This window comes from Desulfofundulus thermocisternus DSM 10259 (assembly GCF_000686645.1).
Taxonomy (GTDB): domain Bacteria; phylum Bacillota; class Desulfotomaculia; order Desulfotomaculales; family Desulfovirgulaceae; genus Desulfofundulus; species Desulfofundulus australicus.
The window spans coordinates 1-55,416 of sequence record NZ_JMLG01000012.1 but is presented as its reverse complement, the minus strand read 5'-3'; the positions used below and the strand labels follow the sequence as shown (position 1 = coordinate 55,416).

The 55,416-nt window shown below is 57.1% G+C and carries 48 protein-coding genes, 1 rRNA gene, 2 pseudogenes and 1 other annotated feature; of the genes and pseudogenes, 35 read left to right on the top strand and 16 right to left on the bottom strand.

The features are described from left to right. From BR83_RS0109935 to BR83_RS0109920, 4 genes and pseudogenes are all read left to right on the top strand, one after another. Window positions 1-210 (top strand): annotated as a pseudogene (locus tag BR83_RS0109935) (hypothetical protein); the annotation flags it as partial. 58 nt (window positions 211-268) lie between these two features. After that, the gene (locus BR83_RS15625; RefSeq protein ID WP_051618109.1) at window positions 269-634 is read left to right on the top strand and encodes a VanZ family protein; all 366 of its coding nucleotides are present in this window, start codon (window positions 269-271) and stop codon (window positions 632-634) included. Window positions 635-743: 109 nt separating this feature from the next. After that, complete coding sequence (locus BR83_RS0109925) at window positions 744-1,532, top strand: tyrosine-protein phosphatase (protein ID WP_027356953.1); 789 nt, start codon at window positions 744-746, stop codon at window positions 1,530-1,532. A 72-nt stretch (window positions 1,533-1,604) separates the two neighbouring features. Then, a complete protein-coding gene (locus tag BR83_RS0109920) occupies window positions 1,605-2,225 on the top strand; it encodes a YkgJ family cysteine cluster protein (RefSeq protein ID WP_034635083.1) in 621 nt (206 codons plus the stop codon). Window positions 2,226-2,377: 152 nt separating this feature from the next. Here BR83_RS0109920 and BR83_RS15620 read toward each other — a convergent pair whose 3' ends face one another. The 6 genes from BR83_RS15620 to BR83_RS17765 all read right to left on the bottom strand — a co-directional run bounded on the left by BR83_RS15620 (window position 2,378) and on the right by BR83_RS17765 (window position 6,150). Then, the gene (locus BR83_RS15620; RefSeq protein ID WP_084327168.1) at window positions 2,378-3,757 is read right to left on the bottom strand and encodes a nucleoside recognition domain-containing protein; all 1,380 of its coding nucleotides are present in this window, start codon (window positions 3,755-3,757) and stop codon (window positions 2,378-2,380) included. Next, complete coding sequence (locus tag BR83_RS17320; RefSeq protein WP_027356951.1) at window positions 3,729-4,499, bottom strand: FeoB small GTPase domain-containing protein; 771 nt, start codon at window positions 4,497-4,499, stop codon at window positions 3,729-3,731. Before BR83_RS17320 ends, BR83_RS15620 begins: the two co-directional genes overlap by 29 nt. 68 nt (window positions 4,500-4,567) lie before the next feature. Next, the gene (locus BR83_RS0109905; RefSeq protein ID WP_027356950.1) at window positions 4,568-4,804 is read right to left on the bottom strand and encodes a FeoA family protein; all 237 of its coding nucleotides are present in this window, start codon (window positions 4,802-4,804) and stop codon (window positions 4,568-4,570) included. 298 nt (window positions 4,805-5,102) lie between these two features. Next, window positions 5,103-5,444: a nucleotidyltransferase domain-containing protein gene (locus BR83_RS0109895; protein ID WP_027356948.1), complete on the bottom strand. Its 342-nt coding sequence runs from the start codon at window positions 5,442-5,444 to the stop codon at window positions 5,103-5,105. Then, window positions 5,420-5,791: a HEPN domain-containing protein gene (locus BR83_RS0109890; protein ID WP_157833000.1), complete on the bottom strand. Its 372-nt coding sequence runs from the start codon at window positions 5,789-5,791 to the stop codon at window positions 5,420-5,422. The genes BR83_RS0109895 and BR83_RS0109890 overlap by 25 nt, the downstream gene beginning before the upstream one ends. Window positions 5,792-6,018: 227 nt before the next feature. Next, window positions 6,019-6,150 (bottom strand): hypothetical protein, encoded by a 132-nt coding sequence (locus BR83_RS17765; RefSeq protein ID WP_278244217.1) that lies wholly within the window; start codon window positions 6,148-6,150, stop codon window positions 6,019-6,021. Between the two features lie 178 nt (window positions 6,151-6,328). Between BR83_RS17765 and BR83_RS0109880 the strand changes: the two genes are divergently transcribed. Continuing rightward, window positions 6,329-7,768 (top strand): SpoVR family protein, encoded by a 1,440-nt coding sequence (locus tag BR83_RS0109880; RefSeq protein WP_027356946.1) that lies wholly within the window; start codon window positions 6,329-6,331, stop codon window positions 7,766-7,768. Between the two features lie 250 nt (window positions 7,769-8,018). Here the strand turns inward: BR83_RS0109880 and splB are convergent, their stop codons facing one another. Further along, entirely contained in the window at window positions 8,019-9,164 is a 1,146-nt protein-coding gene (gene splB / locus BR83_RS0109875; protein WP_456072966.1) for a spore photoproduct lyase, read from the bottom strand. Window positions 9,165-9,205: 41 nt separating this feature from the next. On the opposite strand from splB, the gene ku reads away from it, so the two are divergent. Both ku and ligD read left to right on the top strand, forming a co-directional pair. Beyond that, entirely contained in the window at window positions 9,206-10,069 is an 864-nt protein-coding gene (ku, locus tag BR83_RS0109870) for a non-homologous end joining protein Ku (RefSeq protein ID WP_027356944.1), read from the top strand. After that, window positions 10,069-11,025, top strand: a complete 957-nt coding sequence (ligD, locus tag BR83_RS0109865; RefSeq protein WP_027356943.1) for a non-homologous end-joining DNA ligase — start codon at window positions 10,069-10,071, stop codon at window positions 11,023-11,025. The genes ku and ligD overlap by 1 nt, the downstream gene beginning before the upstream one ends. A 578-nt stretch (window positions 11,026-11,603) precedes the next feature. Here the strand turns inward: ligD and BR83_RS17200 are convergent. Beyond that, complete coding sequence (locus BR83_RS17200) at window positions 11,604-11,852, bottom strand: Hsp20/alpha crystallin family protein (protein ID WP_322786315.1); 249 nt, start codon at window positions 11,850-11,852, stop codon at window positions 11,604-11,606. A 398-nt stretch (window positions 11,853-12,250) separates the two neighbouring features. Here BR83_RS17200 and BR83_RS0109835 point away from each other — a divergent pair, with 398 nt between their 5' ends. Then, the gene (locus BR83_RS0109835; RefSeq protein ID WP_027356941.1) at window positions 12,251-12,547 is read left to right on the top strand and encodes a hypothetical protein; all 297 of its coding nucleotides are present in this window, start codon (window positions 12,251-12,253) and stop codon (window positions 12,545-12,547) included. Here BR83_RS0109835 and BR83_RS16420 read toward each other — a convergent pair. The 3 genes from BR83_RS16420 to BR83_RS15605 form a co-directional block, all read right to left on the bottom strand. Continuing rightward, a complete protein-coding gene (locus tag BR83_RS16420) occupies window positions 12,544-14,346 on the bottom strand; it encodes a sensor domain-containing diguanylate cyclase/phosphohydrolase (RefSeq protein ID WP_051618107.1) in 1,803 nt (600 codons plus the stop codon). The two genes, BR83_RS0109835 and BR83_RS16420, sit on opposite strands and share 4 nt — an antisense overlap. Further along, window positions 14,343-15,488, bottom strand: a complete 1,146-nt coding sequence (locus BR83_RS0109825; protein ID WP_027356940.1) for an FIST signal transduction protein — start codon at window positions 15,486-15,488, stop codon at window positions 14,343-14,345. The genes BR83_RS16420 and BR83_RS0109825 overlap by 4 nt, the downstream gene beginning before the upstream one ends. A gap of 179 nt (window positions 15,489-15,667) precedes the next feature. Beyond that, window positions 15,668-17,179: an MDR family MFS transporter gene (locus tag BR83_RS15605; protein ID WP_157832998.1), complete on the bottom strand. Its 1,512-nt coding sequence runs from the start codon at window positions 17,177-17,179 to the stop codon at window positions 15,668-15,670. Between the two features lie 234 nt (window positions 17,180-17,413). Here BR83_RS15605 and larC point away from each other — a divergent pair, with 234 nt between their 5' ends. Further along, window positions 17,414-18,595: a nickel pincer cofactor biosynthesis protein LarC gene (gene larC / locus BR83_RS0109815; RefSeq protein WP_027356939.1), complete on the top strand. Its 1,182-nt coding sequence runs from the start codon at window positions 17,414-17,416 to the stop codon at window positions 18,593-18,595. An 11-nt stretch (window positions 18,596-18,606) separates the two neighbouring features. On the opposite strand, the gene BR83_RS0109810 is transcribed toward larC, so the two are convergent. Beyond that, on the bottom strand, window positions 18,607-19,797 hold the full coding sequence (locus tag BR83_RS0109810; protein ID WP_027356938.1) for a YkvI family membrane protein: 1,191 nt from the start codon (window positions 19,795-19,797) through the stop codon (window positions 18,607-18,609). A gap of 131 nt (window positions 19,798-19,928) precedes the next feature. On the opposite strand from BR83_RS0109810, the gene ytxC reads away from it, so the two are divergent. The 15 genes from ytxC to BR83_RS0109730 all read left to right on the top strand — a co-directional run bounded on the left by ytxC (window position 19,929) and on the right by BR83_RS0109730 (window position 35,395). Further along, the gene (gene ytxC, locus BR83_RS0109805; protein ID WP_034635079.1) at window positions 19,929-20,807 is read left to right on the top strand and encodes a putative sporulation protein YtxC; all 879 of its coding nucleotides are present in this window, start codon (window positions 19,929-19,931) and stop codon (window positions 20,805-20,807) included. Window positions 20,808-20,890: 83 nt separating this feature from the next. Next, a complete protein-coding gene (locus BR83_RS0109800; RefSeq protein WP_027356936.1) occupies window positions 20,891-21,499 on the top strand; it encodes a DUF445 domain-containing protein in 609 nt (202 codons plus the stop codon). 82 nt (window positions 21,500-21,581) lie between these two features. Continuing rightward, window positions 21,582-21,823, top strand: a binding site (T-box leader). A 75-nt stretch (window positions 21,824-21,898) separates the two neighbouring features. Then, a complete protein-coding gene (gene thrS, locus BR83_RS0109795) occupies window positions 21,899-23,809 on the top strand; it encodes a threonine--tRNA ligase (protein WP_027356935.1) in 1,911 nt (636 codons plus the stop codon). 299 nt (window positions 23,810-24,108) lie between these two features. After that, window positions 24,109-24,675, top strand: coding sequence for a translation initiation factor IF-3 (gene infC, locus BR83_RS15600; RefSeq protein ID WP_242839661.1), 567 nt, complete (start codon window positions 24,109-24,111; stop codon window positions 24,673-24,675). Between the two features lie 16 nt (window positions 24,676-24,691). Next, window positions 24,692-24,886, top strand: a complete 195-nt coding sequence (gene rpmI / locus BR83_RS0109780; protein ID WP_027356934.1) for a 50S ribosomal protein L35 — start codon at window positions 24,692-24,694, stop codon at window positions 24,884-24,886. Window positions 24,887-24,915: 29 nt separating this feature from the next. Beyond that, window positions 24,916-25,275, top strand: a complete 360-nt coding sequence (gene rplT, locus BR83_RS0109775) for a 50S ribosomal protein L20 (protein ID WP_027356933.1) — start codon at window positions 24,916-24,918, stop codon at window positions 25,273-25,275. A gap of 154 nt (window positions 25,276-25,429) precedes the next feature. Next, complete coding sequence (locus tag BR83_RS0109770) at window positions 25,430-26,791, top strand: TrkH family potassium uptake protein (RefSeq protein ID WP_051618102.1); 1,362 nt, start codon at window positions 25,430-25,432, stop codon at window positions 26,789-26,791. Window positions 26,792-26,808: 17 nt separating this feature from the next. Next, entirely contained in the window at window positions 26,809-27,459 is a 651-nt protein-coding gene (locus BR83_RS0109765) for a potassium channel family protein (protein ID WP_027356931.1), read from the top strand. After that, complete coding sequence (locus BR83_RS0109760) at window positions 27,456-28,271, top strand: TrmH family RNA methyltransferase (RefSeq protein ID WP_034635076.1); 816 nt, start codon at window positions 27,456-27,458, stop codon at window positions 28,269-28,271. The genes BR83_RS0109765 and BR83_RS0109760 overlap by 4 nt, the downstream gene beginning before the upstream one ends. 128 nt (window positions 28,272-28,399) lie before the next feature. Beyond that, on the top strand, window positions 28,400-28,492 hold the full coding sequence (locus BR83_RS16975) for a YqzL family protein (protein WP_072868310.1): 93 nt from the start codon (window positions 28,400-28,402) through the stop codon (window positions 28,490-28,492). 232 nt (window positions 28,493-28,724) lie between these two features. After that, window positions 28,725-29,726: a phenylalanine--tRNA ligase subunit alpha gene (gene pheS, locus BR83_RS0109755; protein WP_375167415.1), complete on the top strand. Its 1,002-nt coding sequence runs from the start codon at window positions 28,725-28,727 to the stop codon at window positions 29,724-29,726. Window positions 29,727-29,748: 22 nt separating this feature from the next. Next, entirely contained in the window at window positions 29,749-32,175 is a 2,427-nt protein-coding gene (pheT, locus tag BR83_RS0109750) for a phenylalanine--tRNA ligase subunit beta (protein ID WP_027356928.1), read from the top strand. A 321-nt stretch (window positions 32,176-32,496) separates the two neighbouring features. Beyond that, complete coding sequence (locus BR83_RS0109745; protein WP_027356927.1) at window positions 32,497-32,760, top strand: cell division protein ZapA; 264 nt, start codon at window positions 32,497-32,499, stop codon at window positions 32,758-32,760. A gap of 278 nt (window positions 32,761-33,038) precedes the next feature. Continuing rightward, window positions 33,039-34,784 (top strand): DNA polymerase/3'-5' exonuclease PolX, encoded by a 1,746-nt coding sequence (gene polX / locus BR83_RS0109735; RefSeq protein ID WP_027356926.1) that lies wholly within the window; start codon window positions 33,039-33,041, stop codon window positions 34,782-34,784. Between the two features lie 14 nt (window positions 34,785-34,798). After that, window positions 34,799-35,395, top strand: a complete 597-nt coding sequence (locus BR83_RS0109730; RefSeq protein ID WP_027356925.1) for a DNA-3-methyladenine glycosylase — start codon at window positions 34,799-34,801, stop codon at window positions 35,393-35,395. Between the two features lie 62 nt (window positions 35,396-35,457). Here BR83_RS0109730 and BR83_RS0109725 read toward each other — a convergent pair whose 3' ends face one another. The 3 genes from BR83_RS0109725 to BR83_RS0109715 are packed head-to-tail and all read right to left on the bottom strand — an operon-like array spanning window position 35,458 to window position 39,279. Next, entirely contained in the window at window positions 35,458-36,738 is a 1,281-nt protein-coding gene (locus BR83_RS0109725) for a hydantoinase/oxoprolinase family protein (RefSeq protein ID WP_027356924.1), read from the bottom strand. Between the two features lie 42 nt (window positions 36,739-36,780). Continuing rightward, window positions 36,781-37,881 carry a DUF917 domain-containing protein gene (locus BR83_RS0109720; protein WP_027356923.1) on the bottom strand — a complete coding sequence of 367 codons (1,101 nt, stop codon included), beginning with the start codon at window positions 37,879-37,881 and terminating at the stop codon, window positions 36,781-36,783. Between the two features lie 12 nt (window positions 37,882-37,893). Next, window positions 37,894-39,279: a sigma-54 interaction domain-containing protein gene (locus BR83_RS0109715; RefSeq protein WP_051618100.1), complete on the bottom strand. Its 1,386-nt coding sequence runs from the start codon at window positions 39,277-39,279 to the stop codon at window positions 37,894-37,896. Window positions 39,280-39,848: 569 nt separating this feature from the next. Between BR83_RS0109715 and BR83_RS0109710 the strand changes: the two are divergent. The 8 genes and pseudogenes from BR83_RS0109710 to BR83_RS0109670 all read left to right on the top strand — a co-directional run. Then, window positions 39,849-40,235: pseudogene (locus tag BR83_RS0109710) on the top strand (cytosine permease); the annotation flags it as partial. A 12-nt stretch (window positions 40,236-40,247) separates the two neighbouring features. Next, the gene (locus BR83_RS0109705; protein WP_027356920.1) at window positions 40,248-41,342 is read left to right on the top strand and encodes a DUF917 domain-containing protein; all 1,095 of its coding nucleotides are present in this window, start codon (window positions 40,248-40,250) and stop codon (window positions 41,340-41,342) included. Next, window positions 41,339-42,895 (top strand): hydantoinase/oxoprolinase N-terminal domain-containing protein, encoded by a 1,557-nt coding sequence (locus tag BR83_RS0109700; RefSeq protein ID WP_027356919.1) that lies wholly within the window; start codon window positions 41,339-41,341, stop codon window positions 42,893-42,895. The genes BR83_RS0109705 and BR83_RS0109700 overlap by 4 nt, the downstream gene beginning before the upstream one ends. A gap of 35 nt (window positions 42,896-42,930) precedes the next feature. Then, window positions 42,931-43,191 carry a hypothetical protein gene (locus BR83_RS17400; protein WP_027356918.1) on the top strand — a complete coding sequence of 87 codons (261 nt, stop codon included), beginning with the start codon at window positions 42,931-42,933 and terminating at the stop codon, window positions 43,189-43,191. Continuing rightward, the gene (locus tag BR83_RS17395) at window positions 43,172-43,348 is read left to right on the top strand and encodes a hypothetical protein (protein ID WP_207640188.1); all 177 of its coding nucleotides are present in this window, start codon (window positions 43,172-43,174) and stop codon (window positions 43,346-43,348) included. Before BR83_RS17400 ends, BR83_RS17395 begins: the two co-directional genes overlap by 20 nt. Window positions 43,349-43,692: 344 nt before the next feature. Then, window positions 43,693-44,649 (top strand): Nif3-like dinuclear metal center hexameric protein, encoded by a 957-nt coding sequence (locus tag BR83_RS0109680; protein WP_027356916.1) that lies wholly within the window; start codon window positions 43,693-43,695, stop codon window positions 44,647-44,649. A 19-nt stretch (window positions 44,650-44,668) separates the two neighbouring features. Beyond that, complete coding sequence (locus BR83_RS0109675; RefSeq protein ID WP_027356915.1) at window positions 44,669-47,221, top strand: U32 family peptidase; 2,553 nt, start codon at window positions 44,669-44,671, stop codon at window positions 47,219-47,221. Window positions 47,222-47,339: 118 nt separating this feature from the next. Then, window positions 47,340-49,700, top strand: coding sequence for an endonuclease MutS2 (locus BR83_RS0109670; protein ID WP_027356914.1), 2,361 nt, complete (start codon window positions 47,340-47,342; stop codon window positions 49,698-49,700). A 38-nt stretch (window positions 49,701-49,738) separates the two neighbouring features. Here the strand turns inward: BR83_RS0109670 and BR83_RS0109665 are convergent, their stop codons facing one another. Beyond that, window positions 49,739-52,075 (bottom strand): transglycosylase domain-containing protein, encoded by a 2,337-nt coding sequence (locus tag BR83_RS0109665; protein WP_027356913.1) that lies wholly within the window; start codon window positions 52,073-52,075, stop codon window positions 49,739-49,741. Between the two features lie 281 nt (window positions 52,076-52,356). Here BR83_RS0109665 and tyrS point away from each other — a divergent pair, with 281 nt between their 5' ends. The 3 genes from tyrS to BR83_RS0109645 form a co-directional block, all read left to right on the top strand. Continuing rightward, a complete protein-coding gene (tyrS, locus tag BR83_RS0109660; RefSeq protein ID WP_027356912.1) occupies window positions 52,357-53,577 on the top strand; it encodes a tyrosine--tRNA ligase in 1,221 nt (406 codons plus the stop codon). A 426-nt stretch (window positions 53,578-54,003) separates the two neighbouring features. Further along, on the top strand, window positions 54,004-54,675 hold the full coding sequence (gene yunB, locus BR83_RS0109650; RefSeq protein ID WP_027356910.1) for a sporulation protein YunB: 672 nt from the start codon (window positions 54,004-54,006) through the stop codon (window positions 54,673-54,675). Between the two features lie 418 nt (window positions 54,676-55,093). Next, window positions 55,094-55,416 (top strand): 16S ribosomal RNA (locus BR83_RS0109645); the annotation flags it as partial.

Here is a 55,416-nt window from a genome sequence, read left to right as displayed (position 1 = left end):
ATACAGCAAGGAATACAGCAAGGAATACAGGATACCATACTGGATGCCCTGGAGGAAAATATAGGCCGCTGCCCTGAGGGCCTGGTGAACAGCCTGCGGGCTATACGAGATATTGATACATTAAAATTACTGCACCGCAGGGCGGTGAAAGCGAAAACAATTGATGAATTCATGCAGGCTCTTAACGAGGCGGTGCGGAAGAATAATTAGACGAACACAGAAAGCGGTCAGACCCGGCAGGTGTAGAGCTGCCGGTGTTTTCATTTATGTGGAAAGGGTGCGGGAACTGCCGCCGGTAAGCTTTTCCTGCAGCGGCCAGCTGGTGGACAGCCGCCGTGCCCCGGCGGATTTCATCCAGTTCTGGCTGCGTAAAGGGGCGCACGTGGTGATTTACGGGGCACCGGGCCTGTCGCTGGCCGCCGCCCTGCAGGGGCTGAACAGGAAACGCTGGTTTGTGGCCGGGATGCTCCTGATTCTGGTGGCCGCCCTGGACAAGTGGCACCAGACATTTGTTCCCGGCCGCACTGGCCGGGCGGTGGACGTGCTGGTGGACCTGGCAGGGTTTGCGGTTCTGGCTATTTTATCCCGGCTGGCTCTGCGCGTGAAAAAGCGTCTGGCATCCTCCGGGGGGTAGGGAAAAGATTTCCGGCGGGCGGGATATATCACCTGGCGGTTTTGCCTTACCCCGGAAGGAGTTTTTTCATGCCCGTTCCTGTTCTTCTTGTGCTGGAGGTTGGGTTTCCATGATTGATCTGCACGTGCACATCCTTCCCGGTCTTGACGACGGCGCACCGGATCCGGGCGAGGCTTTGTCCATGGCCTGGCTGGCGGTGGAGGACGGGATTGAATCCCTGGTGGCCACGCCCCACATCAACGGCCAGTACCGCCCGGAGCGGGGTTTCCTTCTCGGCGTCGTGGAGCAGTTGAACAACCTTTTGCTCAAGTACGGGATTCCCCTGCAGGTGCTGCCCGGGGCCGAGTACCTCCTGGAGCCGGACCTGCCGGAACGCCTGGACCGGGGAGAACTGATCACCATCAACGACGGGGGACGCTACCTGCTGGTGGAGCTGCCGGCCGCCTTTGTTCCTCCTTATACCGAGCGGGTGCTCTATGAACTGCAGCTCCGGGGGGTTACGCCCGTCATTGCCCACCCGGAAAGGCATGCCTCTTTCTGCCGCCGCCCGGAGCTGCTGCAGGCCCTGGTTTCCCGGGGGATGGCGGCCCAGGTTACCGCGGGCAGCCTGACCGGGATGTTCGGGCGGGAAGCAGCCAGGATGGCCTTTTACTTCCTGGAGCACGGCCTGGCCCACCTGGTGGCCTCCGACGCCCATTCCTCCACCGGGCGCAAGCCCGTGCTCTCCCCGGCCCTGGCGGAGGTGGAGCGCCGGCTGGGGGCGGAGGCCGTGCGGAAGATAATTGATAATTCCCGGCGGGTGGTGGAGGGGCAGGCCCTCTCCCTGGAGCCGGCCGGGAAGGTGCCCGCCCGGGGGAGGGGCTTCCTGCGGGCGGTCCTGGAAAGGTTCAGGCGCTGAAAAAGGAAGGCACGCCGCCCTCCCGGCCGTGGTATAATGGTCGGGAGAAAAATATTTTACGGAGGAAAGATGATGTCCGGCATGAATATCGATTCCTGCATCCGGTGCGGAACCTGCTGCCGGAAGGGCGGGCCGGTCCTGCACCACGAGGACAAGGAGATCCTGCGGGCCGGGTACCTGAGCTACCGGCACCTGGTGACCATCAGGAAGGGTGAGCCGGCCTTTGATCCCGTCCGGGAGGAGGTCAGGCCGGTGGAGCGGGAACTGGTGAAGGTGCGCGGGAAGGGCGGGGAGTGGACCTGCTTCTTTTTCGATGAAGAAAACTCCTCCTGCACCATTTACGAGCACCGCCCCCTGGAGTGCCGCCTGCAGAAGTGCTGGGATACGCCGGCGCTGGAAGGCCTGATCGGCAGGGACACCATCGTGCGCGCCGATATCATCAACGCCGGCGATCCCATCCTGGAAGTGATGGAGATGCACGAGAGGGAGTGCTCCTATCAGGAGGTGGAAGAGCTGCTCGACAGCCTCTCCAGGGGCGGGAAGAACCCGCAGGCCCTGGCCAGGCTGAACGAGCTGGCGCGAAAAGATCTGGCCATCCGGCTGTACGCCATCAGAGACCTGGGGCTGGACGAGGACTATGAGCTCTTCATCTTCGGCCGCCCCCTGTTCAAGGTGCTCGCCTCCAGGTTGTAGCATGGAGGCGGGCACCTGCCCGGCCGGAATAAAAAACACTACCCCCGGTTGCTACCATAGGAATAGAAAGGGGGAGCGGATCGACTGCTTATTCTCTACCGTTCCCCTTTGCTTTTCCTACCGGGCAATATTGACCCCGGATTGAGGGCGGGTTAGAGCAGTCCCAGGGCCCGCACTGCCCGGGCTACGGCCAGGCAGGCCAGGCACCCGGCGGCCAGCGGGATGAGCGCGCCCAGCACCGCCCACTTGATGCTCCCCGTCTCCCGGTGGATGACCAGCAGGGTGGTGCCGCAGGGGAAGTGCAGCAGGGAAAAGAGCATGGTGCACAGGGCGGTCAGCCACGTCCAGCCGTGCTCGCCCACCAGGATGTTTTGCAGGGCGGCCAGGCTTTCCACCTCCACCAGGGTACCGGTGGAGAGGTAGCCCATGAGGAGGATGGGCAGGACAATTTCATTGGCCGGCAGGCCCAGGATGAAGGCCAGCAGGATGAAGCCGTCCATGCCCATGGCCCGCCCCAGGGGGTCCAGCAGGCCCGCCCCCCGGGTCAGCAGGCTCTGGCCTTCCAGGCTGGTGCCGGCCAGGAGCCAGATCAGCGCCCCTGCCGGGGCGGCCACCGTGACCGCCCGGGCCAGCACGAAGAGGGTGCGGTCCAGGAGGGAGCGAACCAGCACCCGCACCGGCTGGGGCGGGCGCAGGGGCGGCAGCTCCAGGATGAAGGTGGCGGGTTCCCCGCGCAGGATGGTCCTGGAAAGCAGCCACGAGGCCAGCAGGGTGACCAGCATCCCCACCAGGACGAGCCCCGCCACGGTGAAGGTGGCGGCGAAAGGCCCCGCCGCCGGCCCGGCAGAGATGGAGGCCAGGGCGATGAGGGTGGGGAAGCGCCCGTTGCAGGGTACGAACACGTTGGTCAGCATGGCGATCAGCTTTTCCCGGGGGGACTCGATTATGCGGCAGGCCATTACCCCGGCGGCGTTGCAGCCGAACCCCATGCTCATGGTCAGCGCCTGCTTCCCCTGGGTGCCGGCCATTTTAAACAGGGGGTCGATATTGAAGGCCACCCGGGGCAGGTAGCCCAGATCTTCCAGCAGGGCAAAGACGGTGAAGAATATGGCCATGGGGGGCAGCATCACCGCCACCACCCAGGCCACGGTGCGGTAGACGCCCGTGACCAGCAGCCCGTGCAGCCAGGAAGGGGCGCCCAGCCAGGTGAGGAGTTCCGCCAGCCTCCCTTCTCCCCAGAACAGGGCCTTTGCCAGCAGCTGGGAGGGGTAATTGGCCCCCACCAGGGTGACCCAGAAGGCTGCCCCCAGGAGCAGGAACATGAGCGGGAAGCCCAGCAGGCGGGAGGTGAGCAGGTCATCCACTTTGTCTTCCCAGCTGCCGCAGGGGCGGTCCCGCCTGACTGCCCGGGCGGCAATGGCTTCCGCCTCCCGGTAAATTGTTCTCACGATGCGGTCCCTTATTTCCAGCGGGCAGTTTTCCCCTGCTGCGCCGGTGCTGGCTTCAGGTGGGGCAGTATTTAAACCGCTCATGCAGGACACCCCATTCCGCTGGTTCAAGGTATTGCCTTATGTTATCCAGAGTGCTCCGGTCGTTATCCAGGATTCTCATCGCCAGCCAGCGGGCGTTGAACAGTTCCTTGATCTCCCCGGGTATTTGCTGTTCTACCCGGGCCAGGGCATCTTCGATTTCCGGGTCGTAGACCAGGCGGCGCGGGGTGGGGACTATACGCCCCCGCACCAGGTCGTCGATTCCGGCCTTCAGCTCGGCCACCCCCTGCCCGCTCCTGGCGGCCGTGGCCACCACGGGAACGCCCAGTTCCCGGGCCAGGCATTCGGTATCGATGAAAATATTTTTCCGGCGCGCTTCGTCCATCAGGTTCACGCAGACGATCACCCTGCTGGTAATTTCCATTACCTGCAGGACAAGGTTTAAGTTTCTTTCCAGGCAGGTGGCATCGGCCACCACCACCGTGGCATCCGGCCGGGCAAAACATAAAAAGTTGCGGGCTACGATTTCTTCGGCGGAGTTGGCCAGCAGGGAATAGGTACCCGGCAAGTCCACCAGGATGTACTTATGGCCGCGGAAAATAAATGTGCCCCGGGCCTGGAGCACTGTTTTCCCCGGCCAGTTTCCCGTATGCTGCCTCAGCCCGGTCAGGGCGTTGAAGATGGTGCTTTTCCCGGTGTTGGGGTTCCCGGCCAGCGCAACCAGGGCGGCTTCAGGGTCCGGCTGGATGTTGAACATCTTACGCAGGTCGGTTGCCTGGGGCATAATAACACCTCGCTAGTGTTGCTGTGGCAGCGGGTGCGGGTGATTCCGGCGGGAAAGGTGCGGGTGAATCAAAGGGGGGTTACCAGCACCTGGCCGGCTTCTTCCCGGCGGAGGGCGATCAGCGCCCCCCGGATGCGGTAGGCTATGGGGTCGCCCAGCGGGCCGCGCCTGACCGCCTGGACGGTTGTGTCGGGAACCAGGCCCAGGTCCAGCAGCCGGTATCTGATCATGCCCCGGGCGTTCAGGGAAATCACCCGTCCCCACTGGCCGGTGGGCAGCTCGGACAGCGGCAGGATCTTCTCCACGGCATTCCCCCTCCTTGCAGGATTTTTCCGGGGCGGCAGGTGGCCGGCGGCGGCCGGCACCCGGGCCCGCCCGGTTCTGTGTTTACCGCGTCCGGTTTTCTTTTCCCGGCGGTTATATATTACGGGTTTTAAGCGGTATTGGTTACTCCACAGAAGAAGGAAAACAGTGGAACGGGCCGCGTTTTTTCTTTCCCCCGGAAAATAAAAAACGCCTCCCTAAATGAACGGAGACGTGCATTCCCTCCAGCATTTGTCCCGGAGGAGGTTTGTAGCAGGTTCGATTTACACCCTTTTGTGGTTATAGCCTGTACTCGATGGTTTCCGGACCCGACAGTATTTCGTAAAGAAAGCTGGCTTTATGTTTTTGTGCCCGGTCGATTTCTTCCGGGGCGTAACCACGTACCTCTATGGGCTCCATAACTTCTGCCAGGGCGTCACCAAGGATTTCCCACCGCTTCCATACGGGCATGTCGCTGAAGGCGGAAGAAACAATAATCAGGTCGATGTCACTGTAAGGACCGGCTGTCCCTCTGGCTTGAGAGCCAAACAGGTATGCCGCCTGGATAGGGATGCCTTTTTGGGCCAGAACGGATAAGTACCGTCTGACAATTTCATTTACTCGATCTGGTGCTTGAGGCATTCTACCACTTCCTCTGTGCGGTTTAAGTAATCCCGGGTAACATGGCGCGGGTATTCAGCAATGGCCCGCTTGAGTTCCTCGGGATACCTGGTGACAACTCCTGCCAGGCTCAACCGGCTGACAAACTTTATTTGTTCATCAGTTAAAACAGCGTTTGCCAGTTTCATCAGGTTGATCAAATTATGGGTTTTCGGCGGTGCTTTACCTGTTTGTTTAACTACTAAAGCCTTTAGTGCTTTCTCAATGGCCAGGTGGCACATGAAAATGGTGTAAAGGTACCTCCGGGCACGATAAAGGCTTTTTGCCGTGTCCAGGTCATATTCGGATTGCTCTAGCCATTCTTTCACCTGTGGGTCCACCGGGTCCTGGCCTCCAACCGGCATTTGATGCGCTGATGTTTCTCATACTTCATTTACTTTAATATATACCATATCCTGTCAGCACGGGCAATAAAATAGTGGATGAGCTCAATAAAAAAAAGCGCTTCTACGCGCTTTTAAAAGAGCAGCTGTTTGGACTGGTGGCGTTTCCGGACACTTGCCCCTGCCGCTGGCGGGCGGTTGCTTTTCTCTTTTCAGGCGGGCAGCTCCAGCCTGGTAATGATGAAGTGCTTTTCCGACTCCAGGATCCTGGCCAGCTCTTCCTCATCGGCAAAACGCCAGCATACTTCTTCCCCCTCGAGCCAGGTTACCAGGTAAGGCAGCATGTGGGTCACCCCGCATTTTGTATACTTGTATACAGGATTCTTTAACCCTATCTTAACAAAAAAATTCCTCCCCCGCAAGACCTTTTGTGATGAAAAAGACAATTCCGGCCATCTTCCTACATAACTTTTTTATATAAAAAACATTCCCTGGCGCGGGGATGGCTGGAGGTTGTCTTTCATGAACAGGGAAGAAATGCGCAAGCTGGAGGAAGCCGTGGAAGTAATTACCGCCAGGGCCAGGGAATTTGGCCTGGACTTTTATGATATGTTCTTTGAAATCTGCCCGGCGGATATTATTTATACCTTCGGGGCGTACGGTATGCCCACCCGTTTTTCCCACTGGACTTTCGGCAAGGCCTATCACAAGATGAAGACGCAGTATGATTACAACCTGAGCCGCATCTACGAAATGGTCATAAATTCCAACCCCTGCTACGCCTTTCTGCTGGAAGGCAATTCCCTGGTCCAGAATAAGCTGGTCATCGCCCATGTCCTGGCTCACTGCGATTTCTTCAAAAACAACGTCTATTTCAAGCATACCAGCCGTAACATGGTGGAGTCCATGGCCAGCGCCGCCGAGCGCTTCCGGGGCTACGAGATGAAGTACGGCCGGGATAAGGTGGAGGCCTTTTTGGACGCGGTGATTTCCATCCAGGAACACGTGGATCCCCATCACTTCATCAAGGCCGGGAGGGATAAAAAGGAAGAAAAGGCCGGGGAGGCCTGCGCCTGCAGCCGGGGCGGGAAGTGCGGCAGGCACCGGGAGGAGACGCCCTACGACGACCTGTGGGAGCTGGATGAACCCCGGTGCGCCGGGCATTGTGAGAAGCCCAAAAAGTTCCCTCCCGAACCGGAAAAGGATCTGCTGCTGTTTATCATGGAGCATGCCCGGGACCTGGAGGACTGGCAGCGGGATATCATCTCCGTTATCCGCCAGGAGATGCTTTATTTCTGGCCCCAGCTGGAAACCAAGATCATGAACGAGGGCTGGGCCACTTACTGGCACCTGCGCATTATGCGGGAGATAGATCTTACCGAGGCGGAAGCGGTGGAGTTTGCCAAGATGCACGCCGGGGTGATCCAGCCTTCCCGGGTGCGCCTGAATCCCTACCACCTGGGGCTCAAGATTTTCGAAGATATTGAGAAGCGCTGGAACGAGCCCACCGGGGAGGAGAGGAAGAAATACGGGCGCCCCGGGGGTGAGGGGCGGCAGAAGATTTTCGAGGTGCGGGAGCAGGAGAACGACATTTCTTTCCTGAGGAACTACCTGACCAAAGAGCTGATCGAGGAGATGGACCTTTACCTGTACAAGAAGATGGGCCACGACTGGAAGATAGTGGAGAAGGATTGGGAAAAGGTCAAGGAGGGCATCATTTCCAGCCTGATCAACGGCGGCCACCCCTATATAGTGGTTGAGGACGGGGACTTCAACAAGCGGGGTGATCTGTACCTGAGACACTGCTACGAGGGCCTGGAACTGGACGTATTTTACCTGGAGAAGACCCTGCCTTACGTCTACCGCCTCTGGGGGCGGCCGGTGCACCTGGAGACGGTCATCGACAATAAAAAGGTGCTCTTCTCTTATAATGGGGAAAAGGTGAGCAAGAAGTTCATTTAAAGCTGTCGGAAGCGACGAATAAAAACCGGGGCACATCCCGGAACTACTGGGCGGCCGCACACGGCCGCTCAGGCTGTCGACAAACTGTGAATGTGGCCGGTACCCGCCGAAGACCGGAGCCGGGGCCTTTTGGCCCGGCCAGCGAAACGACCTGGGAGCGACGACTAAAACCAGGGATATCCGAAATATTGAGCGGCTGTACCCGGCCGCCGCTTCTTTTTTGTGGGGGCCCGGCCGTTTTTCCCCGGCTTCAGACGAAGTAGTCGATCCTGGCCCCGGGGAACATTTCCCTCGCCTTTGTCACCAGGGCTTCCTTTAAACGGTCCATTAAAGGCGGGGCGTAGACGTATTTTCCGTATCCGAACTGGCCGAACTTGAATTTCCTGTCTTCTTCGTCCATGGGCAGGCCGGTATGGGGGAATATGGATTTAATTTTGTTCCTTGCCCTGACGGTAAAGCGGTGGGTGATGAATTCAAAGGACAGGCTGCTGGTTCCGGGAAAACAGGCCCGGATCGTTTCCAGGAGTTCCGCGTACTCCCTTTCCCAGTCCCGGTAGGCGATGACCGGGGCGATGATGAACCCCGTGGGATAGCCCGCGTCAAACACCTTTCGGGCCGCCTGCAGCCTCTGTTCCAGCGCCGGCGTGCCGTGTTCATAGGTTTTGATGACCCGGGCTGTGTTCAGGCTGAAGCGGATGGTGGTGTGCCCGCTGTGCTTCAAGTCCAGCAGGGAATCAATCCCGGTGAATTTTGTGGCCAGGCGGAAGCGGCCGTAATCCTGGGCGGCGAAAAAGAGGATGGTCCTGGCCAGCGCCCCGGTGTATTTTTCCACCGGAACCGGGTCGGAGGTGGCCGAGCCTTCAAAGGTGGTCACTTCCGGCTGCCTTTTCACTATGTAATCCCGGGCTCTATCCAGTATTTCTTCGATGTTCACATAGGCCCTGATGTAGGGCTTGCCGGGCAGGCTGCCCAGCAGGTAGCAGTACTCACATTTTCCGGGGCAGGAAGTGGTCAGCGGCAGCTGGTAATGGGCCGAGGGCCTGCAGGTTTGAAAGTTGAGGGTCCTTCTCACGCCGAAGACCAGCGTTCTTTTGGCTTCCCGGTAGCTTTCCTGCGGGTTCCTGCCGGGAATGCCGGTTATCCTGCGGGAACGGGACACCATCACCTCAGCATCGCTGTTTTTAAATAATTCCCAGAGCTGCCTGCCCAGAGGATATTCCAGGGCGTCCTGCTCGAAGATTACTCTGTCCGGGTGAAATTCCATAGCAACCCCCTGCCGGTGCACATAGGTAAGCTTTATTTTATCCACCCGGGCCAGCCATAATTCCCGTACCTCGGCCCGCCCGCCCGGCGGGGCTTGCCGGGGAGTTTCATAAATTGCCGGGGTTGAGGTCATCCTAGCCTTAAAGCAACCGAGCTTCATTGGGGGTGGCGCCATTGCGTCCCATCTGGAAAGGAGCGGTCAGTTTCGGCCTGGTTTACGTGCCCGTTAAGATGTACGCGGCCACGGAGAAGAAGGATGTAAAGTTCAATTACCTGCATGAGAAGTGCAGGAACCCCATCCAGTACCGGCGTTACTGCCCCTATTGCGAGGAGGAGGTTTCCCTGGAGGAGCTGGTACGGGGATACGAGTACGAAAGAGGGCGCTATGTCATCCTGCGGGAGGAAGATTTTGAAGCCCTGCCCGGGGGAGAGGGGCATAACATCGAGATCCTGGATTTCGTGCGGCTGGAGGAAATAGATCCCATCTATTACGACAAGGCCTACTACCTGGCCCCTGCCGGCGGGGGGGAAAAGGTTTACGAGCTGTTGAAGCAGGCCATGGAAAAAAGCGGCAGGGTGGCCGTGGCCCGGGTGGCCATCCGCAGCAAGGTGAACCTGGCCGTGCTGCGGGTGACCGGGAATGTGCTCTCCATGAGCACCATGTTTTATCCCGACGAGGTGCGGGATGCCGGGGCCATTGAGGAGATGCACTACCGGGTGGAGGTCCCGGAGAAGGAACTGCAGATGGCCGTGAATTTAATCGACAGCCTTACGGCTCCCTTCGACCCGGAAAAATACGTGGACCGGTACCGCCATGCCCTCCTGGAGTTGATCCGGGACCGGGTGGCCGGGCAGCAGGTGGCCGAGCCCGCCCGGGTGGAGGCGGCCAGGGTGGTGGACCTGATGGAGGCGCTGAAGGCCAGCATAGAAAAGGCCGAGAGGGAACGGGGCCGGCGGGGGGCCGGGGAGGAAACGGCGGAAGAAGCGGCGCCGCGGAAGGGCCGGCGGGGACGCAGGAAGGCGGCCGGGGAAGGGTAGTGGCGGAGAAGGTATCCCTGCCCCTTTTGAGGCCCATGCTGGCCGTGGCCTCCCGGCCCTTCGACAGCCCCGATTATCTCTATGAAGTTAAATGGGACGGTTACCGGGTGCTGGCCTACCTGGACGGCGGCACCCTGCTGCGTTCCCGCAACCTGCGGGATATCACGGCCACCTTCCCGGAGCTGCGGGAGCTGCATAAGCACGTCCGCCACCAGCCGGCCATTATCGACGGTGAGATCGTCGTCTTCCGGGATGGCCGGCCGTCTTTTGCAGCCCTGCAGTCCCGGGGGCGGCTGGAGGATCCCGTCAGGGCCGGGAGCATGGCCCGGCGGTACCCGGCCATGGTGATGGCCTTTGACGTGCTTTACGCCGGCGGCCGTCCCCTTTTACGCGAACCCCTGCGCCGCCGCAAGGAAATCCTGGCGGAAATGATTATCCCCGGGGAGCTGGTGCTTGAATCCGGATTCGTCCTGCACCGGGGGCGGGACTTTGCCGCCGCCTGCGCTGCCCGGGGGCTGGAAGGAGCCATGGCCAAGCGCCTGGATAGTCCCTACCTTCCCGGCCGCCGCTCCCCCTGCTGGCGCAAGTTCCGCCATACCAGGGAGGCCGATCTGGTCATCTGTGGCTTCCAGCAGGGGCGGGGCCGGCGGCGGCTGGGCGCCCTGGTGCTGGGTGCGTACCGGGGCGAAGAGCTCGTCTACCAGGGCAAGGTGGGCACGGGGTTCTCCCGGCAGGAGGAGGAGTACCTGCTGGAGCTGCTCTCCCGCCTGGTCATTCCCGTGCCCGCCCTGGACCTGCCGCCGGCGGAGGCCGGCCGCACCATCCCGGTGAAGCCGGTGCTGGTCTGCGCCGTGGAATACCTTGAGCTGACCGCAGAAGGCCTGCTCCGGCACGGCAGTTACCGGGGGCTGCGGCCGGACAAGTCGCCCCGGGAGTGCCGCCATCTCCGGGAGTAAAAATTTGTTTTGGACTGTAACCACTGCCGGGGCTGCTCCATAATATGGTATCAAATAGTGAAGGGAGGACTCCAGATGGGTTATGGTTTAAGCGGTGCCGGCTCCAATTTTGCCCTGATCCTTTTCCTCATCCTGATCCTGCTGTTCTTCGGCGACGGCTTTTGCTATGGCGCTGCCAAATAAATCAGTTTTTAACCAACCATGAAAAGCAACCTTTGCTTTTCTTTATAAATTAACCAGAGAGGGGGGTATAGTATGGGCGGTGGTTCCTATCCGTACAGCCATTTCTCCTTCATCCTGTTTCTGATCCTGGTCCTGCTCTTCTTCGGGGATGGCATTTTCTGCTGGGGTGATCCCAGGTAGAAAGGGGTGCTTCCCCGGGAGAATTACATGATCACAGGTAAGGGGGTCTAAAATGAGCGGTTCCTACTATTACGGCCATTTTGCCTTTATCCTCTTCCTGATCCTGGTACTGCTCTTCTTCGGCAGGGGATACTTTTACGGGGTAGAGGCCAGTTAAACAGTTAACAGCACAGGAAAGGGCTGCCCGGTGCAGCCCTTTCCATTTTAAAAAAATTTTAGAGAAACTGGATGATGACGTTGTCGTTGCTGGTCTGGGGGGCCTTTTTCACCCGCACCTCCAGCAGCCCGTGGCGGTAAACGGCCGCGGCCGTTTCCGGCTTCACGGGACAGGGGAAGTTTACGGCCTGCTGGAATTCCTCCGCCGTTCCGGCGGGGAGCACGGTAATCTGGTTCCTGGTTTCCGGCAGCCTTTTAAAGCGGCGCCCCCGGATTTCCAGGCTGCCGGTCCGGACCGGGAGGTGCAGGTCCTCCCGCCTTTACAGCCCCGGGATCTCAATTACGGTGATGATTTCATCCCCCAGCTCGTAAACGCTGGCGAGAACGGAAGATGCCCGCCCCCGGCGGTGATCGGGATCTTCCCCGTTCATTGCCGCCAGTTCCGCCAGGTTGAGCAGGGAGGGCTGGATCTTTTTGAGTATGTTTTCCCGGAGGTGTATTTGCTACTAGACGGTTTTGAAGCCGTCGGGCTTCCCAAAAAAAGCCAATGATATACGCCAGAAAAGTGACCCGATCAGGCACAGGCAAGTGCAATTTTTACGGCATCTCTGGCAGCAAGATGTGGACTTGCTCTTGTGACGCTGGTGCTGGTTCCCCTGGCGGGACTGGTCTTCGGGCTGCTTCTTGCGGTGGCTATTACGGTGCCGTGACCTGGAACGAGCTTTTCGCCTACTGGCCGGGCGTTGCCGACGCCGCGCTCATCAATGCGACGAAGGGCACGCCGGAAGCGAAGAAGCTCCTGGCCAAGTACCCCTGGGCAAAGATCGTCGTTGATCGGAGCGGGAGGCTGGCGGTAGATTTCCGAGTGGATAAGCTTGAAAGCGGCGATGAGCCCGGGCCCTACCTCCGGCTGCGGGTTTTCATCGATCCGGCAACTAACATCCCTGCCGACCGTGTTCAAGCAAGTGCGGTGACGGCCAGGTTCAGATCAAAAACTTCTTAGGGGAAAATGTCACCGTTTTCTTCCTGCAGCATTTTAAGGAAAATTTCCACCAGGTGAGGGTCGAACCGGGTTCCTGCCCCTTGCCTGAGTTCTGTCATCGCTTTCTCTGTGAACGTGACTTTTTGACCGGGCCGGCCGGCAGTCATGGCCTCGTAGGCGTCAGCTATGGCAAGAATGCGGCTCAAGAGGTGGATTTCTTCTCCCTTTAAACCCTGCGGGTACCCCTGCCCGTCCCACCGCTCGTGGTGCTGCAGGATTGGCTCGGCCACCTGGTTCAGTGCAGGTGAGCACCTGGCAATCCTGTATCCTAATTCGCAGTGGCGTTTTACCTCTTCCTCTTCATCTTTTGTAAGAGGTTTATTTTTACGCAGGATGTGATCCGGGAGGCCCACTTTTCCAATGTCGTGCACCTCGGCCAGCAGGAGCAGGTTGTCCATCTCCCCCGTGGAAAGGCCTGCTGCCTTCCCCAGTAGCCCTGCCAGTTCCTTAACCCGCCTGGCATGCCTTTCGATGTGGGGGTAATTCCTGAAAAGCGCTGCCAGGAGGGAACGGCCGATATCGTACCTCTCTGCAGCACAGCGCTGTAACTTGTCACGGTACATTTCATCGTCTGCCTGCTTGTAAGCGTCGTAAACGGACCTGCGGGGGTTCTCCGTGACACCCACCCCGGCGGAAATGCTGAGCGGTATGACAGTGTGACCCCTGTTGAACTTCTCCCGGGTTTCCATTAAAATCGAGCAGGCTTTTTGTGCAGCTTCCCTATCTCTTGCCGGCAGGATGACGGCGAACTCGTCGCCGCCTACCCGGAAGGCTTCTTCTCCGGGGAACACTTCGCGGATCAGGGCGGCAGCCTTTTGCAGCAACTCGTCCCCCTGCCTGTGACCCAGGCAGTCGTTGACCGGCTTCAACCCGTCTACGTCACACACAATGACGCTTACTGGCCGCACGCCCTCTTCATCCATCTGGCGGATTTTTTGTTCGAAATAATTGCGGTTGTAAAGGCCGGTCAGGCTGTCAAAAATGCTCAGACGCCTGAGTTCTTCTTCCATTTGCTTTCGTCTGGTTATGTCTATGATCATGCAGAAAACCTCTTCCACTTTTTCGTCCTGCTTCACAGGGACCAGGGTTAAAAGCGCCCACCGCAGATCTCCCTCCGGCGTTTGAATCTGCCATTCCCCGGGTTCAACAACCTGACCGGTTTCCCACGTCCGGGTCAGGAGCTTTTGAAAATCGGCCGCCGGCCTGATTCGGGTGAACCAGTCCCCGTCCTTTAGCAGTGCACCCTGGCTGAGGATTTTCTGCACTTCCCGGTTGTAGTGTAAAATCCTTCCCTCCCGGTCAAAGGATAGGGCACCCACCATGGGCATGTTTTCGAAAACCAGCCGGAAGCGCTCTTTCAGCTTTCTGGTTTTTCTCTCCCAGATGTGGAGCTGCAGAATATTTGCCAGCCGCCCGGAAAACACGTCCAGCAGGCGGCGTTCGTTCTCCAGGAAATCTTCGTTTCTTTCCAGGTAAAGATTCCCGAGGGGAGGGTTCCCCAGTTCCTTAAGATAGACCCTCCCCGGACCCCGGTTTTGCCCGGGCTGTTCCTTGAGAACGTTTGCTTTGTTCAGGCCGAAGCCCCAGGTATAGCAGGTGGACTGCCCTGTGTCGTCTTGGAGGACAAGGGCTGCCCGCTGGACCCCGAAAAGCCGCACCGCTTTTTCTATTACTTCATCAAAAAGATCTGCTTCTGAACCGGGCCATTTAAGCGAGGAGATTTCATACAGAAAGGCCAGCTCCAGCGCACTGGAGTTCATCGAAAAGATGTCCCTCCTATGGCGATAAGGAAAGTTTTGTTGTGGAAGAGTGGGGGGCCGCTGGAGCAACTGCCCACTTCCCCAAACGTCAGAAAACCCGCTACCGGCAACCCGCCCAGTGTATTCCGGATCGCTTCCAGTTCCCGGTCCGCATGTTTTCCCATTAACAGAAAGCGGGATATGCAGTTGAAGATCAGGGCAAATCCGGGAAATTTCACAGAATTCCTGGCCTGCACTGTTGCTTCGAGGGCCGCCCGGATAAGGCTTTCGGGACTGGTGTAGCGCATGAGGTAGGCCACGGCACGGTAAGGCACTTCTGTGACAAATTCAATCGAATCGTTTGCACCCAGTTTGAAAGGATCGCGGATAATGAATCTTCCGCTCAGATCCGGTACCCCCAGCGGGTGGCGGACGGCGCAGTCGGGAAACTTTTTGCCCGTTATCCCCCCGAGCCGGCGCGAGTAGACCTGAAAGGCCGGCTGCTCGTCAATTTCAAAGACAACCTTGCCCTTTGTCCTGGTGATGAGCAGCGGAGGACCGAAAGGCTCCCAGCCGTGACCGATGCCGGTAGCAAAGGAACAGCCGGCAACCAGGGCTGCCGCTACCGCTCCGCTGGCCACGCCGGTTTCGGTCATCTGGTATGTCCTGAAAAAGCGCATATTATCTCCGGTTCCCCCGCCTGCATATGTAAACCGGGGGCCCAGCACGTCGTAAATACCGCGCAGCATGCGCGCAATGTTGCCCGCCAGGCCGTCGGGGAACACAAATACAGTACCTTCGCCCGGAGTCTGCCCGCTTAAGAGTCTTTCGGCCAGTTCCCTGCCCGTTTCGTCAGCCCGTTCGCTCAGCATTTCCACCAGGGCCGTTCTGGCTGTGATCTCTTCGCCGGCCAGTGTCACCACTTCCACACCCTGCTTTTTAATCCCTTCTGCCGTGATGATTCCTGCTCCGGACGCGCCGACCAGTTTTGGGGTTCCCGTTTCGGCCATCACTGTTTCGAGGATCTCTTCCTGATTGTACCCTTCGGTGGTAAACAGAAATGTGATGGCGGGCGGTCCCGATCGGGCCACGGCGAACCGTGCCGCCTTCCTTGCGGCTTCCCGGGAGTCCGGATGTAAACTATACCCCACACCCACCTTCATGCGCACAGGACTCCTCTCTTTTCCAGTCCGGCAACTAGACAAGGAAATTTTCTGAAAAGGTTTTAAAAACCCTTCCCGGGCCGTAACAAAAAGAGGAGTCCCTTTGCAGGCGGGCTCCTCTCATCCTTGGGCTTCTTACGGTTCCTGCACTAAAACAAGCGCAATCCTGCCAGCAACCTTCATTCCGGTACCGGCTGGTCATCCCACCGCGCCTTTAGCTCCCGGTCTTCGAGAAACAGGGAAGCCATCAGACCCCCCGTCAAAAGGATGGCTCCGATGAAAAATCCGTGGGTAATGCTGAGAGAAAAAGCATGTTTCAGCAGGGACAGGCGGGGATCGCCGGGCATCTGCATCAAACGGCCCAGGACCTGACCGGGGTCAACTTTTGCCGGTGCACCGGGTGGCAGAAGACCTGCCAGGCGGTGGCTTAAATCGGTCAAAACAATATTGCCGGTGAGGGCGCTGCCAAAAACGCCGCCAATACTGCGGAACAACTGGGAAGCGGCCGTAACTGTTCCCAACTCCGTGCGGCGCACGGTATTTTGTACGGCCACGGTAAAGGTGGGCATGGCTATACCCATTCCGGTACCGCTGATAATCATGCCGGCGACGACCATGGCGTGGGTGGCATCAACAGGCAGCCGCCCCAGGTAAAACATGCCGGCAGTGGCAACGGCCAGGCCGGATACGGCGAAGATTTTGTAGTGCCGCAACCGGGAAATCAGTTGCCCGCTGACCACCGCTGCAATCATGACCGAAAGCATCATGGGCGTGAGCAATGTACCGGAGTATGTCGCGCTTACACCCGTCACGATTTGCAGGTACATGGGCAAATAAAGGGTAATGGCAAACATACCCAGGGTAACTAAAAAAAGTGTTATGGTAGAAACAACGAAAATGTTGTTCCTCCAGAGCCAGGGTGGGAGTAATGGTTCTTCAGCCCGGCTGTCCGCCAGGGCAAAAAGGATACCGGACACTCCTGCCACTGCAAAACCGGATAACACACGGTGGGTGGTCCAGCTCAAATCCTGCTGGGCAAAGGTCAGTGCCAGCAACAGACCAACCAGGGAAACAGTCAATAACGCCGGACTCCAGTAGTTGACCCGTGGTTTATGTGCTGCCCGGTAAGGCGGCAGGGCATAAAAAAGCAGGACCAGCGAAAGGAAACCGAAGGGGGTACTTACGTAAAAGACCCAGCGCCAGCTCCAGTGGTCCGTAATCCACCCGCCGAGAGTGGGACCCAGGAGGGTGGCCAGGGCAAATACGCTCATCATGATTCCCTGCCAGCGTCCCCTCTGGGCCGGAGGGAAGAGATCCCCGATGGTAATGGTATTCATAGCCATTAGCATGCCGCCGCCCAGGCCCTGCACGGCCCGGGCGGTAATGAGCCAGTGCATACTATGGGCCAGCCCGGAAGCCCAGGAACCCAGTAAAAAAAGAGTTACCCCGGCCAGGAAAAAAGGCCTCCGTCCCCACAGGTCGGAGAACTTTCCGGCCAGGGGTACCACCACGCTTGAGGTAAGAATGTAGGCGGTGGCCAGCCAGCTGTATAGATCCAGTCCACCCAGATCGGCAACTATCCGGGGCATGGCGGTGGCTACCACTGTTTGGTTTACGGCAGCCGTCAGCATGGTAATCAGGAGGGCTACCAGGAGCAATCTTCTCTTATCGCCCTTTAAAAAAGTGAGCACTGAAGGATCACCTGCCATCCGATGTTAATCTAGTTACTTAAAAACATTAATTATTATATAACTGAAGCAAAATCCAGGCAATACTGTGCTCAATTTTAGTCCGGTACCGGTCCGGAGAACCGGAATCCCCGGTAGAGGTGATTGATAAATTGGTTAAAACCGAAGATAATAGTGATGGATGCCGGGAGGGTTTTACCTGGCAGTCCCATACTTCTATTTAAAGGAGCCATCGACGTGAAAATTCTTTACCTGGACTGCTTTGGCGGTATCAGCGGTGACATGATGCTGGGGGCGATGATAGATGCCGGCGTTTCCCCGGCGGCTGTTCAGAGCCAGCTGGAACTCCTGGGGCTGGAGGGCTACTCCCTGAAAATTTTCCAGGACAAAACCCGCGGTTTCCGGGGCACCAGGTTTGTGGTGGAGGTGGAATACGGCCACCAGCCGCACAGGACCTGGGAAGATATCAGGGGCATTATTGAGGACAGCAAGCTGCACCCGCAGGTTAAGCGTCATGCCCTGGAGATTTTTGAAAAGTTGGCCCTGGCGGAAGCCAGGGTGCACGGTGTCGAACCCCGCCATGTTCACTTTCATGAGGTGGGGGCGGTGGACTCAATAGTGGACATCGTGGGGACGGCCATTGCCCTGCACGAGGCGGGTGTGGGGAAAGTTTATTCTTCCCCTTTGCCTGCCGGTTACGGCACCGTGCAAACCCGCCACGGTATTCTTCCCGTTCCCGCACCGGCTACCGCCGAGCTTCTCCGGGGTTTCCCCATCCGGCCGGTGGATGTGGAAGGGGAACTGGTCACCCCTACGGGGGCGGCCATTGTTGCTGCCCTGGCCGGGGGTTTTGGCCCCCTGCCAGCGATGAAAGTGGAGAGCATAGGCTACGGGCTGGGAAGTAAAGATTACGGCATCCCCAACTTTTTACGGGTTTTTCTCGGCAGGGCCATTGAACAGCAGGTGGGGGAGGAGCAGGAGATTTCCGTTTTGCAGACCACCATCGACGATATGAATCCGGAGATCCTGGGGTATGCGGCGGAGAAACTGCTGTCCTCGGGAGCCCTGGATGTGTGGCTTACTCCTGTCTTCATGAAAAAAGGCCGGCCGGGAAATTTGTTGACCGTGCTCTGCCTGCCGGAGAAAGAAGGGGAGCTGGTGCAGCTTATTTTTGCCGAAACCAGCACCCTGGGCGTACGGAGGCGCCGGGAAAAACGTTCTTATCTATCCCGGGAGCATATCCTTGTGCAGACGGCATACGGACCGGTGCGGGTGAAGGTTGCCGCCTGCGGCGGGGAGGCAGGCCGGCAGGTAAGCCCGGAATACGAGGATTGCCGCCGGCTGGCCCGGGAAAAGAACGTTCCCCTGAAAAAAGTTTACGCTTCGGCCATTGCGGCGGCCCTGGAGGTGCTGGGCTGAAATCCCCGGCATCAGGTGGGGCCTTTTTTACCGGTATCTTTACCGTTTTGCTCTTCCCCGGCCAGTTCCTCAGCCACCTCGAAGGCCATGGCCGGGGTGGGTTGGCGGGCCAGTACGGCCTCTCTAGCCTCCATTGCTGGCTTTACCTTTCTATCCTTAATAAAACCGTATACCAGGGAACCCAGGAGTAAAAACCCCGCGAAGCCCACCGCCGGGAATAGCGTGCCCACCAGGTTGGAAAAACCGAATTGAGCCAGGATAAAAGCAACCGCCCCTGCTGCCGGGGTAATCCAGCGGTACCGCGCCCTGGCCGGCCCGGCCAGCCTGGTGGCAAAGCCGTAAAGGCTGCTTACCGCCGTGGTGTAAATCTCGGCCAGAAGAATCAGGGTGTACACGGTGCGGGCCAGGGGTGAAATGGTGCCGGCCACGTAGATCATTGGTATTTCAAAGTTTGCCGCCCGGCCGATATGCGTTAAAATAGAAAGGTTGATGGCGGCGGCCCCCACTCCCAGGCCAATTCCTCCCAGAATGGCGCCTATTTTCAATCTCCGGGCATCGGACATGCTGCCCACGGGAGCAAGTATGGCCACTGAAAGCACCAGGTTATAGGAGGCATATAAAAGGGCAGTTAAAGGCCAGAAGGGTACCGGTGCCTTCCCCGGATTGGCGTAAACCCGGAGCGTGGAAAGGAGGGCACCCGGGTCCGTGGCGATGGTGTAAATAGCCACCCCAAAAACTGCGGCCAGAAGAAGCGGCACTACGAAACTGATGGAAGTAACCACTCCGGCAATCCCGGTAAGTACCGTTACAAGGGAAATAACGATCATTGCAAGGCTTCCCCAAAGAAAGGGCAACCCCAATTGTTCCGTAAAAATTGCCCCGGCTCCCGCGCCCATGGTCACCAGGCCGCCAAACAGGAAAAGGGTGATTACCCAATCTACGGCCGTACCTATCCATTTCCCGCCGGCATAACGCACAAGGGGCAGGTGGGAATCCGCGTGAAGCCTCCTCCCCAGGTCCAAAATCAGGTAACCAAAAAAAGCCAAAAGAATGGTTGTCAATACCAGTCCCAGTATTCCGGGCAGGCCAAAGTAACCGAAAAACTGCAGTACTTCCTGGCCGGAAGCAAAACCTGCCCCCACCACTGTTCCTATGTAAGTTGCGGCGATTGTAAAAACGGAAAGCTGCTTTTTCCTGGTCATATCCTTATTTTTAAATAAATGGCCGGGGTTTAAACGCTTAAAGATACTTTCCCCACAACATTACGGGAAAGGCTGGTTGTATACCGGTTTTCAGCCGCACATATACTAGAACGGGAAGGAAGGTGACCTTGATGACCGGAGTCTCCATCGGGACGGCCCGGCAGATAGATTTCTTGAAGTTTCGCCTGGGACGCGAAATGAAATATCTGGAAAAAGAGGGGCTCAAGGTCAGCTTGCAGGAGAGCTCGGCCGGCAGGTTTAATTTTGTCTCCTGCCAGGTTATGCCCGGTGGAGGGCAGAGGGAGGACATTCAGGATGTCTTTCACCGTCGTATTGCCCGGACGCTTTCGGAGATAATTCTGGGTCAATGGCAGCAGTGGTTGCTTAAAGATATAATCCGGGAGAACTATTATTATTTTAATGAAGAGGAACGGCAGAATATATACAGGTATGCCCTGAGCCATCTGGGCTACGGCAGGGACGAGCAAAACCCGGTCTACAAGCACTTTTTTAAGAAGAAAATAATGGATAAAATACTGGAATTTTTACGGCAGAACAACCAGATTATTGTGGAAGGTTTTATCCGGTTCCGCTTGAAGGATTATGTGGAAGAGCTGGCCCGGGCTGTGGAGAAGGCAGTGGACGATTTCCTGATGGAAAGGGAATACCAGGAATTCATCCAGCTGCTGAAATACTTTGTGGAAATTCAGGAGTCCCGGGTGGAGCTGGTGCATGTGGTCAAACTGCCCGGTGGAACATATACCCTGCTGGACGAGCAGGAGCAGGTTCTCAAGGTGGATTATCTGGAAAATTTATTTGTGGATCTTACCGACGGTGAAATTACCTATGAGGATATGCTGATCAGCACCCTTATTACCCTGGCACCCAGGAAAATTATTATTCATGATGCGGGTTCCGGACCGAAGAGTACCGTTATGGAAACAATCAACCTTGTCTTCTGGGGCCGGGTGCGGGAATGCCGTGGTTGCGCTTTATGTCAAAAGAAATAGTTTGTTGCCTGTTTTTTTTTGTTCTGGTATATTTGTTCTTGTACTTCTTTTTTTGGGCACAGCACCTGAACGGGGTGAGGGATTTGCACTGGACACAGGCCGTGCTGTTGCCGGTGGGAGGGGCGCTGATCGGGTGGGTGACCAACTGGCTGGCGGTACGCCTTCTTTTTCGCCCCTACAAACCTGTACGTGTGCTGGGTTGGACCATACAGGGTCTGGTTCCTAAAAGGCGCGGTGAACTGGCCAGGGTTATCGGCAGGGTAATCGAGGAGCAGTTGCTGCCCAAAAAACTTATCCTGAACTACCTGCAATCCCAGAAGTTAAGCGAAGAACTCATTTCTTCGGCAGGTACGGCAGTTCGTGTCCGGGTGATGGACAGGCTGCCCGGTTTTTTACCCCTGTCCCTGCGGCGTATTATTTCCGACGCCCTGGCCGAACAAATTATGAGGGAATTGCCCCCCCTGGTCGGGGAACTGGTGGAGCGTTTCGGGGAAAAGCTGGAAAAGGATCTGTCGCTGGCAGAGGTCGTGGAGGAGCATATGAATAATTTTTCCCTGGAACAGCTGGAGGAAGTGGTTGTTTCTGTCTCTTCCCGGGAACTGAAGCATATTGAGATCCTGGGCGGGGTGCTGGGGTTCCTTATCGGTCTTTTGCAGGTGGGTATATCCCTCCTGCCCGGTTATGCCTGGTAAAAAATGATGCTTCCAGCGGGGCCGTGTTGACACGGCCGCAAAACCCAAATATAATAACGGGGAGATTATTCCTTCAAATATGGAACCGGTGATGAAGGGGAAGAGTAGGTCCACCGGGTGCCGTCTCCAGAGAGGGGGTGCCGGGGCTGGAAGCACCCCCGGTGGCAGGGACCGAAAACCACCCCGGAGCTGCTCGCTGAACGCCGCAGGTGCGGTTATTAAGCGGAGCCGGCGGGCGCCGTTACGGCCCATTGAGCGGGCTGGCCGGTTTATTTTGCCGGTTGGCCAAGCAGGGTGGAACCGCGGAATCTCTTCGTCCCTGAAAAGGGGCGATTTTTATTTTCCGGCAACTCGAACAGCGGGAATTAGGAATTAATGCTTGCGGAAAGGGGATCTGTTATGGTCAGGGTAACTTTAAAGGATGGTTCCGTGCGGGAATACGAAGCCGGTACCCCTTTGATGCGCGTGGCACAGGACATCAGCCCCCGGCTGGGCAGGGAGGCCCTGGTGGCGGCAGTGAACGGGCGGCTGGTGGACTTGAGCCATGCTTTATATGAAGATGCCACCGTTGAATTCTATACCTTTGATGACGAGCCCGGGCGTGATGCTTTCCGCCACAGTGCCGCCCATGTCCTGGCCCAGGCGGTGAAGCGCCTGTTTCCGGAAGCCAGGCTGGCCATCGGCCCGGCCATTGCCGGAGGGTTTTATTATGACTTTGATGTGGATAAACCCTTTACCCCGGAAGATCTGGAAAAAATTGAGCAGGAGATGCAGGCCATTGTAAAGGAAGACCTGCCCATCCGGAGGTTTGAAGTATCCCGGGAAGAGGCGCTGGAGCGTTTTTCCGCCGCCGGGGAAAAGTACAAGGTGGAGCTGATCAACGACCTTCCGGAAGAGGCGGTGATTTCCTGCTACCAGCAGGGGGAATTTGTGGACCTGTGCGCCGGCCCTCATATTCCTTCCACCGGCCGGCTGAAAGCCCTCAAGCTGACTTCTGTGGCCGGGGCTTACTGGCGGGGCGATGAGAGAAACAAGATGCTCCAGCGCATTTACGGTACCGCTTTTCCTAAAAAGTCCCAGCTGGAAGAGTACCTCTTCCGGCTTGAAGAAGCCAAACGCCGGGACCACCGGAAGCTGGGTGCAGAACTGGACCTGTTCAGCATTCAGGAGGAGGGGCCGGGCTTTCCCTTTTTCCACCCGAAGGGCATGGTCCTGCGCAACCAGCTGGAGCAGTTCTGGCGGGAGGAGCACTACAAGCGGGGTTATCAGGAGATCCGTACGCCGATAATTTTAAACCGCTCCCTGTGGGAAAGATCGGGGCACTGGGAGCATTACCGGGAAAATATGTACTTCACCCGCATTGACGGTACGGAATACGCCATCAAGCCCATGAACTGCCCGGGCGGCATCCTGGTGTACAAGAGCCGCCTGCACAGCTACCGGGAGCTGCCCATCCGCCTGGCGGAGCTGGGCCTGGTGCACCGCCATGAGCTTTCCGGGGTGCTTCACGGGCTTATGCGGGTGCGCTGCTTTACCCAGGATGATGCCCACATTTTTATGCTGCCCTCTCAGATCCGGGAGGAAATCATCGGGGTTATCGACCTGGTGGATTATTTCTACAGCATCTTTGGCTTCAACTACAAGGTAGAACTTTCCACCCGCCCCGAAAAGTCTATGGGTTCGGACGAGATCTGGGAGATGGCCACCACCGCCCTGGAGGAGGCCCTCAAGGCCAGGGGAATGGATTATAAGGTAAATGAAGGGGACGGGGCCTTTTACGGGCCGAAAATTGACTTCCACCTGGAGGACTGCCTGGGGCGTACCTGGCAGTGCGGCACCATTCAGCTGGATTTTCTCATGCCCGAGAAATTCGACCTCACCTATGTGGGGGAAGACGGCCAGAAGCACCGCCCCGTGATGATCCACCGGGTAATTTTCGGCAGCATTGAACGGTTCATTGGCATCCTGACCGAACACTTTGCCGGGGCCTTCCCCACCTGGCTGGCTCCGGTGCAGGTCAGGGTTCTGCCCATCGCCGACCGCCATGCCGACTACGCCCGGCAGGTGGTGGAACGGCTGGAAAGGGAGAATATCAGGGTGGAGCTGGACGCCCGCAACGAAAAGGTGAATTACAAGATCCGTGAGGCCCAGGCACAGAAAATACCCTACATGCTGGTAGTGGGTGATAAGGAGGCCCGGGAAGGCACGGTGGCGGTTCGCCACCGCGCCCGGGGCGACCAGGGGGCCCGGCCCGTGGAGGAATTTGTGGCCGGCATTCTGGAGGAAATCCGCACCAGGGCCATTGGTTAAACTACCTGTTTGGCCCGCGAAGCTCACCGGAGCGAGGTAGTTGGAAAGTATAGCTTACCCGGGTTTTTCCCGCCCCTTGACGGGGGAGTTTTAACCATGATATAATTGCGGGGATAAAATTACCTGTTAAGAAGAAGCCATCCGCTTCTCACCCCATGACGCCACTGTACGGGCTGTCTCGGGGTTTTTATGATATGATTTTTTGATTTTTATCATTGCTGTTTTAAAGCGGGTGGGATGCGCCCGTTTTTGTTTTTATCAAGTCCAGGAGGTGCATAAATATTACCAAAAATTTCCGGGTGAATGAGGAGATTCGGGCCAGGGAAGTAAGAGTGGTTGACCCGTCGGGTAACCAGCTGGGGATTATGCCTTTAAGAGAAGCCCTGCGGCTGGCCGAGGAACACCAGCTGGATCTGGTGGAAATTGCCCCCCAGGCCAGGCCTCCGGTGTGCCGGCTTATGGACTACGGCAAGTATAAGTACGAGCAAAGCAAGCGGGAAAAAGAGGCCAGAAAAAAACAGCGCGTTATTAACATCAAGGAAGTTAAACTGCGGCCGAGTATTGAAGAACACGATTTTCAGGTCAAGGTCAGGAATGCCGCCCGGTTTTTAAAAGAGGGCGATAAAGTTAAGGCCACCATAATGTTCCGCGGGCGGGAAATTATGCATACCCAGCTCGGCCACCAGCTTTTATTACGCCTGGCCGAGCAGGTCAAGGACTTATCCATAATTGAAAGGCAACCCAAGCTGGAAGGGAAGAATATGGTTATGATCCTGGCCCCGCGGCAGGATATAAAACCGGAAAGCAAGCAGGAAAGCAAGCAGGAAACCAGGCAGGAAATACAGCAGGAAGCTTATCAGGAATAGAAAGGAGTGGCATCCCTTGCCTAAAATCAAAACCCACCGTGGTGCTGCAAAACGGTTTAAGAAAACCGGCACCGGAAAAGTAAAACGCATGCATGCTTTTCACAGCCACTTGCTGGGCAAGAAGGCGGCCCGGCGCAAGCGCCGGCTGGCTCAGGCTGCCCTGGTTAGCAATGCTGATATGAAAAGGCTCAAGAAACTGCTTCCCTATTAGAGGCAACATTATTCGAGGAGGAGACGATTATGCCACGCGTTAAAAGCAGTGTGGTTTCCCGTAGAAGGCACAAAAAAATACTCAAGCTGGCCAGAGGTTACCGGGGAGCGAAAAGCAAGCTCTACCGGATAGCCAGGCAGCAGGTTATGAAATCCCTGGCCTATGCCTACCGCGATCGCCGGGCCAGAAAGAGGGATTTCCGCAAGTTGTGGATTGCCCGTATAAATGCAGCCGCCCGGATGAACGGCATTACCTACAGCCGCCTGATGAACGGCCTGCGCAAGGCGGGGGTGGAAATCAACCGCAAAATGCTGGCCGATCTGGCCGTCAACGATGCCCGGGCCTTTGGGCAGCTGGTTGAAGTGGCCAAATCAAAGATTGGCTCCTGACTCAATGATCCAGCGGTAAATTTAATTTCCGTGGTATAAACTAAGCATGGTGGCAACCATGCTTTTAATTTTTTATAGACTTTTTACCGGCATCTCTCTATAATATCTCTTATGGATGCACCGGTTTGGAGAAACCATACGGGAAGGTCAATTTATGAAGCTAAATTTTAAAGTACGGCTGGATAACCTTAAGGGCTTTCCCTTAAATCTCACCCCCCCTCAGGTGCTGGTGCTGGGGTTCGCGCTGGTCATCCTGGCCGGCGCTCTGTTGCTTATGCTGCCCGTATCCAGCCGCTCGGGGGAAGCTACGGATTTTCTCACCGCCCTGTTCACGGCCACTTCGGCGGTCTGCGTGACCGGTCTGGTGGTGGTGGATACGGGTACCTACTGGTCTACCTTCGGGCAGGCGGTAATCCTGGGCCTTATACAAATTGGCGGGCTGGGCTTCATGAGTATGGCCACCTTCTTCTTTATCCTCATGGGCAGGCGTATCGGTCTCAAGGAGCGCCTGATCATCCAGGAATCTTTGAATCAGCTGCGGGTGGCCGGTGTGGTCCGGCTGGTGCGGGCTGTTCTCCTGTTTACTTTTCTTACCGAAGGTTTTTTTGCCCTGGTACTTTCCCTGCGTTTTTATTTTGATTACGGTTTTCCCCGCTGCTTATGGATGGGTCTTTTTCATGCCGTTTCCGCCTTTAATAACGCCGGTTTTGATATTATTGGTGGTTTTAGAAGCCTTGCCGGCTATGTAAGCGACCCGGTGGTTACCATTTCCATAACCACCCTCATTATCCTGGGGGGACTGGGGTTTGCCACGGTTATAGAGCTCTTCAACTACCCGCGCACCCGGCGCCTTTCCCTGCATACCAGGCTTGTGCTCCGGGTAACGGCTGCGCTCATTATCGGCGGCACCCTGGTTTTCGGCCTGCTGGAGTGGGGGCATATTCTGCGTGATTTACCTTTGTCCGGGAAAATCCTGGCCTCCTATTTTCAGGCGGTCACCCCCCGCACAGCGGGCTTTAACTCTGTGGATATCGGACATTTAAATGCAGCAACCCAGTTTTTCATAATCATTTTGATGTTTATCGGGGCTTCTCCCGGTTCCACCGGCGGGGGGATTAAAACCACCACCTTTGCCCTTCTAGGGATCACCCTGTGGTCTTTAGGTCGGGGGAAGGAGGATGTGGAGTTATTCCGACGCCGTATCCCGCCGTGGCAGGTCTACAAGGCCCTGTCGGTGGCCCTGTGGTCTATATTCCTGGTGATTACGGTTACCCTGGTGTTATGCATAACGGAAGGCGGTAATTTCCTGGCCGTTTTGTTTGAAACCGTTTCGGCTTTTGGAACTGTCGGCCTGAGCATGGGGATAACCCCGGACCTGTCTTCCGCGGGACGGGTGGCCATTATTCTGACCATGTTTGCCGGACGCCTGGGCCCCCTGACCCTGGCCTATGCCTTCGCCCAGCGCCGGCGCAGGACAGGTATCCGTTATCCTGAAGAAAAAATCATGGTGGGGTAGGGGTGGTCGGATAAAAGATGAAACAGTTTGCTGTTATCGGTCTGGGGCGTTTTGGCTCCAGCGTGGCCAGGACTCTGGCACGTATGGGTTACGATGTCCTGGCGGTGGATACCAATGAGGAGCGGGTTAACGCCATTACCGACGAGGTTACCTATGCCGTCTGCGTGGATGCCATGGATGAACAGGCCTTGAAATCCCTGGGCCTGCGCAATTTCGATGTGGTCATTGTGGCCATCGGCCAGGATGTGCAGTCCAGCATTCTGGTCACCGTGATGCTCAAGGAAATGGGTGTTCCCCGGGTGGTGTCCAAGGCGGTTACCGAACTTCACGGCAAGGTGTTGCAGAGGGTGGGGGCCGACATGGTGGTGTTCCCCGAACGGGATATGGGGGTGCGGCTGGCCCACGCCCTGGTCTCCAGAAATATTGTGGACCAGATCAATCTTTCTCCCGATTACAGCATTATTGAACTGATCGCTCCCCGTGAGTTTGTGGGCAAAACCCTGCAGGAATCGGCCATGCGCAGGGAATACGGTGTTACGGTGCTGGCCATCCGCCGGGGTGAGGATATTGTCATTTCCCCCGGTGCCAAACAGGTCATCAATGAAGGCGATATCCTGGTGGTCGTGGGGCGCAACGATAAACTGAGAAGCCTCGAGGATAAATTATGATCTCAAGCAAAAACAACCCGAAAATAAAATACCTGCGCCGATTGGCCCGCCGCCGGCAGCGGGAAAAAGAAGGCCATTTTCTCCTGGAAGGGGTGCGCCTGATAGAAGAGGCGCTTCGGTCCGGCTGGCCGGTTAAAATGCTTGTCTACACCCCGCCCCCGGGTGAGCGGGCCGGTGCCCTCCTTGAGCTGGCCGGGGAGCGGGGGGTGCAGCTTATGCCCGTGGACGAGGGGCTTTTCCGTGAGCTGGCCGATACCCAAACGCCCCAGGGAGTGCTGGCGGTGGTGCAAAGCCCCGGCTACACCCCGGAGGGGCTGCTTGCAGGCGGCGCTTCCCTCTTGCTGCTGGTGGATGGTGTACAGGATCCGGGCAACCTGGGTACCATGATCCGCAGTGCCAGTGCCGCCGGCGCGGGCGGGGTTCTCCTGCTTCCCGGAACGGTGGACCTGTACAACCCGAAGACCATCCGGGCCACCATGGGCTCTTTATTTCACCTGCCCGTGCTGGGTGTACGGGAAGGGGAAGAGCTGGTTGCCCGCTTGAAGGCTGCGGGCTTCCTGCTGGTGGCCGGTGTTCCCGCCGGGGGGCTTCCCCTGCCTGCCGTGGATATGACCGGCCCCACCGTCCTGGCCGTGGGCAATGAGGCCCGGGGGATTTCCCCCTGGTTGCTGCAGCGTGCCGACATCCTGGCCACCATTCCCATGCCCGGCCGGGCCGAGTCCCTGAACGTGGCCATGGCAGCTTCCATTATGCTGTACGAGGTTGTGCGTCAGCGGATGGCCTGCAGTGGGGGCGGGGGCAGTTTGGAGTAGAAAATTGTCGCCGGCAACCTGCCCGCGGGGGAGCTTAATTTTTCTGGAAACTTCCTTGTTTTAAAAAAAAGCTTGTGATATAATCAACTGCAAAGGGCCCCCAGAAAAAATGGAAAGGTCGTGGTTAAATGTTTTTAACCGCCGAGTTTTTTTGGAGACTGTTTGAAGCGACCGGTTCCATTCGCGCCTACATCCTGTACCGGAGGCTGGCTGTGCATTGAGGGATTTTGCAAGGATGCCTGAGAGTAGATAAAATATTTCACGGTCACCCCTTTCACACCAGGTTACGTTATGGGACGCATGGCGGTTTTAAATTCCCCGTTATGCACGTAAAGTTGAGGGTGTTACCGCAGGTGAGGAGAAATTCCGTCCCGAAAAAAGGGGCGGTTTTTATGTTTTGGGGGTAAGGAAGAAAGAAAAGGAGGACCAGTCTTGGAAGAGCAGTTACATAAAATGGCAGCCGAAGCAAAAGAAGCGCTGGCCCGGGCGGACAGCCCGGAAGCCCTGGAGGAGATCCGCATCCGTTACCTGGGTAAAAAGGGCGAGCTTACCAGGGTACTGCGGGGGATGAGCGCCCTGCCGCCCGGCGAGAGGCCCAGAATTGGCCAGCTGGCCAACAGCATCCGGGAGGAACTGGAAAAACAGCTGGCCGAACGCACGGCAGAGGTGGGGGCCAGGGTCAAAAAGATGCGCCTGGCAGCCGAGAGTATCGATATAACCCTGCCCGGGACGCCCTTTTTAACGGGGAAAAAGCACCCCCTGACCACCGTCCAGGAGGAGATTGAAGAGATTTTCCTGGGGCTGGGGTTTTCCATTGCCGAGGGTCCCGAGGTGGAGCTGGACTACTACAATTTTGAGGCGCTGAACCTGCCCAAGGATCACCCGGCCCGGGACATGCAGGACTCTTTTTTCATCGGGCCCGAGGTGCTCCTGCGCACCCACACTTCCCCGGTTCAGGTGCGCACCATGGAGCGTACTGCGCCCGCGGTGCCGGTGAAAATTATTGCCCCGGGGAAGGTCTACCGGCGGGATGACGATGCCACCCACTCGCCCATGTTCCACCAGGTAGAAGGACTGGCCGTGGACCGCCGGATAACTTTTGGCGATCTGAAGGGAGTGCTGGATGTCTTTGCCCGCGAGATGTTTGGCGGGAACACCAGGACCCGTTTTCGCCCCAGTTACTTCCCCTTTACCGAGCCCAGTGCGGAGGTGGACATTTCCTGTGTTATGTGCGGCGGTAAGGGGTGCCGGGTATGCTCCCACACCGGCTGGCTGGAAATCCTGGGCTGCGGCATGGTCCACCCCCGGGTTCTGGAAATGTCCGGCTATAACTCGGCGGAGGTCAGCGGTTTTGCCTTTGGCATGGGTATAGAGCGTATTGCCATGCTCAAGTACGGCATAGATGACCTGCGCCTGTTCTTCGACAACGATTTGCGTTTCCTGGCCCAGTTTTAGTGGAAAGGAGAAGGAATAAGCATTGCGGGTTTCATTTAAATGGCTGCAGGAATACGTGGATATACCTGTTAGCCCGGCGGAACTGGCCGACCGCCTGACCATGGCCGGCCTGGCGGTGGAAGGCCTGGAGGAGCCGGGGAAAGAAATCAGCAACGTGGTTACCGGACGCATTGTGAAAATAGAGCCCCACCCCAATGCCGACAGGCTGGTGGTCTGTCTCGTTTCCACCGGGGAACCGGAGCCGAGGCAGATCGTAACCGGCGCCACCAACGTCCGGGAGGGGCACGTGGTTCCCGTGGCCCTGGAAGGGGCGCGGCTGGCCGGCGGGCTGGTAATTAAAAAGGCCCGCCTGCGGGGGGTGGAATCCCGGGGGATGCTCTGTTCCGGACAGGAACTGGGTCTTGACCCCAAAACCCTGCCTGCCGACCAGGCAAACGGCATCATGATCCTCCCCGAAGACACCCCCCTGGGGGTGGACGTGCGCCCGGTTATCGGCCTGGATGACGTTATTTTCGACCTGGACCTTACCCCCAACCGGGGCGACTGCCTGTCCATGATCGGGGTAGCCCGGGAAGTGGCCGCCCTGCTGGGGCAGCCCCTGCGTCTTCCCCGCATGGAAGTCCGGGAAATACCGGGAAGTTCCCTGGAGGGACGGGTCCGGGTGGACATTCTGGAACCCGGCCTGTGCCGGCGTTACGTGGCCCGGCTCTTCACCGGGGTAAAAGTCGGGCCTTCGCCCCTGTGGATGCAGGAACGCCTGCGGGCCGCCGGTCTGCGTCCCATCAGCAATATCGTGGATATAACCAACTATGTCATGCTGGAGCTGGGCCAGCCCCTGCATGCCTTTGACTACGACAGGTTAAAGGACGGCCATATTATTGTGCGCCGGGCCCACCCGGGGGAAACAATAGTCACCCTGGACGGTTCCCGGCGAAAGCTGGAACCTGAAATGCTGGTTATTGCTGACCCCGGTGGGGCGGTGGCTGTGGCCGGGGTCATGGGAGGCCTGGAAACCGAGGTAACGGAAAACACCACCACGGTGCTGCTGGAGTCGGCCCATTTCCACCCCACCAGCATCCGCCGTACTTCCCGGGTTCTGGGTTTGCGTTCCGAGTCCTCAACCCGCTTTGAAAAGGGCATTGACCTGGAAGGATGCCTGGCTGCCGCCAACCGGGCCGCTTCCCTGCTGGTGGAGATCGGTGCCGGGGAAGTGGTAGCCGGTGCGGTGGATAATTATCCTTCCCCGGCGGCAAAGAAGACCATCATCCTGCGCCCCGAGCGGGTGGAGTACATACTGGGGGCGGAGATCCCCCGGGAGGAAACGGCCGATCTTTTAACCCGGCTCGGTTTTAAGGTGCAGGATGCCGGCCGGGACCTGCTGGTAAATGTGCCCAGTTACCGGGTGGACATCAACCTGGAAATTGACTTGATTGAAGAAGTGGCCAGGATCTATGGTTATGATCGCATACCGGCCAGCCTGCCCTACGGGGTTACCACCCGGGGTGCGCGTACCGGGGAGCAGGCGCTGGTCAAGCGCTTGAAGGAAGTGCTGGTGGAGTGCGGTTTAACCGAGGTGATCACCTATAGCTTTGTGAGCCCCGCTGTATTCGACCGGTTCAAGGTACCTGCGGACAGCCCCCTGCGCCGGGCGCTGTCATTGCAGAACCCCCTTTCCGTGGAACAATCGATTATGCGCACCATGCTCCTGCCCGGCCTTTTAGATGTGCTGGCGCGCAATTTCCACCGGCGGGTGACCAGCGGGGCCATCTTTGAGGTGGGCCGGGTTTTCCTCCCCCGGGAGGGAGAGGCCCTTCCCGAAGAACGCCCGGTACTGGCCGCGGCGGCCATGGGTCAGGGAGCTGCGGGTTGGAACAGGCCGCCCCTGCCTCTGGATTTCTACTACCTGAAGGGAGTTCTGGAAACGCTGGCGGCCAGGCTGGGACTGCCCGGCCTGCACCTGGAAAGGGAAAGGGAAAACCCCGCTTTCCACCCCGGCCGTACCGCCCGGGTCGTGGTGGATGGGAAAACAGTGGGGGTGCTGGGAGAGCTGCACCCCGATGTGCTGGAGGAATATGAGCTGGATGCCCGGGTGTGCGCCTTTGAGCTGGATCTGGCCGCCTTGCTCGCCCTGGCCGGTGGGCCACCCCGCTACCAGCCCCTGCCCCGGTTCCCCGGCGTGAGAAGGGATCTGGCCCTGGTGGTAAGCCGGGAAGTTCCGGCGGCCGACGTGCTGCGGGTGATCCGCCGGGCCGGCGGTAACCTGCTGCGGTCGGTGGAACTGTTTGACGTCTACGAGGGTGAACAGGTGAAGGAAGGCTGCCGCAGCCTGGCATTTTCCCTGCTGTTCCAGGCCGGCGACCGCACCCTGACCGATGCGGAGGTGACCGCTCAAACCGAGGCCATATCTGCCGCCCTGGACAGGGAGCTGGGAGCTGAGCTGAGAAAGTAGACGCCCATGACGCTTTGCGTTACTGCCGTTTTGCACGGAAGCGAGCGACATTGAGCCGAGCAGATGCCAAACTTAGCAAGACCGAGAGCGGAGGCGGGGCCGAGGGCATGGATGCCCGAGGCCGGCCCCTGAGGCATGGATGCCGAATGGGCCGGGAACCCCGCCGGAGCCCGAGGTCGAGCACTAGTTTGGCCTGCGAGGCGAACGGAGCGAGCGCGTGCAAACGGCAGGCATTCACGACAGAAAAAGTTGTCGCACCGGCAGGATTTTCTCCGGTCAACGGCGAAGGAGGTAAGTATTTGAAAACCAGGGGGAACGGCTATGGGCAAGCAGGAAACCCGGGTTGAGGTGGAGATTTTTGGTGAGTACTATATTCTGAAAGGCAATGAACCGGAAGAATACCTGCGCATGCTGGCCCAGTACGTCAATAAGAAGATACGCCAGGTGATTACCCGCAACCCCCGTCTGGGGTTGTCCAAGGCAGCACTGCTCACCGCCCTGAACATTGCCGATGAGCTGATGAAACTGCAGAAAGAATACGACGAGCTGGCCGAACTTCTGGAAATGGACAGGAAAGCAAAATAGGTTTTGACCGGTAACCGTCTGCCTGCCGGGGCAGGCGGTTTTTTTGCGGCGGGGCCGGGGGTAAAAGCGCAGGCGGGATGCCTCCCCGGTGCAGCAGCTGCAGGCCGGTTTGCAGGTTTCTTTTACCGGGGTGTACTATAATTAAGGGTATATCTGCCCTGAAACCCGGGAAGGGTGCCCCTGTGCTTGTATACGGTTTGCCGGAAGAAAAGATTCCTGTTATGCTAAATATGTCTGGCAGCTAAAAATAACTGTATTTTCCTGGGGAGATACTGACCATGCAGAATATGGAAATCTCCTGGGCTTTCCGGGAGCTGGCCGATCTTCTGGAATTTGAGGGTGAAGATTTTTTCAAAATCCGGGCCTACCGCCGGGCGGCCAGGGCCATTGCCGGGCTGGAAGAGCCGGTGGAGGAAATGTACCGGCGGGGAACGCTGGCCGGGGTTCCCGGTATAGGCAAAAACATTCTGGCCAAGATAGGGGAATTGATTGCCACCGGAGAAATGAAAAAGCTGCAGGAACTCCGCCGCAAGTGGCCGCCGGGAATCCTGGAAGTGATGGCCCTGCCGGGTATTGGGCCTAAAAGAGCGCGGTTTCTGCACGAACAGCTGGGGATCACCTCCCTGGCCGAGCTGGAAGAAGCGGCCCGGGAGAAAAAGGTACGGGCCCTCAGGGGAATGGGGGTTAAAACCGAGCAGGAGATCCTGCGCAGCATCGAGCTGGTACGCAGCCGCCGGGGGCGGATTCTTCTACCCCTGGCCCGGGAAATAGCCGGCGAGGTGGCCACCTTCATTCAGGACGTTCCCGGCACCCGGAAGGTGGCGGTGGCGGGCGGGGTGCGCCGCTGGCGGGAAACGGTGGACGAGGTCCGGCTGGTGGCGGCGGCAGAGGATCCGGAGCCGCTTTTGAACGCCCTGGCCGGTTACCGCCGGGTGAGGGAAGTACTGGAGCGGGGGGAAAACAGGATCCGGGTCCTGACCTGGTGGGGGGTGCCTGTGGAGCTGGAAGTGGCCGGGCCGGGTGCATACGGGATCACCCTTCTGCGGGCCACAGGTAGCGCCGAACACTGGCGTCAGCTGCAGGCCCTGGCCGCCAGAAGGGGCTTTTGCCTGGACGAGGTAAGGGACGGGCCCGGCAGTGAGGGGGTTGCTTCCGTCCCCCCGGTCCCCGGTGCGCCCCTGCCGCAGGAGGAAGAGGATATCTACCGCCGTCTGGGTCTGTGGCCCGTACCTCCCGAGCTGCGGGAAGGGCGGGGAGAGTTAGAGCTGTTTGCCGGGGAGAGCCCGCCCCGCCTCCTGGAAGTCCGGGACATTAAAGGCGACCTGCACGTGCACAGCGACTGGAGCGACGGGGCCAATTCCATCCTCCAGATGGTGCAGCGGGCCAGGGAGAGGGGCTACCGCTATGTGGCCATTACCGATCACTCCCGGTCTCTTACCGTGGCCCGGGGGCTGTCCCTGGAACGCCTGCAGGAGCAGCACCGCCTCATCCGGGAGCTGAACGAAAAGGAAAAGGACTTCCGCATCCTCACGGGGACAGAGGTGGATATTCTGGTCCGGGGCGGCCTTGATTTTCCCGATGAAGTCCTGGCGGGGATGGATGTGGTGGTGGCCTCGGTGCACAGTGGTTTTCGTCAGGACGAAGAGACGATGACCGGCCGGGTTTTGCAGGCCATCGAAAATGAATACGTGACCATTATCGGGCACCCCACCGGGCGCCTTCTGGGCGAGCGGGAAGCCTACGCCCTGGATTTGGAAAGGGTTATCGAGGCGGCAGCCAGGCACGGCAAGATCCTGGAGATCAACTCTTCTCCCGACCGCCTGGACCTCAACGAGCATTATGCCCGCCTGGCCAGGGACTGCGGGGTCAGGCTGGTGGTGAACACCGATGCCCACGATTTGAGGCGCCTGGATGAAATCCCCTACGGGGTAGCCGTAGCCCGCCGGGCCTGGTTGAGGCCGGAGGATGTGGTGAACACCCTGGACCTCCCGGATTTGCTGGAGCTGCTGGGTAAAAAAACTTGAGGTCGGGGGATATTATGGAGGAAAAAACAGTTGATTTTTCACGGGTTCTGCCCCGCTCCTTTTATGCCCGGGATACTGTTACAGTGGCCCGGGAATTGATCGGCCACTACCTGGTTCACGAGAGCGGTGAGGGGCTGACAGCAGGCCGGATTGTAGAAACGGAAGCCTACCTGCAGGGGGATCCCGCCTGCCACGCTTCCCGGGGGATGACCCCGCGCAACCGGGTGATGTTCGGCCCGCCCGGCCACGCCTACGTTTACTTTATCTACGGCATGCATTACTGTTTTAACGTGGTCACCCGGGAGGAGGGGGTGGGTGAAGCCGTTCTCATCAGGGCCCTGGAGCCGGTGGCAGGCATTGAGCTCATGCAGGCCAGGCGGGGGCGGGAAAAACTTACCGAGCTGTGCAGCGGCCCGGCCCGGCTGGTGCAGGCCATGGGTATCACCCGTGCGCATAACGGTTGCGATTTAACTAAAGGCCCGCTTTTCCTTTGCCGGGGGGATGGGAAACCTCTCCCGGTGGTCACCACCACCCGCATCGGGATCAAAAAAGGGGCTGCATTGCCCCTGCGTTTTTATCTGCGGGATAGCGCTTATGTTTCTAAAAAATGAAGTGCCCGTTTCTCCCTGCTCCTGGAAAAACCCGGACTATCCGGCAACCTGGAGGGCGCGGCTTAAAGCCTCCCCAAAACTTTTAGCCTTAACCTGCAGGCATTTTGCGGCAGGTACCTTAAGGGGATTTCTTCAAATTGATAGCTTATTTCCTTAAGCTCCACTCCATCTTCCCTTAGTTGCCAGAGGGCCATATCCCAAAGTTCCTGCTTTTCCACCTGAATTCGGCGGTGATGGGTAAAGAAAAAAACCTTCTCTATTTCTATCCCGTAGGGTGCAACAAGCACCCCCGCCCCCTGTAAGGTGGGGCCTGCGGGTGGCGGCAAAACCGGGTACCGGAATACCCGGGGAATCTCTGCAGGCGGTGCAAAGCACACCAGGGGAAGGGGACCTGGGAAAGGGTTCAGGGCATCGAGGGTTTCTTCCCATTTATGGGGGGCCGGTTTTTCTTTAAAGTATATTACGCAAGGATAGCTACCGGCAAGTTCTACCCCATAAAAATGCGTAAAGCCCGTCGCTAATTTGGGCAAATAACGTTCTGTAATACTCAATCTTACCCCCCTCTTATCGGGGAGAACAACAAAGATTTCACCCTGGCCGAGCCACCAGCTGCTCCCCAGCAGGTAGGAAGAAACACCGGCCTGCCAGGTCAACAGGGGAAAAGTAGTTGCCACGCGGCAGCTGGTCAAGGTACCATCACCTTTCAAAAAGTAAACAGGAGCTGATATGCCGGAACAGGTGAGCAAGTTTTCCAACCAGGACCGGAAAGATTTCACGCTTTCCAAAAGAAAGGTATTGATCAAAAGCGCATTTTCCCTCAAGAGAAAGTTTAAAACATTGTAATGGTATGAAGGATAAAAGGAAAATCTGCCCGGAAAAAGGTTTTCCGCCGCCTCTATTAGTTTTTGCTCAGGGCTGGAATCGATGGGAGAAAAGGCGGAGTTTACGGCAATGCTCTTAACCGGAAGCTCCGCCAGATCCGCCAGGGCTTTTTCCAGTTGAGAGCGATATCCGGGTTGGCCCGGTAAAGGCAAGTGAAAGCTATAGAGTTTTAAATTTTTTTTCTTTAGCAACTCACTTACCGGCGGCAGTTCGATAGGAGTGGAAGATAGGCGGAAATACCCTAAAGGGCTTTCTGTCCTGGAGAGCAGGTCCGTCAGGTCGGCTACAACAAGCACCCTTTCAACACCCGCAGGAATTATTCCGTTATTATACAGGAAATTATTGAGGTTTTCGGGATGGACCGCACCGGGACATTTTTCTTCTGCCAGCACAATTCCTTCCCGGCCAAAAAGCAGGTTTAATTCTTTTTCTTGAAAAATCAGGACAAGATTTCCCTTCACTGTTTAACACCACGCCTGGTCGGGATAATTAATGCGGGATAATTAATAGTAATAGGAGAAATATAGCTTTTCCAGCGGCTCGTATCCGGATTTATAGCCAAAACATTGGGGCCCCACTACATTGAGGGCTTTTTTGGTTTTAAGCTGGGCAGGTGCGGGCATGCCAATCACCGCTACTTCCATCCCCGGGCTTACGTCGTTATTATTTATGGGCTTTAAAGTTTCCAGGTCTATGAGTGAGATCAGGTCCGGCACCATCGCTGCCACCCGGTTGTTGCGGTAAGCAATAAGGTTTTCGTTCTGTATTAAGATTTTAAACTCCTCGTCCGTATAGGGACCGCTTCCCCTCAGGGTGATGGTACGCCACTTGAGGGTTTCTATTTTACCGATATCCTGGACAAACCCAATGAAAAGCTCAATTGCACTGCCGTAAAGCGAGTTTTTGGTAATCACAACAAGATGTTCTAACAGGTGAGAGTAAGAACCGGGATTAATAAAAACCTGGCCCAGTTCGGCGGCAAAGGAGATGGTCCTGGGAATAAGTATTCTCCTGAGTACGCTGCCCGTGGTCGGAAAGCCGGCAAAAAAGCCGACCCCGCCTCCTTCTCCCACCACCTGGCGGGTGTTCAGCTCCAGCAAAAAATTATCTTCTTCAGAAAAAATATGTTCCCGGCCGCGGCTGTCAATAAGGACCAGGGGGGTACCCGTAAGCTGGGCAAAGTGGAAAGTCGTCATTTGCAATTCAGGAAAGGCACGCCCCATGGCATCGGCATCCACCAGGGGAAGCCCCGTCCGCCTGGCGACCAGGAGAGGATACAGGATGTTCACACCTGCACCTTCCACTGTTACCAGGGCCAGAAATTCTTTCCCCGTTAAGCCTTTAAGCTGTTCTAAGGCTCTAACCCCTTCGTGCCCGGCAGGAAGGTTTTCTTCCGCCAGTTCCGGGGAGCCCATTATGGCTACAGCGGCGTACACACCTTCCGGTTCGAGATCTTCGACCTGAATCAGCCCGACCGCGCCCTTATCAGCTAACAGTTCTTGCAAAAGGAGAGCCATGACTTTGGTTTTTCCTCCGCCGCCAGAGCCGAGAAAAATGCCTCCGTACAGAAGGGGTTCTATCCATTTATCGTCTATTGCTTGCATTCCATGCACCCCTTACAGCTTGTATTTTTTAAGCCACCTATAAAGGGTCGCCAGGCTGATGCCCAGGTACCTGGCCAGCTCCCTCTTTCCTTCCGTGGAATACCCGAAACGTTCCAAAAGCTCGGCCAGCTCTTCGCGGCTGACCCTGCCAGTATGCATATTTTTCCTTTCAGACGAAGATCGGGGCGGGTAGAACCTCCTGATGGGCAGGGGTAAACTTTCTACTCCGATTTCTTCTTTATCATCTACCGTTACAATGTATTCCACGGTGTTTTCCAGTTCCCGGATATTCCCCGGCCAGGGGTAGGTCTTCAAAAGCTGCAGGGCATCGTAGGTAAAGGTTTTAAACTCCTTGTTAAGAAGGATGCAGTATTTCTTTGCATAATAGTAGAGCAATAGTTCAATGTCTTCCGGTCTTTCCCGCAGCGGGGGAATATATATGGGAATTACGCTTAACCGGTAAAACAGGTCCTCCCGGAACTGTCCGGTGGCAATCATTTCTTCTAAATTGCGATGGGTGGCAGCAATAATCCGGACATCAATGGGAACAGGCCTCGTTCCTCCTACCCTTTCAATCTTTTTCTCCTGAAGCACTCTTAACAGCTTGGCCTGAAGGGCCGGTGGCATGTCGCCAATTTCGTCCAGGAAGAGTGTACCCCTGTGGGCCAGTTCTATCTTACCCGGCTTGCCTCCCCGGCGCGCGCCGGTGAAGGATCCCTCTTCATAACCGAAAAGCTCACTTTCTAACAGGTTTTCGGGAATGGCTGCACAGTTAATAGCTATAAACGGCCCCTTTTTTCTAGGACTGTTCTCGTGGATGATCCGGGCGAACATCTCCTTCCTCGTACCGCTTTCTCCCCGCAGCAGAATGGTGGAATCAGTAAGTGCCACTTGCCGGGCGATAGATATAGCCTTGACGAGTTTGGGGTTTTTGCAAATCACCTTCGGCAGTCCTGCCTGTTCTCGGGGCTCGAAAGCACCGGTTTTAACCTCTCGCCTTTCCCGCCGGGTAAATACCGCTCCCCCCAGGTAATCGCGACCGTAATAGAACGGGCGAAAGCGTACAGGTAAAGAATTATTTAAAAGCAACTCCGTTTCTTTCCTGTTCTGCAGCAGCTTATTTATGTCGGTCCCTTCCCTGAACTGCCTGTAGAGATTTAGTTCGTTAGCAATTTCGTTTTGATAAATCACCTCCCCCCGGTCATCAAAAAGTATAAGCCCTTCCCCCAGCAGTTGACCGCATAGTTCCACCGCTTGCCGCGAAAGTTCTCCCAGGGACCAGCTTTTTTCCTGTTGCAGGATAGAAGCCAGGAGACTGCTTATATCTACCATAAGCTTGAGCCAGGAAGGGCTATCGGCAAAAGGCGCGGGTTCCCCAAACTGCCACCCAACACCCATTGCCTCACCCCAAAGTCCAAGGGGAACAAAAAATTCATAATGCCAGGAGCAAAACCGTTCATCAGGACAATCAGTGCAGAAGAAGTGTCGATCCTTGGTAACAACCACAGGATGAGAAAAAGAGAGAAATCTCTTGAGGTGGTCTAATGAAGGAGCCGGTACTTTTAGAGGTGTAAAAATTCCGCGAATTTGTTCAGCATCCCACCAGACCACCTGGCAATTGAATAACGAGGCAAGGTTATGAAGAAAAGAATCTACTTTAAATTTACCTTTCAACGCTCAACACCATACTTTCCGCTTTCACATTTTGATTATTACTTATCATTTATTCTAACTACGAAAAAATGAAAAAACAAGAGAAAATATAAGATATAAATGAAAAAATAACCCTGCCAATAGCGTTATATTTCGCATTTCTAACCTCTAAATTTCCTGTCTCAACCCTGGCTTGCCGCCCGGAATCCGTTATCCACATCATTTTCCGGTGCTAAAAATGCTGGTACAATTCTTGCTCCAATACTACGGCGTCCAGAAATCTTGCGGCTTTTGGATATAAAGCCAATCGCGGCGTAATTACCCTTATTATTGGGGTATTGGGAACTATACTTTCAATTTTGGGTATTCTTGATAAGTTTATTAGCTTTCTGGTCATGCTGGGAGTAGCTGTACCTCCTGTTGCAGGTATTATAGTGGTTGACTACTTTATACTCAAACGGTTCAGAAAGGAACTGGAAGAAAGCCGCCTGCAAAACAGTTTACCGGCAGTTTCCGAACGTTTGAATCCTCTGGCCTTATTGGCCTGGCTGGCAGGCTTCCTGGTAGGTTATTTTATCAAGGGCGGTATTCCAGCCCTGAATTCCCTGATCGCTGCTGGAATAGTTTACTGGGCAGGAATGAAATTATGTGCTGCACTTAGCGGCCGGGAAACCATTCGTTTCACAGACTTGAAAGCGTAAGGAGGAATTAAAATGACCAGGATTGACGCGCAGACCATTGAAGACATTGCCATAGGTGCCGCCCTCCTTGGTACCGGTGGGGGCGGCGACCCCTACGTGGGAAAACTTATGGCTCTCCAGGCCGTAAAGGAATACGGCCCGGTCACCCTTATAAGCCCCGATGAGGTGCCGGACGAGGCGGTGGTAGTGCCAACGGCCATGATGGGAGCTCCTACCGTCCTGATCGAAAAAGTACCAAACGGTGAGGAAGTTTTTCGGGCCTTTAATGGGCTTAAAAACTACCTGGGCAAAGATATTTTTGCCACCCTGCCCATTGAAGCAGGCGGGGTAAATTCCATGATCCCTATTGCCGTTGCCGCACGTTTGGGTATACCTCTTGTAGATTGCGATGGTATGGGACGTGCCTTCCCCGAACTGCAGATGGTTACTTTCCACCTCTACGGGGTATCAGCCACTCCCATGGTTATTGCCGACGAGAAGGGAAATACCATCATTCTGGAAACTATTAACAACTTCTGGACCGAAAGCCTGGCCAGGAACGCCACCGTGGTCATGGGCGGTTCGGTTATGTTAAGCATTTACCCCATGACGGGAAAGGTACTTAAAAAGGCCGGCATAAAAAATATTGTATCTTATTCCGCGAAAATAGGTAAGGTGATTCGTGAAGCCCGCCAGCGCGGGGAAAACCCGGCTGAAGCCCTTCTCAAAGCAACCGGTGGTTTTGAGCTGTTCAAAGGTAAAGTAGTTGATGTTTTGCGGCGGACGGAAGGTGGCTTTGCCCGGGGCGAAGCTAAAATCGAGGGAATAGAGGAATACAAAGGCGAAGTGTTACAGGTCAAGTTTCAGAATGAAAACCTCGTTGCCATAAGGGGAGAAAGGGTAGTGGCCACCGTGCCCGACCTGATATGCATTGTCAATCTGGAAACGGCCATACCCATTACTACGGAAGGGCTGAGGTATGGCAACCGTGTTCTTGTGCTGGGCATACCTTGCGACGAAAAATGGCGTACACCTGAAGGTCTGGAAACAGTAGGGCCCCGCTATTTCGGTTATGATCTCGATTATGTACCGGTGGAAGTGCTGGCGCAAGGAGGAGAAAAACAGTGAGTTACCGGCTCGGCATAGACGTAGGTGGTACCAACACGGATGCAGTAATTATTGATGAGAAGCTTAACCTCATAGCCAGGGTTAAAACCCCCACTACCAAAGATGTAACTACGGGAATTTATACGGCATTGAGCAGAGTTTTAAGCGAGGCAGGCATCAACAAAGATGAAATTGCTTACGCCATGCTGGGAACAACCCATTGTACCAATGCGATAGTCGAGCGCAAGCGACTATGCCGCGTGGGCATACTGCGCATTGGGAAACCGGCTACCGGGGCTATAGCTCCCATGGCTGCATGGCCGCCTGACCTGGTAAAGGCAATTGGTGAAGAGTATTACCTGGTAAGCGGGGGCCATGAGTTTGACGGCCGCGAGATTGCGGCCTTTGACCCTGAGGAGGTAAGCTCTGCAGCCCGGGCCTTCAAAAGCAAGGTTGATGCAGTAGCCATAATCTCGGTCTTTTCTCCCATATCTGCCGACCACGAAAAACGGGCGGCCGGGATAATAGAGAACGAACTGGGCAACATCCCCATTTCCTTATCCCATGAAATTGGTTCCATTGGGCTTCTTGAAAGAGAAAACGCCACCATTCTAAATGCGGCGCTGGCAGAAGTGGCCCGGACCACAGCCCTCGGTTTTAAGACCGCTCTGGAGCAGGAAGGGGTTAAAAACGCCCGGGTTTACCTGTGTCAAAACGACGGTACGCTTATGTCCATTGACTACGCCATCCGTTATCCTATTCTTACCATTGCCTGCGGGCCAACCAACAGCATCCGTGGGGCCTCCTTTTTAAGCGGGCAGCAAAATGCCATTGTTTTGGACGTAGGAGGCACCACCAGTGATATTGGGATAATTGTTAACGGCTTCCCCAGGGAATCCTCAGTGGCCGTAGAAATTGGAGGGGTGCGCACCAACTTCCGCATGCCTGATTTGATTTCCATTGGGCTGGGCGGAGGAACGATTATACAGGAAGTAAATGGGGATATCCGGATCGGCCCCGAAAGCGTGGGTTACCGGTTAACGGAGGAAGCCCTTGTTTTTGGTGGTAACGTCCTGACTGCTACCGACATTGCCGTAAGATTGGGCCTGGCGGAGATTGGCGATCCTTCGCTGGTAAGCCATATAGAGGAAAAATTTGCCCGGCGTTGCCTGCATAAAATGATGCAGCTTGTTAATGAGGCAATTGATAAAATGAAACTTTCAGCCGAACCCTTACCCCTTATACTTGTTGGGGGTGGGAGCATCCTTGTTACAGATGAGATAGAGGGAGTATCAAAGATAATTCGTCCGGCTCACTACGATGTGGCCAATGCCCTGGGAGCTGCCATTGCCCAGGTAAGCGGTCAGGTGGAGCGGATATTTGCCCTCAGTGAAATAAGCCGCGAAGAGGCTCTAAAACAAGCCAGGGCCATGGCCTGTGAAGAAGCGGTAAAGGCCGGGGCCGAACCCTCCACAGTGCAGGTTGTGGAGGTGGAGGATGTGCCACTGGCATACCTTCCCGGCAACGCGACGCGCATAAGGGTTAAGGCGGCGGGCGATCTGAGGCAAGTATAGTCAGTATAAAATATCAAAAAGGAGGAAAGAATTAAATGAGAATTAAGGTAATAATGCCCATCACATCCGACGTATTTGATGAAGAAATCCGCCGTGAGTTTCGGAGTTACGCCGGACCGGGGGTGGAATTAGATGTTCAGCACCTCGATTACGGGCCGGCATCCATCGAAAGCGAATACGATGAAGCCCTGGCGGTACCAGACATTTTAAATAAAGTGCAAAATTATAAAAGACAAAGCCCATGTACTCATCCTGGGGTGTACGGGAATGATGGGGATGGCGAAAAATCTTCATGACAGGCTGAAAGGGGCGGGATATGACGTGCCGGTTATCGATCCTGCCTTTGCAGCCATGAAGATGGTGGAAAATTACATTGCTATGGGGGTTAAACACAGCCGGCTTACCTACATGGTTCCACCTGCCAAGCCTCGCAAGTGGTGGGACCAAAAGTAAAAAGAGGCCTGGTCTTGAGAAAAAACAGGAAAGTGCGGGGGGGAGCTATAATCCCCCTCAATTCTTTTAGGAAGTACGTGCCCGTGGTCGTTGCTTCCGCCGGAATATATATCAGGTGTAGGAATGGGTACATCCTGCGTGACCGGTAAAAACAGTTTTTTATCGGAGGAAATCCCGCCGGGCAGGGCGAAATTTAATTCTGTCCTGCCCGGCTCCAGCTGGAATAACCTTTCACGGGAAAGGGAGTATAACAAAAAGAAAAACCAAAAAACCGTTCAGCGGGTATTCGGTCAGAAACAGGGATACCGTTCCCTTGATTTTTTCAAGAACAGGAGGATTAATAAATGAAACTCCGGGAAATTTACGAACTGGCCATTGCCAAAGGCATGGAAAACGATCCCCGCGGCCTGGAGGCTGTGCAGAAGTACCTGGCCCGGGAAAAAGAAAAGTACGAGAAGATGAAGGAGGAAGAAAAAGAGGAATACGACCTGGAGTGCCTGGTCAACCCCTATGATGACACCCGTATCCTGGTGGGCGACCCGGAGAGGGAAGTGCGCCGGGTGCTGGTGGGCATCGACATGGAAGTGGGGGAAGTGCTCCTGGCCGACAGGCTGGGGGAGAAGGGCCGCCCGGTGGACCTGATCCTGTCCCACCACCCGGAAGGTAAGGCCATGGCTTCCCTCCACCAGGTAATGCACCTGCAGGAAGATATACTGGCCCGCTTCGGCGTGCCCATAAATGTCGCCGAGGGAATCATGTCCTCCCGCATTGCCGAGGTCAGGCGGGGCATCCTGCCCCTGAACCACAACCGGGCTGTGGATGCCGCCCGGATCCTGGGGCTGGCTTTCATGTGCGTACATACGGCCGCCGACAACATGGTGACTGCCTTTTTACAAAAGCTCATGGACGAAAAGCAGCCGGAAACGCTGGGCGATATCCTCAAGCTGCTCAAAGAGCAGCCCGAATACAGGGAAGCCGTCAAATATAAGGCCGGCCCGACCATTGTGGTGGGAGCCAGGGAACGCCGTGCCGGCAAGATCATGGTGGACATGACCGGGGGCACCAGCGGCTCGGAGGATGCCTACGCCAGGCTGGCCCAGGCGGGTGTGGGTACGCTTCTGGTCATGCATATGGGTGAAAAACACCGCAAAGAGGCGGAAAAAAACCACATCAACGTGATCATTGCCGGCCACATGGCCAGCGATTCCCTGGGCATGAACCTGTTCCTGGACGAACTGGAGGCCAGGGGTGTGGAAATCATCCCCTGCGCGGGGCTCTTAAGATTCAGCCGCAGGTCTTAACATTTGGAGGGAGCAGCCTTTGACCCGGTCCGCTAAACCCGAACTGCTGGCCCCGGCCGGGGATTGGGAGGCACTGGTGGCAGCGGTACAAAACGGTGCCGACGCCGTTTACCTGGGCGGCAAACTTTTTAATGCCCGGCAGGGTGCGGCCAATTTTGATCACGAGGAACTGCAACGGGCTGTAGATTACGCTCACATCCGGGGTGTAAAGGTCTACGTTACCGTCAATATCCTCCTGTCCGATGAGGAGCTGGAGGAAGCGGTCCGCTTCCTCCATTTTCTCCAACAGGCCGGGGCCGACGGCGTGATTGTACAGGATCTCGGCCTGGCAGCCATGGCCCGGCAGGTGCTTCCCGAGTTGCCCCTGCATGCCAGCACCCAGATGACCGTGCATAACCGGGGAGGGGTGGAAAAACTCCTGTCCCTCGGCTTCCAGCGGGTGGTGCTGGCCCGGGAAATGAGCCTGGAGGAAATCAGGGAGATAAAAGAAAAAACCGGGGCCGAACTGGAGGTTTTCATCCACGGTGCCCTGTGTATCTGTTACTCCGGCCAGTGTCTTTTATCCAGCATGATCGGCGGGCGCAGCGGCAACCGGGGACGCTGTGCCCAGCCCTGCCGCCTGCGCTATACCCTGGTGGATGAAAAGGGGCGTCCCCTGGTGGACCCCCGGGAAGTTGGGGAATACCTGCTCAGCCCGCGGGATCTCAACCTTTCCGGGCACCTGCCCGACCTCATCGGGGCCGGGATAAACTCCTTTAAAATTGAAGGGCGCATGAAAAGGCCGGAGTACGTGGCCACGGTGGTGCGGATTTACCGCACGCTCATTGACCGGGCCCTGCAGGAGAACTTCTACATCACACCGGAAGAGGCCAGGGATCTGGCCCAGATCTTCAACCGGGACTTCACCACCGGTTATTATTACGGACGGCCGGGCTACGAGCTGATGAGTTACAAGCGGCCCAACAACCGGGGGCTGTTCCTGGGCCGGGTGGTGCGCTACCACTCCCGCACCGGGCGGGCGGAAGTGGCTCTGGAAGAGCCTCTACGGGTGGGGGACGGGGTGGAGGTCTGGGTGAGCCGGGGTGGCCGGGTGGGTGTGGAAGTGCACTCCATCCGGGAAAAGGGGCGGGAAGTGGAAGAGGCTCCCGCCGGTGCAGTGGTGGAAGTTCCCCTGCCCCGCGAAGTGCGGCCCCAGGACCGCCTCTTTAAGACCCATGATGCCGCCCTGGTGGAGCGGGCCCGGGCCACCTTTGCTTCACCCCGGGAGGTACGCAAGTTTCCGGTAACCTTTTATGTCCGGGTGCGGCAGGGGGAGCCGGTGCAGGTGCGGGTGGAGGATGATACCGGCTGCAGCGGGTGGGGTGCCGGGCATACCCCCGCAGTACCGGCAGTTAAAAGACCCCTGACTCCGGATTTTTTAAAGGGTCAGCTTGACCGCCTGGGGAATACCCCTTTTGTTTTAAAGGACGTGCACTTCGAGCTGGACGAGAATGTAATTGTACCCGTGGGGGAAATTAACGAGGCCCGCCGCCGGGCCATTGAAGAACTGGAGGCGGCCAGGAGCGAAGCGGCCCGGCCGGCTCCCCCTCTGCCGGATGACACCTTTGCCCGGAGGCTGGCGCAAGCCCGGCTGCAGCTTACGGGCCGGGACCTGCCCCCGGAGTGGTCACCCGGCAGGGAACCCTTAATATCCATAGCGGTTACCGACCTGGAATCCCTGGAAGCAGCCGTTGGCGCCGGGGTGGACCGGGTCTATTTCGGAGGGGAAAGTTTCCGCTCCGGCCCCCCCGTGGGAGAGGAAGAAATCCGCCGGGGAGTGGAAATATGCCGGGAGCACGGGGTTTCCTTCGTTCTCTCCACCCCCCGTATAATCCATGACCCGGAAATGACCGCTGTACTGCGGCGGCTGGAACTGGCCTCGGGGCTTCCGGTGCAGGGTGTCCTGGTGGGAAACCTGGGATTACTTGAACCGGTAAGGCGTACCGGCCTGCCCCTTTATACCGACCTGGCTTTTAATGTCTTTAACCTCCGCACTGCCGCCTGGCTTCTGGAACAGGGTGCCGTGCAACTGGCCCTTTCCCCGGAATTGACCCTGGGGCAGGTGGCCGGCCTGGTGAAGAGGGGCCGGTTTGCCGCGGAGGTCCTGGTTCAGGGGGCAGTGGAATTGATGATTTCCCGCTACTGCGCCCCGGGCAGCCTGCTGGGCGGGCTGGCGCCCGGCCGTAACTGTGCCGGTCCCTGTCGGGGCAGGCGCTGTGCCCTCAAGGACCGGGTGGGGGCTGTTTTCCCGCTGGAGATGGACCAGTTTTGCCGCATGCACCTGTTTAATTCCCGGGATCTCTGCCTGGTGGATGAGGTGCACAGGCTTGCTGAAATCGGGGTGGCCTCGCTGCGCATTGATGCCCGGGGACGGGGGGCGGAATATGCCCGGGCTACCGTAAGGGCGTACCGCCGGACCCTCTCCCTGAATCCGGCCGGGGATGGCGGTGAACTTTCCCGCCTGCGGGAACGCCTGCAGCAGTACAGTCCCGCCGGCCTCACCAGGGGCCATTACTACCGGGGGGTGGAATAACCCCCCTTTTTAAACTGTCGGCGCGGAGCACTGGAGTGAGCGGGGACAGCGCCGCACCCTTTAAAATTTCCCGGGTGCAATTAACCGGCGGAAGTGCTATGATAATAGGGGATCAACTATGGATGAGCGCACATTAAAACGCCTGGAATACGATAAAGTGCTGGAACACCTGGCCCGGTACACCATTTCTTCCCTGGGCCGGGAAAGGGTACTTTCCCTGCGCCCGGTTACCGACCGGCAGGCCATTCAAACCTGGCAGGCCGAGACCACCCAGGCCAGGGAACTCCTGCGCCTGGAGCCCGGTGCTGATTTTGGCGGGTGGCACGATATTCGCCGCCAGCTGCAGAGGGCCGTCCAGGGGGCCGTGCTGGAGTCGCAGGAGCTCTTTGAAACGGGTCAGACCCTGGGAGCCCTGCAGAGGATCAGAAAGTTTTTTGCCGGGCGTGCGGGGCGCTATCCCCTGCTGGAAGAAATAGCCTTCAAGATTGGTAATTTCAACGAGCTGGAAAGGAAAATTAAAAAAGCCATCCTGCCCGGGGGTGAGATTGCCGACGACGCTTCCCCGGCACTTTCCAGCATCCGGCGCCGGCTCCTGCGCGCCCAGCAGCAGGTCAGGGAGTTGCTGGAAAATATTATCCGTTCTCCTGCCTACCAGAAGTATCTCCAGGACCCGATAGTGACCATCCGGGAAGGGCGCTACGTGGTGCCTGTGAAACAGGAATACCGGTCCCAGGTTCCGGGCATAATCCACGACCAGTCGGCCAGCGGCGCCACCCTTTTTATTGAACCCATGGCCGTGGTGGAAAGCAATAATGAGGTGCGCCGCCTTCAGGTGATGGAAAAACAGGAAATCGAGAGGATTCTGGGGGAACTTTCCCGGGCTGTCGCGGCAAGGGGTGAGGAACTGGCTCAGTCCCTGGAGGCCCTGGGACAACTGGATTTTATCCTGGCCAGGGCCCGTTACAGCGAGCACCTGGACGCTGTGGAACCCCGGCTGCTCCCGGCTCCCAGGCTGAACCTGCGCCAGGCCCGGCACCCGTTGCTTACCGGTGAGGTAGTCCCCATCTCGGTTCACCTGGGTTACCAGTTTGACACCCTGGTTATCACCGGGCCCAATACCGGTGGGAAAACCGTAACTTTAAAGACCATCGGCCTTTTAGCCCTGATGGCCCAGTCGGGCCTGCACATCCCTGTGGCCGTAGGTAGTGAACTGGGTGTTTTTAACGCCATCTTTGCCGATATCGGGGATGAACAGAGCATTGAACAATCGCTGAGCACTTTTTCCTCTCACCTTACCAATATTGTGGGCATTTTAAACCAGGCCGGGCCGGGCAGCCTGGTGCTCCTGGATGAACTGGGAGCCGGCACCGACCCGGATGAAGGGGCGGCCCTGGCGCAGGCCATCCTGGAGAGGTTGCATGAAATGGGCGCCAGGACCGTGGCCACAACGCACTACAGCCAGTTGAAGAACTTTGCCTTTACCCGGGAGCGGGTGGAAAACGCCAGCGTGGAATTTGACGCCGTTACCCTGAAGCCCACCTACCGGCTGCTGATTGGCAAACCCGGCGCGAGCAATGCCTTTGAGATTGCCCGCAGGCTGGGCCTGGCTCCGGATGTGGTTGAGCGGGCCAGGAGCTTTATGACCGTGGAACAGGTGCAGGTGGCCGACCTCATGCAGCAGCTGGAGCGGGCCCGCCAGCAGGCTGAGCGGGAGCTGGAAGAAGCCAGGCGGGTCAGGGAGGAAGCCGAAGAGCTGAGAGCCCGTTACCGGGCTTTGAAGGAGGAACTGGCTGCCCGGCGGGAGAACCTCCTGTCCCGGGCGCGGGAAGAAGCCAGGCTGCTTGTAAAAAGGGCCCGGCAGGAGGCGGAGGAGGCCATAAGGGAACTGCGGGCACGCCTGGCCGATGAAGCGGCCAGGGTGCGGGAAGAGGCCATTCGCGAGGCCAGGGAGAAGCTGGCGGGAATGCAGGAGCGCCTGCAGCCGGAGCCTGCCGCTTCTGCTCCTCCAGGAGCGGGGGCGGTTCCCAAAACGGTAAGCGTGGGCCAGACGGTCTTCCTGCCCCGATTCAACCAGACGGGTACTGTGGTGGCCCCGCCGGAGGATGGAGAAGTACAGGTCCAGGTAGGCATGATTAAAATCAATGTTCCGCTGGGGGAACTGCGCCTGCCTGCGGGGGAGGAAAGTTCCCGGGGAGAGGTAAGGGTATCTGCGCTGATGGAGGATAAAGTACGCTCCATTTCCACCCGGCTCGACCTGCGGGGCCTGCGGGCCGAGGAAGCGCTGCAGGAAGTGGAAAAATACCTGGATGATGCCACCCTGGCCGGTTTGTCCCGGGTTTTCCTGGTGCACGGCAAGGGAACCGGGGCCCTGCGGGCGGCCATCCAGCAGCGGTTGAAAACAGACCGGCGCGTGAAGTCCTTCCGCCTGGGCGAACACGGCGAAGGTGGTACGGGCGTTACCGTCGTGGACCTGGCTTGAAAGGGCAGGGGGCTGCCGTAGCAGCCCCCTGCCTTAACTTATTCCCGTGCCCGGGGATTTCTTGGGCCTGACAACCAGCCGGGACCGTTAATTTGTTCCCGCAGCAGCCCCACCGGCCCCTGGTTGCTGCCCGGCTGCTCCTGCTGCTCCGGAGGCGGGATTATTTCCCCGGGTTGTTCGCCGGGCTGGGCCGGCTGGTCCTGGTTTTCCGGCGGTGTTGCTTCTTGCGGGGCCGTGTGCAGCGTGCAGGTTGCCGTGGGCACGCGCTGGGCGTAATCCTGGACATAGCTGGGCACGCTGTAGGGCAGTTTAATCATCACCCTGGTGATCCGTTCCGGGCAGTACTGGCTGGGAAGCAGGCCGGTGGTGGCACATACTTCCACCAGCACATGGGTGTTATCAACCCTGGTGGGAACGGTTCCCCGGGCAAAAATGTCGGTTACCAGATCGGAAGGCGGGGTGTTGGGACCCGGCAACAGCCCCGATTTTCCATCCACAGTGGCGGTGACAATTCCCTCCGGCCTGGGGAACTGGTGCACCGGTACGTCCTTGAGCGCCTCGGACATGATCTGGCGCCAGATGAGGGCCGGGTAGCGCCCGCCAAATTCCTGGGGCATGGCCCTGGGCTTATCGTAACCGATCCACACCACTCCCACCAGTTCCGGTGTATACCCGGCAAACCACAGATCCTTGCCCTGGTCCGAAGTACCCGTTTTGCCCGCCGCCGGCCGGCCTATCCTGGCGTTGGTGCCGGTGCCGCTTTCGATCACCGTTTTCAGCATGTCCGTGATCAGGTAGGCGGTGGTGGCCTTCATGGCCCGGACCGGTTTGGGCTGGTATTCATAGAGGACATTGCCGCTGGCATCCTCCACCCGGGTGATGGCTGTGGGTTCCAGGTAAATACCCTGGTTGGCGAAGGCACTGTAGGCAGCAGCCATCTGCAGGGGGGTGACGCCTTCGTGCAGCCCTCCCAGGGCCATACTCGGGCCGTGGGTTGCGGGGTCCAGGTTGATACCCAGCCCCCGGGCAAACTTGATGGCGCTGGCAATTCCCACGTGCTCCATAAGTACCCTTACGGCCACCACGTTGATGGAACTGGCAATGGCGGTGCGCATGGTGACCAGCCCCCGGTAGCGCCCGTCGTAGTTCCGGGGGGAGTAATTGCCGTACTTTACCGGAATATCATCGATTACCGAGGCCGGGGCCATCCCTTTGTATTCAACGGCCGGACCGTAAGCTATGATTGGCTTGAAAGTTGAGCCGGGTTGCCTTCCCGGGGGCATGGTGGCCCGGTTCCATTGCAGCCGGTGGGTGTGCTCCCGGCCGCCCACAATGGCCTTGATGTACCCGGTATGGGGGTCTATGACCACCGCTGCTCCCTCGGGCTGGAGAACACCCTGGCTGTCCCTGACCGAGGCCGGGTAGTTCCGCGGGTCGGACATGGCCTTTTCCGCGGCTTCCTGGATTGCCGGGTCCAGGGTGGTGAATACGTGCAGCCCTCCTTTAAAGACCTGCTCCGTCCCGTACCTGTTCACCAGCTGCTCGGTCACGTAATCGATAAAAAAGGGGTAGGGATACTGCTGCTTGCCTCCCGGTTTGAGCATCTCTTCCAGCGGGATGGCCCTGGCCTGTGCCGCCTCTTCAGCAGTAATGAAGTTGTACTTCACCATATTGTCCAGTACCAGATCGCGCCGCTTTTTTGCCGCTTCCGGGTTGACGAAAGGATCGTAAGCACTTGGTGCCTGGATCAATCCTGCCAGGAGAGCGCCTTCGGAAAGGGTAAGGTCCCTGGCCGGCTTGTCAAAATAAGTCTCGGCGGCAGATTGAATGCCGTAGGCTCCCGCTCCGAAGTAAACCTTGTTTAAATACATTTCCAGGATTTCGTCCTTGGTATAGCGCCTTTCCGTGATGATGGCCAGGATTACCTCCTGGATTTTCCTTTTGATGGTCCGCTCCGGGGTCAGGAAGGACAGCTTGACCAGTTGCTGGGTAATGGTGCTCCCGCCTTCCTGGATGCGGCCGCCGGTTATATCCGTCCAGGCCGCCCGGATAATTCCCCGCAGGTCCACGCCGTGGTGCTGGTAAAACCGCACGTCCTCGATGGCCAGGAAAGCTTCCCGGACATGTTCGGGTATTTCTTTTAAGTCCACCGGCACGCGGTTTTCCTCGCCCACCCTGGCGACCAACTCCCCGTTCTGGTCATAGATGGAGGTGGATGCGCCGGAAAGAAGCTTTTCTTCACTCCAGGCGGGCAGGTCTTTGATGCTTATGACAACCAGTCCCAATGCTGTTACACCGCCGGCAATTACCAGCAGCAGGACTAAAGATAAGAACAGGCGAAAGATATTTAGCCTTCTCCTTTTCTTTCTGGCCAATGTACATGCCTCCTGTAGATTTTCATACCAGCATTATATCATAACTGGCACAAAAGTTTGATCCTTTCCCCCTGCCCGGGGGAATACCTATTCAGGCCCTTGATACTGAGCGGGCCGTTTGGCGGCCATGGATTTCCAGGTACGCCGGGATCCCGCCCGTGTCCGGGCCAGGCGCCGGTTTGCCTGCGGAGCGGGCGGTCCTGCATGGTTACCTTGTCAGGCAGTTCCACGTTTTGATATAATGAAGGGACGTGGAATGGGTAGGAGAAGGGAGAAGAAAAATGCTCGGTGTGGAAAAACAGCTGGAGATCATCAGGCGGGGTGCGGCGGAGATTATTTCTGAGGAAGAGCTGGAGCAAAAGCTCAGGCGGTCTCTTTCTACGGGCCGTCCCTTGAGGGTAAAGCTGGGCCTGGACCCGACGGCTCCCGATATTCATCTCGGGCATACCGTGGTACTGCAGAAAATGCGGCAGTTCCAGGAACTGGGGCATGAGACGATTATCATTCTGGGCGATTATACAGCCCGCATAGGCGATCCCACGGGAAAGACGGAGACCCGCAAGCAGCTGAGCGAGGAAGAAGTGCTGGCCAATGCCCGTACTTACGAAAAGCAGATTTTTAAAATTTTAGATCCCGGAAAGACCAGGCTGGTTTTCAACAGCCAGTGGCTGGCCTCCCTGACCTTTGCCCAGGTTATCGAGCTGGCGGCCAAGTATACGGTTGCCCGCATGCTGGAACGGGAGGATTTTGCCCGCCGGTTCCGGGAAGGCCTGCCCATCAGCATTCACGAGTTTTTCTACCCCCTTATGCAGGGTTACGACTCGGTTGCTTTAAAGGCGGATATTGAACTCGGGGGTACGGACCAGAAGTTCAACCTGCTCATGGGCAGGACGCTGCAGAGGGAGTACGGCCAGGAGCCCCAGGTGGCCATTATGATGCCCATTCTGGAGGGCCTGGACGGGGTTCACAAGATGAGCAAGAGCCTGGGAAATTACATCGGCATTGACGAGTCGCCCCGGGAGATGTACGGGAAAACCATGTCCCTGCCCGATGAGCTGATGGTGCGTTATTTTGAACTGGTTACACCGGTACCCCTGGAAGAGGTACGCCGTATCGAGGCCGGCCTGGCAGACGGCAGCCTGCATCCGCGGGACGTCAAGATGCGGCTGGCCCGGGAAATAGTATCCTTTTACCACGGGGAAGAAGCGGCTTTAAAGGCCGAAGAAGAATTCAAGCGCGTCTTCCAGCAGCGTGAACTGCCCGATGAAATTCCTGAATTTCGTATAACGCCGGACATGCTGGAAGACGGCAGCATCTGGCTGCCCCGGCTGCTCCAGCAGGCCGGCCTGGTTTCCAGTACCAGCGAGGGCAGGCGGTTGATCCAGCAGGGAGGAGTCAGGGTTAACGGGGAAAGGGTTGACGACCCCAACTTTAAGCTTGTTCCGGCCGGCGGGATGATCATCCGGGCCGGCAAGCGGAAATTCTTAAGGATTATTTGCTGATAAGCGGTAGAAATTAAGCCGGCCCGGTGCCGGCTTCTGATTATCTTTATGTGCCCTGGTTTTAAAGGAGGAGCGACCTGGAGTGAGCGCTGCCGGGCCAGGCCCGGGCGACGGGATGAGGCGGGGCCGCGGACAGGATGTCCGCGGAGGCCACCTGAACACAGGAGGTGTGAATGTGGCCGGTACCCGCCGAAGACCGGAGCCGGGGCCTTTTGGCCCGGCCAGCGATACGACCGGGAGCGACGACTAAAACCAGGGCACATCCCGGAAATACTTTGTCTGCAAGCTGAAACCGGCCCGGTGCCGGCTTGATTTTTTTGGCGGGGTGTCCAGGCCGGCTTACATATAATATTTGCAGGGACAATGGTTACCGCTTATACTTTCCCGGCCGGGAGATGCTCTCCCCTCGCCGAAGAGGTGATTTGCTTGTATAGAAGGCGCAGGAATTACCGGGCCTTTATTTTTCTAACCCTGATTTTTTTCCTGCTTCTGGGCCTAGTGGTTTGGATTGACCGGGTTTTACAGCCCACCATCTTTAAAATAGCCGAAACCCGGGCCGTTCAAATGGCCACCGAAGCCATAAACCGGGCGGTACAGCAAAGGGTTTACAACAGCAACCTGCAGTACCAGGATTTCGTGCAGGTGCACAAGGATGCCCAGGGGCATATAGTATTAATGCAGGCCAATACCATAAAAATCAACCAGTTTGCTGCCGACGTTACACTAATGATTCAATCTGCCCTGCAGCAGCTATCCCGGGAATCCCTGCGTATACCCCTGGGGCAGGTTACCGGTACCCAGCTGCTGGCCGGCTACGGTCCCCGCATTCCTGTTAACATTGTGCCGGTGGGCAGCGTGCGGGTTAAGGTGGATGACCGCTTTGAACAGGCGGGTATCAACCAGACGCGGCACCGTATATACCTGGATTTTAATGCCGAAGTGCGTATTGTAGTGCCCCCCCGCAGCGCTACTGCACAGGTGGCCAGCCAGGTACCACTGGTGGAAAGCATTATCGTGGGCCAGGTGCCGGGCACCTTTGTCAATATTTCCGGGGGGTTGTTGAGCGGACAGGGCGTTGGCTCCGGTAATAATCCGTAAACGCATAAAAAGCAACCTTTCTGGAGAAGATACGGGGAAAAATGCTGGCGGCAAAAACGCAAGGAGCCTGTCTTTATTATGCCCGGCCCGGCGCGCCTGGCGCTGCCGGTATTGCTGGCAGAAATTACAGGTTGATCTTTAAAAATCTCTTGTGATACTATTAAAAAGCGTCGCGCTGAAAAGCGTGAAAAACTCAAAGGGAAAACCACTTGACGAAATTGGAAAACCAATGTTAACATATTTTTAACAAGCTTGCCTCCCGGCATGAAAAAAGTGTTGACAGAAGTCGGAGAGGCGAGTAAAATACAAAAGTGTTGGTCCTTGAAAACTGAACAGGGAGGTAGGCGGATGTGCAGCGGGCAAGGCTGTGCATCTGGTGAGGAAGAGCGTGTGCGGGAGTGATTCTGGGACAAAGGATTAGATGGAGAGTTTGATCCTGGCTCAGGACGAACGCTGGCGGCGTGCCTAACACATGCAAGTCGAGCGGTCCACCGTTTTGTCTGGTTTATACCGGATGGGCGGTGGATAGCGGCGGACGGGTGAGTAACGCGTGGATAACCTGCCCATTAGACCGGGATAACGCTGGGAAACTGGCGCTAATACCGGATACGCTCCTTACCCCGCATGGGGTGAGGAGGAAAGGGGAAACCCGCTAATGGATGGGTCCGCGTCCCATTAGCTAGATGGTGGGGTAACGGCCTACCATGGCGACGATGGGTAGCCGGCCTGAGAGGGTGACCG

Coding starts and splice junctions, on each gene's coding strand:
- BR83_RS0109705 (WP_027356920.1), top strand. CDS start 40,248: ATGACCAGGATTGACGCGCAGACCATTGAAGACATTGCCATAGGTGCC.
- BR83_RS17320 (WP_027356951.1), bottom strand. CDS start 4,499: ATGCCCCAGGCAACCGACCTGCGTAAGATGTTCAACATCCAGCCGGAC.
- BR83_RS0109765 (WP_027356931.1), top strand. CDS start 26,809: ATGAAACAGTTTGCTGTTATCGGTCTGGGGCGTTTTGGCTCCAGCGTG.
- BR83_RS0109825 (WP_027356940.1), bottom strand. CDS start 15,488: ATGAAGGTGGGTGTGGGGTATAGTTTACATCCGGACTCCCGGGAAGCC.
- BR83_RS0109895 (WP_027356948.1), bottom strand. CDS start 5,444: ATGCCTCAAGCACCAGATCGAGTAAATGAAATTGTCAGACGGTACTTA.
- BR83_RS0109745 (WP_027356927.1), top strand. CDS start 32,497: ATGGGCAAGCAGGAAACCCGGGTTGAGGTGGAGATTTTTGGTGAGTAC.
- BR83_RS0109760 (WP_034635076.1), top strand. CDS start 27,456: ATGATCTCAAGCAAAAACAACCCGAAAATAAAATACCTGCGCCGATTG.
- tyrS (WP_027356912.1), top strand. CDS start 52,357: ATGCTCGGTGTGGAAAAACAGCTGGAGATCATCAGGCGGGGTGCGGCG.
- BR83_RS17400 (WP_027356918.1), top strand. CDS start 42,931: ATGAGAATTAAGGTAATAATGCCCATCACATCCGACGTATTTGATGAA.
- BR83_RS15620 (WP_084327168.1), bottom strand. CDS start 3,757: ATGAGCGGTTTAAATACTGCCCCACCTGAAGCCAGCACCGGCGCAGCA.
- thrS (WP_027356935.1), top strand. CDS start 21,899: ATGGTCAGGGTAACTTTAAAGGATGGTTCCGTGCGGGAATACGAAGCC.
- polX (WP_027356926.1), top strand. CDS start 33,039: ATGCAGAATATGGAAATCTCCTGGGCTTTCCGGGAGCTGGCCGATCTT.
- rplT (WP_027356933.1), top strand. CDS start 24,916: ATGCCACGCGTTAAAAGCAGTGTGGTTTCCCGTAGAAGGCACAAAAAA.
- splB (WP_456072966.1), bottom strand. CDS start 9,164: ATGACCTCAACCCCGGCAATTTATGAAACTCCCCGGCAAGCCCCGCCG.
- BR83_RS0109730 (WP_027356925.1), top strand. CDS start 34,799: ATGGAGGAAAAAACAGTTGATTTTTCACGGGTTCTGCCCCGCTCCTTT.
- BR83_RS17395 (WP_207640188.1), top strand. CDS start 43,172: ATGGCGAAAAATCTTCATGACAGGCTGAAAGGGGCGGGATATGACGTG.
- BR83_RS0109920 (WP_034635083.1), top strand. CDS start 1,605: ATGTCCGGCATGAATATCGATTCCTGCATCCGGTGCGGAACCTGCTGC.
- BR83_RS0109925 (WP_027356953.1), top strand. CDS start 744: ATGATTGATCTGCACGTGCACATCCTTCCCGGTCTTGACGACGGCGCA.
- BR83_RS0109810 (WP_027356938.1), bottom strand. CDS start 19,797: ATGACCAGGAAAAAGCAGCTTTCCGTTTTTACAATCGCCGCAACTTAC.
- BR83_RS0109720 (WP_027356923.1), bottom strand. CDS start 37,881: ATGCAAGCAATAGACGATAAATGGATAGAACCCCTTCTGTACGGAGGC.
- BR83_RS0109770 (WP_051618102.1), top strand. CDS start 25,430: ATGAAGCTAAATTTTAAAGTACGGCTGGATAACCTTAAGGGCTTTCCC.
- ytxC (WP_034635079.1), top strand. CDS start 19,929: ATGACCGGAGTCTCCATCGGGACGGCCCGGCAGATAGATTTCTTGAAG.
- BR83_RS0109680 (WP_027356916.1), top strand. CDS start 43,693: ATGAAACTCCGGGAAATTTACGAACTGGCCATTGCCAAAGGCATGGAA.
- BR83_RS0109880 (WP_027356946.1), top strand. CDS start 6,329: ATGAACAGGGAAGAAATGCGCAAGCTGGAGGAAGCCGTGGAAGTAATT.
- BR83_RS16420 (WP_051618107.1), bottom strand. CDS start 14,346: ATGAACTCCAGTGCGCTGGAGCTGGCCTTTCTGTATGAAATCTCCTCG.
- BR83_RS16975 (WP_072868310.1), top strand. CDS start 28,400: ATGTTTTTAACCGCCGAGTTTTTTTGGAGACTGTTTGAAGCGACCGGT.
- BR83_RS0109715 (WP_051618100.1), bottom strand. CDS start 39,279: ATGGGTGTTGGGTGGCAGTTTGGGGAACCCGCGCCTTTTGCCGATAGC.
- BR83_RS0109670 (WP_027356914.1), top strand. CDS start 47,340: ATGGATGAGCGCACATTAAAACGCCTGGAATACGATAAAGTGCTGGAA.
- BR83_RS17765 (WP_278244217.1), bottom strand. CDS start 6,150: ATGCTGCCTTACCTGGTAACCTGGCTCGAGGGGGAAGAAGTATGCTGG.
- pheS (WP_375167415.1), top strand. CDS start 28,725: ATGGCAGCCGAAGCAAAAGAAGCGCTGGCCCGGGCGGACAGCCCGGAA.